We start from the raw sequence: 45,547 nt of genomic DNA, 5'->3' as shown, positions 1-45,547 counted from the left end.
TAAGTATTGGAAAATGGACGCCTAAAATCCTGGTTCTAAGTTGTGGATTCGTGATTGGATTTGTAAAGACGTTCTATAAATAAAACTCCTGAAATTACGTTATTACTTATTACTTATTGCTTATTGCTTATTACTTATCAAAATAAAACAGTTCTTAAAAAGCTACCCCAGTTACTAGCCCCGATGCGAACGGCATCCTTTTGTGATGAGAAACGAAGAGCAAAAGATATAGTGGACAGCGGGTTCCCGGCTCCTGAAAATATGGGCAATGGGTAATAAGTGATGGGTAATGTATGATTTCGCATCAGCAAGACCGATTTTGACGCGATCTAAACTTCGGATTCTAAATCTTCTATGGCGAATTGAATTTTGTCGTATTCGAAGCCGCGGCTGATGAGATATTTGATGGTTTTGGATTTTTTTTGGTATTCTTTTAAACCATGCTGCCTGGATGAATAGTCCTGATAAATTTTTGTGATTGTTTTCTGGTAGTCTTCATCTTGTATTTCGTCAAAGCATTTGCTGATGAGTTTTTCTGTGATGCCTTTGTGTTTCAGATGGATTTTGATTTTGGTTTTTCCCCAATGTTTGATGTAAAATTTCCCGCGGATGTAACTTCGGGTAAAACGTTCTTCGTTGAGATAGTTTTCTTTTAATAGATAAAGAAAGATTTCTTCTTTTGCCTCATCAATCAACAGAAAATCTCTCATCTTCTGCTCCACTTCAGCATGACAGCGGTCTTGATAAACGCAGTAGTTGACCAGTTTTTGTTTGATTTCCTGAAAGGTGTAGGATTTGCTCAAGGATTGGTGATGGGTGTTGGGTGTTTGATGATGGAAGTTGGAAGTTGGAAGCAAAATTACTGTCTATATAAAAAGGTGCAAAATAAATCTGCACCTTTTATATTATACATAAGCCAAAAGCAAGATGCCATCAGCCGGAAGCCTTCTAATAATTGAAAAGTGCTTTGCCTTCCATTAATTCGTTTACTTTTTTCTTTACGGAAGCAATTACTTCTTCATTTTTGATGTTATCAACTACGTCAGAAACCAGTCCAGCAATTGTGTCCATATCGTCTTCTTTTAAACCCCTTGTAGTGATAGCAGCAGTTCCGAATCTGATTCCTGAAGTTGTGAAAGGTGATTTGTCGTCAAACGGCACCATGTTTTTATTACAAGTAATATCTGCCAAAACCAAAGCTTTTTCAGTTTCTTTTCCGTTTACGCCTTTATTTCTAAGGTCTACCAACATCAAATGGTTGTCTGTTCCGCCACTTACGATTTCGAAACCTCTGTCGATCATCGATTTTGATAATGCTCTTGCGTTGGACTGAACCTGTTTTGCATAAGTCTCAAACTGAGTGTCGATCGCTTCTGCGAATGCAACAGCTTTTCCTGCGATTACGTGTTCAAGCGGACCTCCCTGAATTCCCGGGAAAACTGCTCCGTCAAGAACCTGGCTCATCATTTTGATTTCACCTTTTGGTGTTTTGTGACCGTATGTATTTTCGAAATCCTTGCCCATCATGATCATTCCTCCTCTTGGACCTCTCAATGTTTTGTGCGTAGTTGTAGTTACCACATGGCAATGTTCGAACGGATTATTTAAAAGTCCTTTTGCCACCAAACCTGCCGGGTGAGCGATATCTGCCCAAAGTGTAGCTCCGATTTCGTTTGCCACTTCTCTGAATTTTGCATAATCCAAATCTCTTGAATAAGCCGAGAAACCTGCGATCAGCATTTTTGGTTTTTCTCTCAAAGCCACTTCTCTCATTTGATCATAATCAATCAAACCTGTCTCTTTCTGAACGCCGTAAGACACAACATCGTACTGGATTCCTGAGAAATTTACCGCAGAACCGTGGGTAAGGTGACCTCCCATTGAAAGATCCATTCCCATGATTTTGTCGCCCGGTTTCAGAACAGCTAAATAAATTGCTGCATTCGCCTGAGAACCTGAGTGTGGCTGAACATTGACGTAATCTACTCCGAAAAGTTCTTTAGCTCTGTTGATTGCCAAAGTTTCAACCTCATCTACGACTTCGCAACCTCCGTAATATCTTTTTCCGGGATAGCCTTCTGCATATTTGTTTGTCAAAACACTTCCCATTGCCTTCATCACGTTTTCAGAAACGAAGTTTTCTGATGCGATCAGCTCAATACCGTGGGTCTGTCTCTGTCTTTCTTTTTCGATAAGGTCAAAAATAATGTCCATTTACTTTTTAAGTTTTAGATTTCTATGGCAAAAATAAGGAATTTTAATTGAGATTTAAAATTGTTTAGGTATTCTTTAACTTTTGCCTTGATGCAAAAGTTACAAAAAATCAAGACTGGTACTGCGGCTAAAAATCTTTTAAAATTTCTAAAAAATCTAAACTCGGGCGGTTAGGGGAAACAGGCATTTAACCCCAATATTGCCCGCCCTCAAACAGTAGATTTTTCTTAACGAAATTTTCAAATATTTTCTTAACGCTTCCGCATCCTAGGTCGGTTTAAAAAAAAAGTTGAGGAAAACGAATTACAGAACTTTTAAAAATAATCGATTGAAGAATTTTTTATTGTAAAACTTTGTCAAAGTTGATCTGCGCTCTGATAAAAACTTTGACAAAGTTGTGTTTTAAAACAAAAAAGTTCTGCGAAACGAATCACAGAACTTTTAAAAATAATCAATTGAAAAAATTTTATTTTAAAGTAAATTTTACTTTTGTGAGAATATTGTCTGAAGAGTTTCCGATTTGGGCTTCGAAATCTCCCGGCTCGGCGACCCATGCGTGTTTTTGAGCATCAAAGAAACTTAAAGCTTCTTTATTTATTGTTAAAGTCACTTCTTTTTCTTCGCCAGGATTTAAAAATACTTTTTCAAAACCTTTCAGTTCTTTTTCAGGTCTTAAAACGGATGATTTTTTGTCTGAGATATAAAGCTGAACCACTTCTGCTCCTGCTTTATTACCGGTATTTTTAACTTTTACAGTAAAACTGATTTTGTCATTCTGCGAAATAGTCGTTTTATCTGAAACTGCTTTACCAAATTGGAATGTGGTATAACTTAAACCATGGCCAAAACTGAATAACGGTTTAATCTTTTTGGTATCATGCCATCTGTAGCCCACCAAAATTCCTTCGTTGTAGGTGATGTTGATTGGATTTTTCTGATCTTTTCCTTTTCCTGCAGCCAGTTCTTCCTTGTTTCCAGGATATTCTCCCAGTTTGTGGGCTGAATTATCTTCCAGTTTTACAGGGAAAGTGAACGGTAATTTCCCGGATGGATTAGCATCTCCTGCCAGAATTGAAGATATTGAATTTCCTGCTTCGGAACCCAGATACCAAGCCTGAACGATAGTGGGAACTTCTTTTACCCATGGCATTGCAACGGCATTTCCGGAAACCAAAACTACAGCCAGATTTTTATTGGCTTTTGCCAAGGCTGAAATCACATTGTCCTGGTTATACGGCAATCCGTAGCTTTTTCTGTCGTTTCCTTCGCTGTCCTGAAAATCGGCTTTGTTTAAACCTCCAACAAAAATGACGTAATCTGAATTTTTTGCAAGATCCACTGCTTCTTTTAATATTTCATCTGCAGAACGGTTATCTTTCAGATCCTGTCCGGATTTCACACCATTGTATTCTCCGCCAACATCGCCGACGTAGCCTCTTGCAAACTGTACATCAGCATATTTACCGAATCTGTTTTTGATTCCATCCAAAGGTGAAGTTTCGTATTTTACCTTTAATGAAGACGATCCACCGCCAACGGTCATTACCTTGATGGCGTTTTCACCAATTACTGCAATTTTTTTAGCAATATTCATATTAATTGGAAGAACATTTTTGTCATTTTTAAGCAAAACAATTCCCTCCTCCCCGATTTCCTTAGCTGTTGCTCTGTGCTCTGCGGATGCTACATTTCCGAAAGGTTTATTTTTATTTAAAGTCGTTTTATATGCTAAATTTAAAATTCTGGTGACTTTATCATCCAGTTCGGTGGTTCCGATTTTTCCTTCCTTAATCATTTTTAAATAAGGATGCGCCAGATAATAATTGTCGTAAGCGTTGGAAGTTCCGGCAGAAAGACCATTTGTCCAGCTTCCAAATTCCAGATCAAGTCCGTTTTTGATGGCCTGTTCGGTACTGTTGACCGCTCCCCAGTCTGAAACTACTACCCCTTTGTAATTCCATTCCTTTTTCAGAATGTCATTTAAAAGATATTGATTCTGGCTGGCGTACTGATTTTTGTACATATCGTAAGCTCCCATGATCGTCCATGAATCGCCTTCCGTAACCGCCGCTTTAAACGCAGGAAGATAAATTTCGTATAACGCTCTGTCATCCACAATTACGTTGCTGGTATGGCGGAACATTTCCTGATTGTTGAGCACAAAATGTTTCACAGAAGTAGCAACGCCGTTGGATTGTACACCTTTTATATAAGGAACCACCATTTTAGAAGTGAGATACGGATCTTCACCCATGTATTCAAAATTTCTTCCATTGAGTGGTGTTCTGTAAATGTTGACACCAGGTCCCAAAAGAATGTCTTTTTTTCTGTATCGGGCTTCTTCTCCCAAAGCTTTACCGTAATTCCATGACATATTTCTGTTCCATGTTGCGGAAAGTGCTGTGAGAGCCGGATAAGCGATAATTGAATCGTTCGTCCAGCCAGCCTGATCCCATTCGTCCCAAAGAACTTCGGGTCTTACACCATGCGGTCCGTCGGTTGTCCAAAATTCCGGAATTCCCAAACGGGGAACGCCTGGAGAACTGAACTTTGACTGCGCGTGAAGCATAGCCACTTTCTCTTCAAGTGTCATTCTTGAAAGTACGTCTTTTACTCTTTGCTCAACAGGTTTTGATTCATCCAGATAAACCGGTATCGTTTTGTTCTGCGAAAATGCAGAAGCGGAAAGTAATATTGAAAAACTAAAGAGAGCAGCTTTTTTAATCATAAATCTTTTAGTTTGAATTGGTAACAAATTTAAGAAAATTAAAATATATTACCTCAAAATGAGACATTAAATTTAAAGAAATAGCATTTTTACTTTTTATTGTAAAAAATAAATCTCAATAAATCTTTGTTGTATTCTGAAAAATCTGAAAATTCAAAAAAAAAATCTCTCCAGAAAACCGAAGAGACTGTAGTGATATGAAACACATAATTTTAATCGACTGGTTCCCAGAGCTGGATTTTATTGTTTTCAAGATCTAAAATATGGACGAATTTTCCATAATCATAAGTCTGAATTTCATCTAAAATTTTCACATTTTCTTTTTTGAGTTCTCCCACCAATAATTCAAGATTTTCTACTCGGTAATTGATCATAAATTCCTTTTGGGATGGCTCGAAATATTCTGTATCGTCTGCAAATGGTGTCCATTGCGTAGTTCCTGTGTTGCCGGTTCCCTTGTCTTTCCACTCAAAGCTAACGCCGTATGGAGTGGTGTCTAATCCGAGGTTTTTCTTGTACCATTCGTTGACCGCGTTGGTGTCTTTTGCTTTAAAAAATATTCCGCCGATGCCTGTTACTTTTTTCATTTTTGTTGGTGATGGATGTTGGATGTTGGATGTGGGTTGTTGGATGATGGATGCTGGATGCTGGGTGTTTGTTTAATATTCAAATAAAATACTTCCCCAGGTAAATCCGCTACCGAAGGCTGAAAGAAGAACCAAATCTCCTCTTTTAATTTTCCCCATTTCTATCGCTTCACTTAACGCAATGGGAATAGATGCAGCTGTGGTATTTCCGTATTTCTGGATGTTGTTGTGGATTTTTTCGTCCGGTAAACCAAATTTCTGCTGAACAAACTGGGCAATCCTTAAATTCGCCTGATGCGGAATAAACATATCTAAGTCTTCAATCGTCTTCCCTGCTTTATCCAAAGCTTCCTGCATGGTTTCAGGGAATCTGGTCACGGCGTGTTTAAAAACGAAATTTCCGTTCATAATTGGATATACTTCCTTGTTCGTAACATTTTCAGGCTCTTTTCTCATTCTGTCGCTCCACCCATATTTTGATCCCGGGAACTGCGTGCACAGCTCGTCGGCATATTTCCCTTCAGAATGCATATTCATTGCTAAAATATCACCGGCATTTTCATCTTCCGTTGCTGAAAGCACGATTGCTCCTGCCCCATCTCCGAAAATAACAGAAACTCCCCTGCCTTCATCAGAAAAATCAAGTCCGAAAGAATGAACTTCCGCTCCGACCACCAATATATTTTTATAAGTTCCAGATTTAATAAAAGCATTTGCAACACTCATCGCATACACAAAACCCGAACACTGATTTCTCACATCCAATGCTCCGATCGTGTCGCAACCCAGCATATCCTGAAGCAAAACGCCGCATCCCGGAAAATAATAATCCGGAGAAAGTGTTGCGAAAACAATGTAGTCGATATCTTTTGCCGTTAATCCTGCTTTTTCCAATGCTTTTTCAGAAGCTTTAAAACCTAAATACGCTGTAGTTTCCTGTGCATCATTGCGGTTTTCGCGGTGTCTTCTTTCTTTAATTCCGGTACGTTCGGTAATCCACTCGTCATTGGTGGTCATCAGTTTTGAGAGGTCATCATTCGTGACAACATTGTCCGGAACATGAAAACCAATGCCTTTTATGGTACTTTTAATCATATTGTTTTTATTTTGGTAAAGATAAAATTTATTTGATATATATTAGGTTGAGGTTAAGGTTTAGGTAAGGGACAGATTTAACATTGAAGTTTGGTAGATGAATATTTTATATGTTTGATTTTTAAACTCAATTAAATTGATGAAGCTTAGATTACTCCGGAATGACAAACAGATATTAAATATAACGTATTTGCTGAATGAATATCTACAGATAATTCCCTAACCGAACTTAACAAATTAATATATCTTATTGGTTCAGTTTTTTTCGATTTAAAATTATCCTTATTATATCAGTAAATATTCATTTCCATATATCTTTGTTTTTCAAATATGATTACTTTTATAGTATGCCAATAGAAACCCTTTACCGAGATCAACATCATGAGTGGATAGACGTGGAAGCGCCTACAGAAGATGATTTAAAGTTTCTCCACGAGAGATACGAAATCAATAATCTTCTTCTGGAAGACACGATGGATCCTAATCACCTCCCAAAATACGAGCAGGACGGCAGTATAAAATTTTATCTTCTCCGCGAAAGCACCGAGCAGGAACGTAAAAACCTGAATACCATCAGCGATATCAGCACAAAAATTGGGATATTTATTTTCAATAATACCATTATTACCGTTCACCGGATGAAAAATAAGAGTATTACCCAAACCAAAAAAGAACTTACACTGCATAACGAACCGTGCACTCCGGGAAAGATTGCACTTACGCTTGCTCTGCTGATCATGAAAACCTTCGATGATGAATCTATCAGTCTGCTGGAAACAATGGATCAGATTGAGAATGAAATTTTTCTGAAAAACACCAATCACACCAATCAAATCCGGAGACTGTACCGCCTGAAAAGAAAATCCGGCCTGAACTCACGGGTATTAACGGTTTCTACAGATGCGATTGATAAATTTAAACTCCTGGAACTTCAGGATTCTGAAATTGCTGACTTAAAAGACAAGCACAAGGATGTAGTTGCTGATTTTGACCATCTGAATGCACAGATTACCAACTTAATTTCGATGTTTCTCGCACTCTCAGACCAGAAAGCGAATCAGGTAATGAAAGTTTTGGCAATTTACTCGGTTTATTTTTTACCGATTACCTTCATTGCAGGTCTCTATGGAATGAACTTCGACAATATGCCGGAACTTCATACTAAATATGGATATTTTTATACTTTAGGATTAATGGGATTAATTGTGATATGCACTTTTATTTATGCGAGGAGGAAGCAGTGGTAATCAACTATTGTTGTTAGATTAAACTACATTATAGAAATCTTCAAACATTATAATATGAGGAATCCAAAAAATTTAAGAATCAAATTTGTCCTGATTATATTATTTTTCTCATTGATTTCCTGTGGTAAAAAAATAACTATCAATGATAAATTAGAAATTAGCAGATGGAATGATGAGGGTTATTCATTAAATTTTAATGACCATGATAACTGGCTAGGTGTTGTTGGTCCAGATATTACAAGTTATGATTTACAGAATAATATTTTAATTTTAGAGAGGGCATCTGAAAATGATGGTAGCCAATATTATTTGATTAATCTTGATTCTCTAAATCACCCAAAAGATTTGACAGACAGCACTTTAACCAGAAAAGAGTTTAAGAATAAAATAGGCCGATTGAAAATTAATTATTACCCAAAAAAATTATAATTAATACCATAATTTCTTAAAAGTACTATTAAATACCACACCAAATCATGAAACCCGAAATTTTAAACACAATCCTTGATGATGCCACGCTTTCAACGGAATCCCGAGAAAAACTCAAAGCACTGCACGATATTATCTCTGAAAAAGAATTTTCAGATCTTTTGGATGCCAACGGTCGTGATTAGCACGTTTATTTAAGCGAGGTGTAGCAATGGTAAAAAATAAAAAAACACGTATTTGATGAAAAAAGTAAATCCTATTTCCGCAGAAAAATTTAATAAGGTAATCAATTCAAAAAAAAATAAAGTTTTTTCAGAACAAGATTTTTTTTCTTATTTTTTTCCAAATATTGAAAAGGTTGCAGATCTTGCAATTGGTCATTACTTCTGGTTTATCGGAAGCCGGAAAGACAGCAAAATAATTGCAGTAAGTGAAAACATTCATCAATTAACTCCATTTTCTGAGAAAGAATGGACGAATGGTGACGCCTACTTCTTTGCCAACCTTTTTCATCCCGATGACAAAAACCATGTACTTTCTGCCTTTATTTTTGCATTAGAATTAGCCGAGAAACTTCCTCATGAAAAACAAAAAAACTGCAGAGTAAACATCTACGGAAGAATGCTTGATGCCAACAAAGAATATCAGTGGCGGCTCATTCAGTTTCCGGGATACTATTTTGATGGAAATGGTATTGTAGAAAGCAGCTGGATTATGTTGACAGACATTTCTCATCTTCATCTAGAAAACCAGGCTATGATTACTTTTTTTGATGGTAATAACATCGAGAACCAGTACTTCAAAGTAATGACAGACCAAACTCTGACTCCCCTTAAAATTCCGAAAATCTCTAAAAGAGAACATGAAATTTTGCTTCTCACTTCTAAAGGTCTCAACTCGCCGGAAATTGCTGAAAAACTCTCAATTTCTTATCATACTGTAGAAAATCACAAGAGAAATTTAAGAATTAAAACAAACACCAAAACTTCTGCAGAACTCATCTCGTTTGCATTCAGAAATAATATTTTTTAGAAATCTTTCTTCCATGTGATTCTGTTCTGAAAAAATGACAGATATCTACTATTTTTTATCTCTTTTTTTGTGGTGAACTTTACCTATAAAACAAAACCACCATGAAAAAACTAATCATTATGATTTTTGGTTTACTGATAAGCCAGACATCGCCTGCACAAATTCTGAATCCTAGTGTTGGAAAAAAAGTCTTTAAACAACCCACGATCAATTATTTAAAAAAAATAGATAACAGACTCTGGACAACACTTATCAACGCTACACTGCGACAATCGTATCTCAAAATCAACAACTTTGATCCCGCAGGAACAGACGCATCCGGAAATTTTCAGTTCTACAAAAGAAATGATGTAAAGTTGCGGATCGGCAGAACGGGAGCGGAAACCATATTTGAACTCGAGCCTCTTCGTTACGAGCCACTAACTGTTTACTTTAAAAATATCAATACAAATAAAGCAGAAGTAACCGCCAAAGACGGCAAAATACATTTTTTTGTAAGTTTTGAAAAAGAAGATGTAGAAATAAGCATCAACTGTGTCAGAAATCTGGCTTGCGGAGGAATTGGAAATCCACAATTTCACGTAGACGATTTGCGCATGAACATAGAGCTGGAACCTTACACCGTGGACGGAAAAATAAAATACCGAAACGCTTCCGCCAAAATATATGCAAGTGCAGGACACGATGGTATCAATTTTTTACTTACACCTTTGGAGCCTTTAACGAGAGCTTTAAACGGTCCGCTTCTCGAATTATTTTCTGGCAAAATCACAGAATACCTCAATACTCCCGAAACAATTGATAAAATTTCGGATCAACTCATGACAGGAATTATAGCCAATCGTTCACTTCTGGGAATTACCAGCGAAAACGTCTATTTCACTCAATTTTATGTAGACAATAGTGGAAATATCATGTATAATTTTCGCTAAAAAAAGGCTGTTTTAAAGGTTATTGTAATGTGCAGAACTAAAAACACTTACAAAAAATAAACACAGAATTGTTTTTTTCAGTAATAATAAATCACTTAGGCTTTTTGCCCAACAAAATACAGCTGTACCGACAAGTTTTAATTCTTACAAATATCTAAAAAATGAAAACACTGATTACTTTTTTTATCCTTGCCTCAATTTCATTATTAAGTGCTCAATCGATAAGACCGGGAACCTACACCATCAAGCTTTTCTCAGAAAACAAAAATATAAACAATCAACCTTCTGATAACGCAGATTTAAAATCACCTTGTCAAAACCCCTGCTTAGAACAGATCTGGATTCTGAAAATTGTGCGTGGAAAAACAGGCTACCTCATGCTGTTTGCGCCAAAAAGCAATCGCTATCTCACCTACATACAAATTGGTGAGGAAAAAACATTGAATACTTACATCGACATGGAACATTTGTTATCAAGCGATAAGCAGCATTTGCAAAGCTTTAAAATAGTCTCTGCGGGTAATGGATCTTACTACATAAAACCAGGCGACTACGATTCTTACTTAACAAAAAAATCTAACGACCGCCTTTATTTTGAAGGAGCAGAAGAAAACATGGATGCTAAAAAATGGGTTTTTACAACAGCCTCGAACGACATAGTTCCTCAAAAAGTGATCGTAAACAAAGATTCACCGCTACCTGCAAGAAACAGCGTGATTGTAACGCCACCCTCTGATGACAAAAAAAAATAAAAAGTAAAAAATATTATTAAAATTCACAAAAATGAAAACCATACTTACCACTGTTTCAATTCTTATTTTTTCATTCTCGAACGCTCAATTCATCGAGAAACTTGGCAAAAAAGCACAGAAATCTGCAGAAAGAGCCATCGAAAGAAAAGTAGAACAAAAAGCCAACAAAACCACCAATGACGGAATGGATGTGATTTTGAACAACAAAAAAGCAAACGCCAAAAACGGTTCGTCTTCACAAAATTCTTCAGGTTCGAAAAGCGCTGACAAAAATTCTGATTTCGTACCTGGAAGCAAAGTTATTTTCGAAGAAAAATTCAGCCAAGATGCAGAAAGCGATTTTCCAGTAAATTGGTACACCAACAGCAGCGGAGAAATTCAGAACATCAACGGACAAAAATGGCTGCAACTGTCTGATAAAGGAAGTTTTACCCCAAATAAAATCACCAAATTACCCGAAAATTTCACCTTCGAATTTGATGTAACTACAACCAATAATTTCAACTTTTATTCAACTCCGCTCAATGTTGTTTTTACCGAAAAAGTGACTAAAATTGATAACATTTGGAACACGACTTTAAGACGAAAAGAAGCAGTAATCTACAATGTACATCCTTCAAACTCACTCTCTGCACAGGGAAGAAGCGAGGTTTTTGTGATTTACGAGAAAAAAGAAATCCTGAAAAATAAAGTCGATATTTCAGATTTTAATAGAAACAACAACACTGTTCGAGTACAAGTTTGGCGACAAAAAAACCGTTTCAGAATGTACATTGACGGCAAAAAAGCTTGGGATTTGCCTTCCGCTTTTGGAGATGCCAATTACAACCAAATTATTTTCTTCATCGGAACGTACAAAAACTCGACCGACAAACTGTTGATCTCCAATCTAAGATTAGCCGAAGCCGGCGAAGACAAACGACACCAACTCCTGGAAACCGGAAATTTCACCACCAACGAAATTTTGTTTGATGTAAATAAAGCCACGATAAAACCTGTAAGTTTCAAAATTTTAGATGAATTAGGGAAAGTGCTCGCAGAAAACCCTTCCGTAAATGTGAGCATTACGGGACACACCGACAACGACGGAAATGAAGATGCGAACCAAAAACTCTCCGAAAACCGGGCAAAAGCCGTTGCGCAATATTTTCAAACTAAATACAAAATCTCCAGTTCCCGATTAGAAATTTTCGGAAAAGGCGAATCTGAACCATTAAACGATAATGCTTCGGCAGAAGACAAAAAACAAAACCGCAGAGTGGAATTTGTGGTGGTTAACTAAATTTAATAACCTTGTCAAGGTTTTGAATTTTAACAAGGTTGAACGAACTAATCAAAAAATCATGAAAAAAATATTTACACTCATTGCGTTATTCTCCTTACAAATGATTTGTTTTTCACAAATTATTACAAAAAAAGTGAAGGACATCGACATCAAAAAAATAACAAAATCTGATGCAGTTGCAGATAAAATGGTCTCGTATGAAATTACTTTAAATTCCATCGCAATAGCAGAAGCCTTGAGAAATACAATTGATAACAACGATTGCAGACAGACATGGGGAGAGGTGAAGGTAGAATTTCGAGAAGTAGATAGCAGCGGGCAATTAGATTGGAGTTTAAAACCCATAAAAGCAGATTTTGATCAAACGTATTTATTTTACAGTAATCCTTTAAATGGTGTTGCACATCGTTCCAATAGTTATTATCAAGACAGAATGGGTGTAAATGAAGATAATTTTATCAAAAAAGTAAATGTAAGAGTTCCTGAACAGAAGGTGAAAAACAGAAGGATTGTTGCTGTTGTGACAATTGAAATTCAAACGGCACATAAAGATAATGATTTTGCCACTTATGACCGATTGCGAGTAAAAATGGGGAGAAATTCTTTTTTTTATCTTGAAGATATACCTGTAAAAAATGAAAGTACGATGATTACTACCGATGGAAGATATATTATAGATGAGAGAACAGGAAGCATGATTATTAATGGCGGCAATTCCGATGACAGCCACAGAGTTTGGTTGTACTTTACCATCAAGAAAAAATCGTAAAAAACTAAAATAATGAAAACCATCATTTCCATTTTCGTCACTTTTATTTTTTTCCAAATCTCCTTTGCACAGGGAACTTACACTGAGGAACAAAGACGAAAAGATAAGGCAAAACTAGATTCGCTCTGCAAAAAAGCACCAAGTTCTTGTTTATATTACGATGATCTTATTGGTCCGAAATCGGTTTTCAGAAATCATGCACCTCGAAAAATTGTGCATACCAACAAGATTTGTTTCAACAAAAAAGTAGAATATTTTGCAATTCAAAATGGAAAATCCTCCATCGGATGTTATTATATCAACACGAGAGACGGTTATGTGGCGTTTTTTTCAGATGACGTAGCCCGAAGTTGTGCCGGAATGAATAATCCGCAACCTGGTTTTTCTATGATTATTACAAGTAAAATTGGAGAATCTTTTACATTTCGGGTAGATAATCGGGGAAGAAAAACTTTTTTAGCACAAATGCCGATGGAAAATATTCCGTATGGTGGATATACCAATTTTGTATTAAAAAACCCCGCAACGCTACAAGAACCTGAAAGAGAACCATTTACTAACGAAAACCTGCCTACTTTAGGATACGTTATCGAAGGAATAAGAGATTCTAGCGTGAAATATTTATTCAGCTCGTATCATGCCCAGAGAATTCCGCTAAAAGATTATGTAGGTGCTTTCGGAACTGGATATTATGCTGATGAACACGGTAACACATTGATCTGTTTATCAATACAAAGCCCCGAAACATCGGTTTCTATTACTAAAATAACTGATGTAACCGAGTGTTTTGATGGAAGTCGTTTTGATGATGAAAAAAGTACAGAAACGCAAACAACCGAAGAATTATTAGATAAAAAAGAAGAAGCTTTAGATTATTATGCCAATTCTGCAACTACCGAAATTTGCGCTTCAGCGAATGCTCTTTTAGCACACAAAAGACAAATGCTGAATAAAGAACGAGCTTACAACGATTACATAAAAAACGGTGGAAATGTGCATAACCGAGAAGGTTTACGATTGGGAAGCCTTGCTCAGGATTCAAAAAATCATGTCATTACACATCATTTAGAAACCGAAAAAAAGATTTGCGAACTCGAAAATTCTGAATCAAGTTCAAGCAGTAAACAGGTAAAAATCGCGTGTTTACAAGCAGCATCAAACCAATTAAAGGAACTAAAAAACGCAATGGAAAACATCGATTCTCGTAACGGAACCAATTATGCCTTTGCAGCGAATGAGAAGAATAAACTGTATCTAAAAAAAATGAAAGAAATTGATACCAGTTGCAATATCAAGAAAGGGCAAATTCAAAAAAACCCGTTGGAAGATGGCGCAAAACAAATGGGAGAACAGCTGAAAGAAATGATCAAAAGGAAATAAAAACTAAAACTATAATAACCAAAAAAACAGCCATGAAAACAAAAACTATTCTATTACTGCTTGCTTTTCTAAGCTTTAGCAATTTATTTTCTCAAAAAAAACCAAGATTGCCCCAAGCTGACACACAAATATCCTGCATTTGCAATGATCTGGAAATTTATCCCTACTTCTATTACAAAGATCCTGAAAGGGCATCTACTTCTCACCTGTATCTTCGTTTCGACTTTCATCATAAGGGAAGAAACAAATGCAAACCAGAATTTAAAGGAAGCATTACCATTTACAGAAGTGATGACATTCAAGTCACGATTCCTCTTAACCGTCTAACTTCTCCTGTAGATAATATGGGACAAAGAATTTTTGTGATTACCCAATTGCACTTACCCGATTCTTTCAGACCAATGACCTTAGGTGGAAATAACAGAATAACATATTCATTAAACTACGGAATCAAATCCCAATGTCCGACTTCATTTACTAAGTTTGTCCGTTTTACGACTTCTGAACCTATTTTGTAAACATCAATCCAGCAAATTAATTAAGACAAAAACTATATCATGAAAAATTTAATCACAGCAATCATCATGCTGTTGCTATCTGCAACGATGATTAATGCTCAGAACTGCAAATGCAATCCTCATGGATTCAACCCTTTTCAATATACCTATAATGGTGAAACCCAAACGGTAAGAAGTATGCACCAGTTTGATGTGAAATGCAACACACCGATTCTCTTAAACGGTGGCTACAAATGCAGCTATAAAACAGTTTGCGATGTAAAACTAAAAGCCACCATCAAAAAAAACGACGCTAGCGGAAGCATCATCAAATCTTACGATGATTTTACTTTTCCGTGGAAATATGAATTTGAAAACGCAGGAAGTTATGTGCTGGAAATCACTCCGTGGTGTGGCGGAAAAGTCTGCGCTGCTGCCAAGTTTTATTTTACCGTAAAATGCGACAAACCAACCGTTTGTAAATGCAGAGGAAAAGACGGATGGAACAAATTTACAGCGTACATCGACGGTGCTGCAAAACCAACCAACTGTGGAGAAAGTTTTCAGATCGGATTGAAGCAACAATTTGGTTTAGAAGGCGGTTACAAATGCGAAGGCAACTGCAATGTCGCATTGAAAGGGCAAATCGTAAATACCACAACAGGAGAATCACAAAGTTTTCCCAATGTAAATTTATCAGGAATAATTAATTTTCCTTCGGCGGGAGACTACAAACTCATCCTTACACCCACCTGTGCAAAAGAAGAATGTGATGTCTGTATTTTTTATGTAACGGTAAAAAAATAGCTCGAAACTCTGGTGTTTTTTAGAAATGAATGCCAGAGATTTTATATTTCCTTAAAAACTCAGATCATGAAATCTTACCTCAAAACTATTACAACTCTGTTTTGTTTTTTCATCTTTCAGCAATGTACCGTCATCAATTCCGGCGTATCGTACAGCGGTGTAGAAAATTATTTTGAAACTTCGTTGTATGGGAAAGGCCACCTTTTAAAATATGCCGAAACCGGACCTTGGGAACTGGGAATTACTTTCGTTGCGCACAAAAACGGAACCATCAAAGCCATCAACATCAAAAATCCGGAACTGGGCAAAAAGAGAATTTCAATTTGGGACACGACGAACAGAACGCTTCTGGCAACCTATGAATTCAATCATAATGATGACAAAACATATCTCAAAAATCTCATCAGTTTCAAGGTCGATCAGGGAAGAACTTACACGATTTCTATGAATTCTACTCAATATTTTTACCATGAACTTAATTTCAGAAAACTTCCGATAAGTGACGATAATATTACCTTACTTTCAACCAATTTCAACCAAGGAAGGTGGCAACAATTCCCTGATAAACAAACCGATAACATCATTCACGGATTGCTTGATATTGATTTTCAGTGGGTGATTAATTAAAATTAAAAAAACACTTTATTACTAACCAAATTCACTTCCCGAGAGTTTTACTTTTGGGATTTTTTATATTAAAGGTGATTTCGGTCTGAAATTTTGCTTAAACCGTTTTTGATAGTGAATATTTGAACGACTCAGTTTTCAATTTCAATCGCAAAATTCAGGATTATCTTTACAAAATCTCTATCTTAGTTCCAACGATTTAAACAATACTTTCATCGCACATTTGATCTGGTCAAGTACAACTTTTGATAAAGATTGAATAAGAAAAACCAACATCATGAATCCCGAAATCCTTCAAAAAATTCTTGACGATGAAACCCTTTCTCAAGAATCAAAAGAAAAACTCAGTGCTTTGCATGAGCTTATTTCCAAAAAAGAGTTTTCAGATCTTCTGGATGCCAACGGAAATCAATATGTAGAATTTGTGCAGGAAGGTGGCGGCGTCTGGGGAAGCGCTCTGGTAGGTTATCTTTACGGACTTGAAATCTTCGGAATCCGTTTTCTGAAAGTGGCAGGAACGAGTGCGGGAGCCATCAATACCATGTTGATTGCTGCCTGCAAAACCAAGGAAGATGCAAAAAGTGACGTCATTAAAGACATTCTCTTTAACTGGAATTTTGCTGATTTTATGGATGGTAAGGATTATGTGAAAACAACCATTCACTTGATTCTGAACAACAAACATTTTCTGCAGACCAATTTTATTTTAGCTGGAATTCTGATGCTGGCACTTGTCATTGCCCCCTTTGCCGTTCCTACCGGAAGTATTCTCTACACTAAACTTCTTTTTTTAATTCCGATTATTCCTTTAATCATCGCTTTTCTGTATCTCCGAAAACTCTATCGTGATTTTAAGAGAAACAACAGCGGACTCAATCCCGGAAATGCTTTTCTTGAAAAAATGACCGATGTGCTGAATGCTTTCGGAATCAAAACCGTTGCTGACCTCAACAGGAAATTTTCGCAGAAAGAGGGAAGTTTAAACCTGAACTACCGTCACGGAAACAGTTCAGAATATTATGATTTAGCCCTTCAGAGCATTGAAAAAATAAAAGCCGACCACACAAAAACCGAAAATCACATCGACGAAACCCGCTACAGACTGTTTTTTGAAAGTGCCAAAAATAATGACTACTACAAAACCAATCCGTTTTATCTTTTGAAATCTGAATATGTTGTCATCACCACAGACATCAGCGCAAAAATCAAGGTTGAACTGCCGGCGATGGCCAATCTGTATTGGTCTGAGGAGGAGCTGAAAAGGAACAGTCCGGCAGAGTTTGTGCGTGCATCGATGTCGGTTCCGTTTTTCTTTGAACCTATGCAGAAAATCATCAACAGCAAAGACGATTCTGTAAAATACGCATGGAAATACTGGCTCAATATTTCCCATGAAGACATCTACCCTACCGGAATTTTCATCGATGGAGGAAGTCTTTCCAATTTTCCCGTCGATCTTTTTCATAATAACGATGTTTTCTACCCGAGGCTTCCGATTTTTGGAGTGAAACTCACCAGCGATTCTGATATGCTCACCGACAAGCAACACACCTCAGACGAAATTCTAAAAACTCCCTTATCCTTTGCCGGAAATATCATCAGCACGATGAAAGGTTTTAACGACAAAGCCTTCCTCAGCAAATACAGTTTCTACGACATCTACAGCATCCAAAACGTGAATTGCGGCAAAAGCAACTGGCTGAATTTCTTTATGGAAAAAGAAGAAAAAGAAAACCTCTTCAACCGCGGATTTCAGGCAGCTCTCGATTTCCTCAACCGCTTCGACTGGGAAAAATACAAATACGAAAGAATGATTGTTTCGATGAAGGAAAAAAAGATTATTAAAGAGGAGGATACGCCGACGGTCGGGTGAGTTGGGTTTGAGGGTTTTTAGAAATATTTTTTTTTAAGTTTAACTCATAGACTTTAAACTAACCTTATTTTTCTAAATTGCGGATTTTAACTATAACAAAAATGAAATTGTACTTAGATATCGATGGCGTATTATTAACTTCTAGACAAACAAAGGCAGCAGAAAATGTTGAGGAGCTGATAATATTTGCAGTGCAAAACTTCGATTGTTATTGGTTGACTACACATTGCAAAGGCAATGCACGTCAAGCTTTAAACTATTTGAAAAATTATTTTCCGATCAATATTGTTGATGTTTTAAGAAAAGTAAAAGCAACAAATTGGGACACATTAAAAACAGAAGGAATTGATTTTAGTTCAAACTTCATTTGGTTAGAGGATTATCCTTTGAACGCTGAAAAGTTAGTTCTGAAAAAAAATAAAAGTCTTAACAACTTAATTGAAATTAATTTAAATCAAGAACATGAACTCTTGAATATCGTAAAAAAATTAAAAATTCTTATTAACGAACAACACCTGAAGCTTATTTAGAGATGAACTATATTTCTAAGTTTTAGAATTTTAGAAAAATATAACTTCAATGCCTGAAAAATCTACAAAAAAAATATTACTTCACAAATATTATGGACAAAGAGAAAATACATTATGTGATTACCTACTTCAGTAACTTAATGACTGACAATGAAAAATTGGCATTAAAACATAAAATGTACATGTCTAAAAGCTCAGACAATATAACGTTGAGGAATATGATGACAGAAAAAGGGTGGATTAATAATGATCCTGAAACTCTCGATCTTCTGAGAGAAGGCTACGATGAATTTGAAAGAAATGTGGTTAAAAGAATTTTAACAGAAACGCCCGAGCTTGTATTTTTTAATAAATGTTCACAATGTGGCAAACTTGCACGTACACCCAATGCAAAACAATGCAGATATTGTTCTTACAGTTGGCACTCTAAATAATTATCATGAGCATGAATACCAAAACAGATCCCAGAGAATCTCTCAATCTACCCAATTCAGAAGCAACAACACCCATTGAAATTTTTCAAAACCAAACCCTGCGTCCCATTTTGAAACTGCAGAATGATTTGTTTTTATCCCTGTTTAAAAATTATGCAATCCGTCAGAATTCAGGTTTTGAAACTTTGTCTATGCCAAAAAAGAACATCATGATCGAGCAAAGCCTACAGAAAGACAGTGTTTTGAAAAATACTTTCATCGGAATGACCATCGGAATGTTTACTGCAGAAGAACTGGAAATCTATATTTCCGACAGCAAAGTTTTTAATAAAAGAATTATTACGATGTTGATTGAAAGGCTGAAAAGTCAGATGAAATAATGGTTAATTTCTCAACGAATTACTTAGGTTTTGGCTAAAGCCAATTTTACCTCAATACGCATAAATGGGCTGAAGCCCATTCCTATTGAATAATTTCAACGGCGCAACCTTAACCTCATCCTCAGCCTAAAACCCACATCGGCTTCTCTTTCAAAATTTTCCCGTTAATCTCACACCATTCCGCATGAGCTCCTTTCAGAAAGCCAATGCTCATTAGAAATTCATTTACGATTTCGCCACCGGTGAATTTGAAGGTTTTTTTGAAGAGTTTCATCCATTCCTGTAAGGTTTTGTGATGATGGTGTTCCAGCCATTTTTCAAATGATCCGAATTCTTTCTGAAGTTCGATGATGGTTTTTGCATTTTCGATGGCGGCGTTGACTTTCAGTTTATTTCTGATAATCCCTGGATCGGCCAGTAATCTTTCACGGTCTTCTTCAGTGTAAGCCGCAACTTTTTCGATATTAAAATTGTCATAAGCTTTTCTGAAACCTTCCTCTTTTTTCAAAATCGTTTCCCAGCTCAGACCTGCCTGATTGATTTCCATGATTAATCTTCCAAACAATTCGTTGTCATTATGAATCGGGAAGCCGTAGTGGTTGTCGTGGTAATTTTTGTGCAGTTCCTTTCTGCTTTCGGGCTGCATATTTTCGATGGCTGAACAGTAACTCATAGTAATAATTTTTGCAGGTAAAAGTAATAAAGTTTTATGACAACGGTTTGTCAGGAGAAAAGTATTAAAGTTTCTAATGAAGAAAGCTTTACTGATTTAGCAGACTAAAATCTTTTTACTAAGTTTAAAATTTAAATATTTAAAATTTAACTATTCCTTGTTCTTTTGTCTTGAAACAAAAGAACCAAAAATTCAAGACTTGGAAACTCGGCTAAAATTTTGAAAAACTTCCTAAAATCTCCAAAACTCGGGCGGAAAGAAAGATTCTTCATTTAATAAGATTTTTGCCGCCACTCAAACAATGGAGATTTTTTAACGGAATTTTCTCAAAATTTCTTAACGCCTCAGTTCCCGAAGTCACAAAAACAAGTTTTCACACAAAATTTTGAAGAGTAAAAAAATTTATCCTGCCTCTATACTTTTTTCCTTTAACCTGAAAATTTCTTTTCCATTAAAAACAATAACCGCTAAAAAGATGATGGAATAAGATACAATCTGCAAACCTCCCAATGCTTCATTATAAACTGCACCTGCCAGAATAAAGGCGATAATGGGATTGATGTTGAGAATCATTCCCACTTTTGAGGAAGCAATTCCTGATAAAGCATATAAATTTAACAGTAATGGAACGATGGTATACATCACTGCGATGATTTCGATATAAAAATAAAACGTGAAATCAGCAGGCACCGGTCCTGAGTAGGTTGGGAAAAACGGGAGCAAGATTAACGCCGACAAAATCATGTGGAAATTGAGCACAAGAAATTTATCAAACTTTGAATTGGTGCTTTGAATAATGAGATAACAGGCATACGTAGAACCGATAAGGCTGCTGTACACCATATCCAAAAGATTGGCGTATGACAGCAAAATACATCCCACCGCACTCAGAAAAACGGAAATCCACTGGAGTTTGCTGAGCTTTTCACGGAGAATGAAAAAGGCCAGAATCGTTGTAATGATCGGGCATACGAGATAGGCAACAGAAGTCGCACGCACGCTGATGTGATTCATCACGTAGATAAACGAAAACCAGTTTCCTGTGAGTAAAATGCTGCTCAAAATATTTAATCCGATGATTTTACGTTGATCTTTGGGAATAAGATTTTTAAAATAATTCAGATTATCTCTCAACTTTACCTTTCTGAAAAGTACCGTCACCACCGTCATAATAACCGCACAGCTGAACACTCTGTAAAACAGAATATCCAGTGAAGGATAAGAATGCAGCGGCTTTAAAACCAAACTGAAAGTTCCCCATAGTGAGAAGGCAGTAATGGCAGCGAGGTAGTATTTCAGATTGTTCAAGGGGAGATGGAATTTATTGCTTTAATGTGAGGCAAAGATAGGGAATAAGGCATAACAGATTGAGAAGCTTTCGCCAGTTAATTAAAATTTTATGATTCTAAGGCAAACCTGTTTGGTGGGAAAATTTCCCAAATTGGGATGGGGCAAACCAGTTTCGGGGGAAGAAATCCCAAACCGGGAAAGTTCAAACCACTATTGATTGGGCAAAAACATAGATGGGACAGGGCAATTTTTTAGAATTCAAAAAAAAATCTCCGATAAACTTCAGAGATTTAATTATTTACAAATTATCAATAAAATCCAAATACAGTGGAACACTTCTTTCAATCCATTCTTTAGAAACATTATGTTCTAAACCGTAGTAGACAAATGGTTTCTGGTAATCTGCTTTTACGTAATCAAAACTAAGTTCGAAAGGTCTGGTGAATTCAATCACGGTATGTCTGTATTTTCCGTCAGCCTTGAAATCTTCATCATCAACACCTGCCGATATGGCTAGAGCAACTTTTTTTCCCCCGACTTTATATCCGCTTTTGCTTCCGTAAGCCCAGCCGTGCAACAAAACTTCATCAAACCATTTTTTCAGCAGAGACGGACTGCTGAACCAGTAAAAAGGAAACTGAAAAACAATTTTATCATAAGCTTCAACGAGTTCCTGTTCTTTTTTAATATCTAATATTTCGTCCGGATAAGCTTTGTACAGTTCGTGAACGGTATACTTTTCAGGAAATTTATTCAACTCTTCCACCCATCTTCTGTTGATTAAAGATTCTTCCATTTTGGGATGGGTTACTACTATTAATGTTTTCATATTCTAAAAATTTCTTTTACAAAAATAATAGGTGTAACTTACATTTCCGATATTAGCCGCCAATTGTATGGTACTATAAAAAATGTAAGTAATGACTAAAATTAAAGAAACCTCAACCAATTTTGCGAATAAAAAAGCCCTAGTAGAAGAGTGTCCGGAGCTTTATGCTTCTAAACTGATTGGCGGACAGTGGTCGCTCGCCATCTGTAGTTATCTGATTAACGGCAAACTGAGATTCGGGGAACTCAGAAAAAGTCTCGGAAATATCACAGAACGTATGCTCACGCTTCAGTTGCGAAGACTGGAGGAAGACAAAATCGTCACAAGAACCGTTTTTGCCGAAGTGCCGCCAAGAGTTGAATATGAGCTGACTGAGATTGGCTACAAATTAAAACCTGTCATCAAGGAACTGGATAAATGGGGAACGATGCATAAGACAAGTATTGAGGATTAGAACCAACAAAAAACCTCTGAAAAATTCCAGAGGTTTATATTTTTTAGTGCATCGCCTCACTGAGGTCGATTTTCTCTTTGCTTTTTCTTTCTCTTACAAATAAAATAAAAGGAATACAGACCAAAAAGATTACACCCAGATATAGAAATACATCCATGTAAGATAATACAGCGGCCTGTTTCGTTACTGAAAGATCCAGAATTTTGTAGGCCGATTTTTCTGCAACATCAGAAGCCATTCCTTTTGCCATAAAACTTGCTTTCAATCCGTTGATTCTTTCCTGAACATTCAGACTGTTTTCATCTAAATGTGACAGAAGATTCACCCTATGTTTCTGGCTTTCATTGGCAATAAATGTGGTGATTCCCGCAATCCCGAAAGAACCTCCGAGCTGTCTCATCATCCCTGTAAATGCCGCTCCCTGACCAATTTCTTGTCCTTTCAAAGTACTTAAAGATAAAGAGGTAATCGGGATAAAAAGCAAACCTAAACCTGCCCCCCTCACAATCAGCATCCAGAAAAAAGCGTCTTCTCCCGTGTCCGGAGTTAGAATTTTGTAGCCCCAGAAGCTGTAGATGAAGAATATAAACAATCCCAAAGCCACCAAAATCTGCTGCTTGGCACCTTTCGTCAGGAGTTTTCCGATAATCGGCATCATAAACGCTGTGGTCAGTGCTGCCGGAATCATCAAAGCTCCAGACTGCAAAGCCGTCCACCCCAAAATACTCTGCGTATATAAAGGAACAATAAACGTGGAACCATACAGTCCGAATCCTAAAACGAAAGACATAATGGTTCCGATCCTCAGGTTTCCGTTTTTCAAAACCCGAAGTTCCACGATGGGATATTTGTAGGTGAGTTCGCGCCAGAGAAATAATATAAATCCTAAAACAGCTGTGGAAGTGAAGGTGACAATCATTCCGCTTTCAAACCAGTCTTCTTCATGACCTCTTTCCAGAATAAACTGCAGCGAACCAACCGTTAATGCCAAAAGCATAATCCCGAGCCAGTCTACATCCGATGCTTTCCTTTTTTCCGCATATTTCGGACTTCTTACAAACTGAAGGGTCATCATCACCGCCGCAATTCCAATTGGAATATTAATATAAAAAATATAAGGCCAGCTGTAATTATCAACAATATAACCTCCCAAAGGCGGACCTAAGGTCGGACCAATAATCACTCCCAAACCGTAGATGGCCTGTGCCATGCTCCTTTTTTCGATGGGATAAGATTCTGTAATAATCGTCTGTGAAGTCACCAGAAGCGCTCCACCGCCAATTCCCTGACAGAGCCTGAAAAATACAAGTTCCCAGATATTATCGGCATTTCCGCATAAGAATGAGAAAACGGTAAATATAATAATTGAAGCTGCGAAATAATTTCTTCTTCCAAACTGTTGCGAAAGCCAGCTGGTCATCGGCACTACAATAACGTTACCGATGGCGTAAGCTGTAATCACCCAGCCCACTTCAGAAAGTGTAGCTCCCATGTTTCCCTTCATTTCGTTGAGGGCAACATTCACAATTGTAGAGTCTACAATTTCAAGCAAAGCACAAAGAATTGCTGTAATCGTGATGATTACTCTTCGGGCTCCATATTCTACTAATGAATCTTGCATAGTTTTTTTTCGATGTAAAAAAGTGAATTGTCAATGGTCAATCAACTTCGTTGTCAATTTTTCTCCTCCATTTCCATATAACATTAATCTTACAGCATTTTCAATTCATAATTGACTTGCCTCTGCAAAATTGACAATTCACTGATATACTTTTATAGAAATGAATGGCAAATTAGTTTCGTAAATTGATGGTGAATAGTAAAGCAGTCAGTTTTAAATTGACAGCGAAGCAAATTCACTATTGACAACGAAGTTTATTGACCTTTCACTTATTTCAATATTATTTCAGAGAAACTTCTGCCTTCACATTCATCCCTGTTCTCAGTCTTTTGGCAACTTCTTTATCAAGTTTAACAAAATCTATTTTCACGGGAAGTCTCTGTACCACTTTTACGAAGTTTCCGCTTGCGTTGTCTGGAGGAAGAATTGAAAATGACGCTCCTGTAGCCGGAGAAAACGAACTTACAACTCCATCAAATTCCCTGTCTGGGAAAGCATCGATCTCGATTTTCACTTTCTGGCCTTCCACCATTTTATCTACCTGAGTTTCTTTAAAATTGGCAACCACCCATTTCTGATCATCTCTTACCAAGGCAAAAAGCTGTGTTCCGGCCTGCAGAAACTGTCCGGCCTGCGTAGAAACTTTTCCTACATAACCATCCTCCGGAGCGGTGATTATGGTGTATGAAAGATTTAATCTCGCATTTTCCACATCTACCTTTCTCTGCTTCGCTACGGAACCTGCAACGCTGATCTGTTGCGAGCTGGCAGCGGTTTGTGATGAGGCAATACCTGTCTGCTGAGCGATCTGATTACGCTGTTCCACCAAAACCTGAAGCTGTTTGTCCGCAGACTGTTTTGCGGCCAGAGCCTGCTCGTACTGCTGTTCTGTAATCGAATGGTCTTTTACAAGGACTGAATACCTTTTTAGATCCTGAGAAGTTTTCCAGACATTGACTTTTGCTGCTTCAATCTGAGCATTTGCCGTAGAAACTGCCGCTTCAGATGAGCCTATATTTTTAGACGTCGCCGTTGTGGTGGCCTGTGCATTTGAAATATTACTTTTTGCTGTTGCCAAAGCTGCTTCTGCCTGAGCCAAAGCCATTTTCTGATCTCTGTTGTCCAGCACTACCAGAGTATCTCCTTTTTTCACAAACTGATTGTCCTTCACCTTCACTTCCGCCACATAACCTGAAATTTTTGAAATGACCGGAGCCATGTTGGATGAAATCTGTGCATCGTCAGTTTCTTCGTGCACCTGACCGTAAGAGTAGGTTTTATAACCGTAAATTCCTCCACCGATGAGCACTACGGCCAATATAATCGGGAAAACCAGACTTTTTTTCTTTTGAGGTTCAGTACTCTGTGTTGTATTATTTTCCATTTTAATTAATGAGTTCTTAAAATTAATTGTTGGTTAAAGTTCCTGTAGTCTGCACAAGTTTTCTGTAGGCCAGCGCAGCATCAGCTTTGGCATTGATTACGCCAACGGTTGCGGCAATTTTCGCAGCATCGGCATCCAGAAGTTCCGTCATCGTTGCCAGACCGTTGTCGTATTTATTTTTTGTAATTCTGTAGTTTTCATCGGCCTGAACAGAAGATTTTTCGAAAACGGCAATTCTCTGTTTAAAATACTCTGCGTTCTGATATTCTCTGTTCACTTCCAGTTTAATATTGTCATTCAGCATTTCGTCTGTAGCAGAAAGTTGTTTTTCTCTCGCTTCAGACTGTTTCAAGGCCGAATTTTTCTTCCAGAGATTTGAAATATTGTATTGAATTCCCAAACCTACATTCACCGCATTATACATTGTGAAAAACCTTGGAACATCTGCTGCAACATATCCGCCCGTCAAGGCAATTGTGGGTAAATTTTCAGCTTTGGCTGCTTTTGTACCTACAGATGCTGCTTTTCTCTGCTGTTGAAGTGCCTGAAGATCTTTTCTGTTTTCCTGAGCGTTGTTCAGATAAAAATCCAGCGGTTTTGCCTCCTGCATTTCGTTGATGTAGTCTTCATCCACCTCAATTTCCGTGTTGTCGGGAAGTCCGAGAAGAAGATCCATATTGATATTGGCAATATTGTAATTGTTTTTGGCTTCCAGAAGCTGAAGTTCGATATTTGAAGTCTGAAGATTGGCTTTCAACCGATCATTTCTTGCAATGACGCCGTTATTTTCAAGTTTCAGAAAAGTTTCATCTCTTTTTGACGAAGCTGAAAGATTTTCTTCTAAAACTTTAATGGACTGATTGGCTTTAAAAAGATTGTTGTAGGCCTGTGCAACATTATAGGCAATCGCAACTTTATCGTTTTCTGTGTTCAGTTTTGAAGCTTCGACTAAATATTTTGCAGATTCTATTCCGTATTTTATTCTTCCGCCACTGTACAAAGGAACCGAGAGGTTGGCAGAACCAAACAAAACCTGATTGACTCTTGGGCCACCCGCCGCAGAAACTCCGGGAAGCTTAATGTTGATATTGGGTTCCAGAGGAAGATACATATAGCTTACCGACGCTTTAAAATCAGGGAGCTGCCGGTTTTTTGCTTCCAAAAGATCAGCGGTTGCCTCTTCTATTTTGGCAGCATCTATTTTGAGACTTTTGCTGTTCTGGATTCCCAGCTGCACAGCCTCGTCAAGGGTAAGCATTTTCTTTTCCTGAGCATGGAAAAACGATATTCCCACAAGGAAAACGGCTGCAATTACCGAATTATTTTTTGTCTTCATAACCTAAAAGGTCTTTTAAAATATGTTTGATATGTTGTGTAAGTTCAGAGTAATATTTCTCTTCAAAGACTTCACTCTCTTCCTTATTATCCAAAAATTCTTTGTACATGCCGGTTGCGTTCGAGGCATAAAAAAGAGTACCGCTCACGGTAGAATGAAGTAAATAAATCGGAGGATTTTTAGTGAAAATTCCTTTTTCCAGGCCACTTTCCAAAATTTTTGAATACATGCTCAGGAAACTTAATTTGGTCTGCCTCAGGAATTCTACAATTTGAGGATTTTCGCTGTAAAGCTGCTCTCTCTGCATAATTCTGTAAAAACACTTCTGATGTCTTATTTTCCCTGCAAACTGATCTACAATTTTCACTATTTTTTCCCATTCATTTATGTCTGTTCTTTCTAAAATATCTTTAGAAAAAAACTGTCCTGCGCTCATTCTGTACTCCACCAATTTTTCGTAGAGTTTTTCTTTGGAACCGAAATAATAAGATATCATCGATATATTAACGTTTGCTGCTTTGGAAATCTCCCTTGTGGAAGTCCCCTGAAAACCGTTTTCGGCAAAAAGTTTTTCGGCGGCGAATAATATATTTTCTTCTTTTGAAATCATATATGATCATTTACGAGTGCAAAGATACATCAGGAAATTCATAAAATCAAACGTTTGATTGATTTTTTAATTTTATTTTAATTCTTCCTGTTTTTCCAATTAATTTTATATTTACTGAAAATCAATTTTATGGGCTTTTTCAGTTTTCTTTTCGGCAAAAAAAAACAATCAGAGAAAATCACTCCTCCAAAGGAAGAGCGATCGGTTGTATCTTCGGAACTGGGAGAAAAATTTGACAGGGAAATTGTAGAGGCTTATAAAAGATATCATTCTGATCCGGCTGCTGACATCAGTTTAAATATAGAAGATCAAAACGGAAATTCGGTACCACCGCACGTGGCCTATCATCAGGTATTTTCCGAATGGGCAAAAATTCAGTCTAAATGGGACAGGGTGTCTGTTTTGTATGAATTCTGGGATCAGTCTCAACTGAAAAAACTGGAAGGATGGAAAGTGATGGAACGGTTTACTAAAGACCGTTATGCTACAAAATCACTGAAATATTTCAGAGAAAATATTGAAGGCAAAGATCATTTGTCTGTGGAAGAACTTGTGGCGGCATCAAAACTTCACAGAATGTTGCTGGATAATGATTCGGCGATGATGTATGCAGAAAAAGCTTACGAAAAATCTCCAAAAAATGATTTGGTAAAAGTAGAATATGGAAGTGTGCTTCATTTATCTAAAGACACCGTTAAAAAAGAAAAAAGTCATCAGATTATTGCTGATGTGATAGACAGGAAAATTAAACAAAACGATTCAGAAAATATATTTGACTGTTTTATTTTCTCAGAAAACTATCTGGACTCATCGGTTTTTGCCATGGCTTATCTGATCACGACCGATGCAGACCTTGAAAAGTGGGATTACGTGGCGGAAGAATATTATTACTGTCCTATCTTTCGGTACGAGCATGCCGTAAAATTATCCGAATCTCAAAACGGAGCTTTGCGGGCTCTTGCAAAACTTACATCTTTAAGTCAGGAATTTCCGTGGTTTACGACCGCATTGCAGTCTACTGTGAAAAATATTGAATCGATGCGGGTTCAGCTGGGGAAGGCTGATTTTATGGAGGAGGAATATGCGGAGTTTAAACGGAATCTACAAAATTGAGTTTTTTATTTATATAAAGTAAGTTCAAATAAATATATCTTGCCTGCAATTTAACCAAAATCAATCTTCAGACATTTTAGAAATTGATTTTGGTTATTTTCATTTTAATACGTAGTCTCGAAAATTTAACGAAAAAAAAACTTACCAATTAGTATACAATTATATACCTTTGAATTAATTAAACACAAATAGTTCTATGAAATCAAGCGAATTGCACAGAGGCTTATTCTAAAGAACGGATGGAAATTGCTAAGTGTATCCGGAAGTCATTATATTTATGAAAAATCAGTAATTACTTATCCTGTTCCTTATCATGGTGCAAAAGAAGTAGGAAAAGGAATAGAAAATAAAATTAAAAAAGACATGAAACTGAAATAGTTTTCATTCTATAAAGGATTACACAATGGAAAATATAAAAATAATCATAGAAAGAAGCGACGATTTTTTTTGGGCGTATGCAGAAAATGTAAAAGGCATCACTGCAGGTGGAGATACTGTAAAAGATGTTAAAAAAAGTATTTTGGAAAGCATTGCAATTAATAAAGAACTCGGAAATTTCCCCAAAGAAGAGTGTGAATTGACTTACAGATACGACATTCAAAGCTTTTTAAACTATTACAAAGGTATACTTTCAAATCCCGCAATGGAAAAAATTACAGGCATTAACCAAAAGCAGATTCACCACTATGCCACCGGGCTTAAAAAACCGCGGGCTGCACAAAGAAAAAAAATAGAGGAAGGTCTGCACCGTTTGGGTAAAGAACTTTTATCTATTGAACTTTAAAAAATTCGATGGTTTAAACTTTATGAATATACCGTGACAGTTTAATCCCCAAATCCGTCCAGACAATTTTCGGGTTTCCGTTTCGGGTTAAATGATGATCGGCTTCGTTTATTTCTTCCAATATTGAAACAATATTGGCTCCGCTGATGTACTTTGAAAAACCGGCCCAGTTGAATCCGTTCGCATCGATTTTTTTATAAACCAGATCCTGCGAACCGTAATTCTGAAGGATCGCCAGCCTGAAAATCTCGGAACAGTAGTTAAGGAAATTTTTCTGTTTTTCACGGTTCCATGACGCGACCTCTCTTGCCCAGCTGATGATTGATTTCAAATATTCAGGTTTCTTTTTTACCATAAAAGCGTCGCGAACCCACTGTACAAAAAGTGCTTCAAAGTCACTGTTTTTATTTTGAGAATTTAACAGTTTTAAAGCTTCATTCAAATTTCCCTGAGCCTGATGAATAATTTCTGTAATTTTCCCTTCATCAGCCTGAGTTTTTTCTTTCATATACATTTGAAGATCCTCATCCTCAATTCTCGGCACATCAATAATCTGGGTACGGGAAAGAATAGTAGGCAAAATATCATCAATGCTTTCTGTTGTCAGAAGAATCAATGTTTTGGCTGGTGGTTCTTCCAGAAATTTAAGGAATTTATTAGCTGCGGAGGTATTCATTTTATCGGCTCTCCAGACAATGAGAATTTTTGTTCCTCCTTCAAAACTTTTTAAAGCAAATTTCTGGTTTTGCTCATCCATCTCATCTGCCGAGATAAAAAGCTGTTTGTTTTCAGATTCCAAAGCGGCAGACCAGTCGTCAAAGCTGGCATAAGGCGATTCTAAAATCATCGATCTGAACTCTTCAAAATTCTTTTTGCTTAATGAATTATTTTTCTCGGTAAAAACCGGAAAACAAAAGTGGAGATCCAGATGATTGAGATGATCTACTTTTGAAGCGGAATGCTCATTTTCATTATTCAGAATCTGTTTGGCATAAGCCAAAACCAAAGGAAAAGTACCGTACCCCTCCTTTCCTACAAATAGTTGTGCGTGGCTCACCCTGTTATCTGAAATACTTTCCTGAAGCAGTTTCATTAGATTTTTCTGCCCTGCGATGTTCTCCCAATTCATGGCTCAAAGATAAAAATTTTTGTTGGATGATTTAAATGAGCAATTGTGAATTTTGCTTCGCAGGTGAGTTGTGAATTTTATAATATTTGAGCGAATAAAATTTGACAGCGAGGCAAATTCACCTTTGACAATTCACCATATATTCCCCTTAACAAACTTTAACCTCGGTAAATTTTTACAATTCATTAATATTTAAGATATTTGCGCATTATTTTAAAAATCAAGAATGAAAAAAATCTTTGTACTATCATTCATTTCGGTGGGATATTTCCTTAACGCGCAGAGTATAAGCAATTCGCCATACGCAACTTACGGAATTGGAGATGTAAAGTTTGATAATACGATTGAGACATCCTCTATGGGAGGCATTTCAACAGCATACATCAGTGATTTCACGAGTAACTTCAACTTCGGGAACCCTGCCAACAATACCAATTTTGAGCTTACAAGCATCAAACTGGAGGCAACTAACGAAAACAATTACTTCAAAACAAATTACAACAATACAAAGTCTACCAAACATTCTACGTATTTATCCAATATTTCTATTGCGTTTCCTCTTTCACCAAAAGTGAAGATGGGATTGCTTTACCAGCCATACAGCTCAAAAAGCTATGATGTTCTGACTTCAGAAACGGTTATTAACCCCGTAACTCAGGAGGAATCAATTTATGCAAACAGATTTACCGGAAAAGGAACGCTGAATACAGCTCAGGCTGCAATTTCATACAATGTAGGAAAAGGTCTTTCGGTAGGTGCTAAGGCAAATTTCTACTTTGGAAACCTGTATGACATTAACGAATTTACGGTATCTGGCGCTGAATTTATTAATGGTTACGAAACTAAAAATAACATTAAGAATTTCAATTTTACTTTAGGTACAAGTTATCAGAATATCAACACATCAACAGATAATAAACTTACCCTTGGTGCGACTGTTACTTTCGGGAACACAGGAAACATGATGACTGATTACAAAAACAGCACCTATTATTACGGTACCGCCGAAACAAAGCTTAACGAAACAATCATTGAGCAGAAAAGCATAAACTCTAAAAACCTTATTCCTCTGCAGGCTTCATTAGGAGCTGGATACGGCAGTAATAATGAGTGGTTTGTTTCTGCACAGCTGGATTACAAAAAAGGAGAAGACATTTCTTACTTTGGTAAAAGTTTCGATTTTCAGGATACTTACAGAATTTCTGCCGGAGGTTGGTATCTGCCAAATTACAACAACTTCAGAAACTATTTCTCCCGAGTGGTTTACAGATACGGAGCTTTCTATGAAAGAGGCGGTTTAAAAATTGCGAATAACAGCATCAACAAATTCGGTATTTCTGCCGGTGTACTTCTACCGTTCAAAACAAGCAACATCCAGAGGATGAGTGGTCTCGAGATTGGTGTAGAAGCAGGAAAAAGAGGAACTCTTAATGATAATCTGATCAATCAGAACTACATCAATCTGAAACTTGGTTTCAACTTTGCCGATAAATGGTTCAGAAAGAATCTTTACAACTAATATGTTTTTGACTTCAAAAAATATCACATTTAAAAATATAGCATACCTTTTCAGTTGTGCTATATTTTTTATATTCACATCCTGCGAAGACGATCTCACGAAGCAAAAAGGTACCAACAGCAAGAATTTTCCGTCGCAGATCATCAATAATGCCTATATCATTCAGCGGGACTCAGGGTTGATTACGCTTAAAGCTTATGCTCCGATTATCGAAAAATATGAGTTGATTGACAGCCCTTACGTTGTCGCAAAAAAAGGGATTAAAATTGATTTCTTTGACAAAAAAAATCCAAAACCGGGAACGATCACCGCAAAATATGCCAGAATTTTTGACTATAAAAAATTCTATGAGGCCAAAGGAGATGTAAGAATTACCACCAATGAAGGCCGAAGATTTGCTACACAGAGCGTTTACTGGGATCAGCGGAAGCAGAGAATTTATACCAGAGATACCGTGTACCAAACCATGCCGGACGGATCTGTGCTGATCAATGCCCACGGAATGACAGCCAAAGATGATTTCTCAGAATACAGATTCTTTAAAAACTCAGGAGATCTTGATGTGAGCCAAACCAAACTCGCCCAATAATTTTTCATCATGAAAACCAGAGCTATCGGATTAATGTCCGGAACAAGCCTTGACGGACTTGATATTTGCTTCGCTGAGTTTGAAAAATCAGAAAACAGCTGGCATTTTAAAATCATTGAAGCTGAAACCATTCCCTACCCTGAAAAATGGGAAAATGATCTTAGAAATTCTATTCATTTATCTGCTGAAGATCTTTTGGCTCTGAACTCAGATTACGGATTTTATTTGGGTAAAAAGGTAAAAGATTTTATCAAAAAGAAAAATATTACAGATGTCAACCTTATTGCTTCCCACGGGCACACGGTTTTTCATCAGCCTCACAGAAAATTCACATTGCAGATTGGCGACGGAAGGGCTATAAAACTGGTCACTTCGATTCCAGTAGTATATGATTTCAGAAGTCAGGATGTTTTGATGGGCGGAAATGGTGCACCACTCGTACCAATCGGTGATGAACTTCTATTTTCAGAATATGATGCCTGTCTGAATCTGGGTGGATTCTCCAATATTTCATTTAAAAAAACGGTTAAAAGAATCGCTTTTGATATCTGTCCGGTGAATATTGTTTTAAATAAAATCGCGAAGGATTTAGGCAAAAAATTTGATGAAAACGGAGATTTTGCAAGAACAGGAAAAGTTGATTCAAACTTATTGGAAAAACTGAACAATCTGGAATTTTACCGTCAGCAAAATCCAAAATCTTTAGGGATAGAATTCTGCAAAAAATATATTTTTCCTCTTCTGGAGAATGTAGATTCACTTACTGCTTTGGCAACATTTACTGAACATTCAGCGTTTCAGATTTCAAAAATATTCAATGAAAATCAACTGAAAAAAATTCTTTTTACGGGTGGCGGAACTTATAATTCCTATTTGATTGAGAAAATTAAATCTAAAACTTCAGCAGAAATCATTATCCCTGAAAAAACCATTATCGATTTTAAAGAAGCTTTAATTTTTGCTTTTATGGGCGTTTTAAAAATGAATAATGAAGTCAATGTGCTTTCTTCTGCAACGGGAAGTTCCAATGATCACAGCTCTGGAATTATCGCATAAAAAAACCTTCATTGCTGAAGGTTTTGTACTATTTATAAGTTTCGATTTTATCTGTAAGTGTATTGATAAAATTCTGGAGCGGTTTTTCAACCATCATTTTGATGAAAGGATTAAATTTTCCTTCAAACAGCATCTGAACTTCAGTTTGAGTATCATTTACAGGATTCAATGCTGCTGTAAGAGCGAAATCGAGGCTTGAACTTGCAGACTTTAAAACAGCTTTAGATTCCGTTACTTCGTCAATCTTTAACGCAATTTCCGGCATCCCCTGCAGTCCGAATTTAAAGCCGTCTTCACGTGTTTCAAATTTCTGCAGACCGTCCGGCATAAACTGTTTGTAGTTTTCCGGAGTTTTAAGCACCTCCGAAAGTTCTTTTGCAGATTTATTCACGATTATTTTTCGTCCTTCTAAATTCATTTTTTTATTTTTGTATTTAAATTATTACAAATGTATAAAGTTTTTGTCAACGAAAAAAAATTATTACTCTCTAAGACTCCCGAAAACTTAGAAAAAACAGTCGGTTACGAAAACTCTACAACATTAGAAATTGCTTTGGATCTTCTTCAAAACACATCCACTTCAGAAATGAATGTTTATGGCGAAAATCTGGAAACGATCTGGGAAGAATTTAACCTGCTTTTCAGAAAAATAGAAGCTGCAGGAGGAATTGTAAATAATCCTTCAGGTGAAATTCTCTTCATCAAAAGACTCGGAAAATGGGATCTCCCGAAAGGTAAAATGGAAAAAGGCGAATCCCGTGAAGAATCTGCCATACGCGAAATTGAAGAAGAAACAGGACTGAGAAATGTTGTTTTAAAAGATTTCATCAACACCACTTACCACATTTATATTGAAAGAAATGGTGACAAAGTTTTGAAATATACGCATTGGTTTGAAATGTTTTTTGATGGCGAAGACACCTCAAAGCCCCAAACAGAGGAAGGAATAACAGAAGTTGCGTGGAAAAACGACAGTGTGATTACCGCTGAAGTTTTCCCAAACACTTTCAAAAATATCAAACTGATTTTATCTGATTTTAAAGAATCTAAACTTAAATAAAATCCAGTGCTTTTTCTAAAGCAATTCCTCTGGAAGCCTTTAACAGAACGTTTTCTGAACTGATTTTATTTTTCTCTAAATACTCAATGAGTTCCGATGTATTTAAAAAAGCTTCAGCTGAATTATTTACATGTTTAAACTGATTTCCGACGGTAATCATTTGGTTGAAATTTAAACTTTTAGCCAGATTTAAAATATGCTGATGTTCAGTTTCACTTTCATCTCCTAATTCAAGCATATCACCGATAATAATGGTTTTTGTACCTTCAAAAGTCACGAAATTGTTGAGTGACGCCGTCATAGAGCTCGGATTGGCGTTGTAGGTATCTAAAACAAGGGTTTTGCCGTCCTTTTTCATGATCTGCGAACGCATGTTGGTAGGCGTATAGTTTTCTACGGCATGTTTAATCTTTTCAGAATCAATTCCAAAATGAAGTCCAAGACTGGCTGCTGCACAGAGATTGGTAAAATTGTATTCACCCGTTAATTTTGAAACTGCGGTGGTATCTTTAAAATTTAAGCCTACAAAATGTTCAGAAGAAATCAATTCAAACTGATAATCAGAATTTTCTTTTCCAAAACTGATTTTAGGTGAATAATTCAGCGTCTTTTCAAACTGAACGGTGTCATTATCATTCACCAAAATGGTCTGCTGATGATTGATTAAGTAATCATACAATTCAGATTTCCCTTTTATCACGCCTTCAAAACCACCAAAACCTTCAAGATGTGCTTTTCCGAAATTGGTGATGTAACCGATGTTTGGTTTGGCAATAGTACAGAGAAGCTCTATTTCCTTTTGATGATTGGCTCCCATTTCAATTACAGCGATTTCATGTTCAGGTTTAATGGAAAGGACGGTCAATGGGACGCCGATATGATTATTCAGATTCCCAAAAGTGTACTGTACATTGAATTTTTCCGACAGAACTGCATGGATGATCTCTTTTGTGGTGGTCTTACCGTTGCTTCCCGTAAGACCAATTACAGGGATTGTAAGCTGATCTCTGTGATGAATCGCCAGCTTCTGAAGGAAACCTAAAGTAGATTCCACATAAAAAATATTTTTTTCTGTGTTTTCAAAATTTTTATGCTCAACAATTACTGCCAGAGCACCTTTAGAAATGGCATCTTCAGCAAATGTTGCCGCATTAAAATTATCTCCTGAAAATGCGAAGAAAATATCATTCTCACCAATCTTTCTGCTGTCGATGATTACGTTGTTTGCCTTTAAAAATATCTGATAAAAATCCTGTACATTCATAGCTCAAAAATAAAAAACCTTCTGAATATTCAGAAGGTTTTTGTATAATATTTTGATAATAAATTATCTTCTCGTTCTACCTTTGTTTTTTGAAGTTGCATCCTGCGCTACACGGAATCCGATCCATCCGTAACCAGCGTTTTCAGCTTTATATCTTCTTTGTCCCGGATCTAACCAGTACGCTGAATCCTGCCAAGAACCTCCTTTTACAACTCTGATGTCATTTGAGATCACAGTTGTTCTCGTACCGGTATCTTTCTGCATTTTCACTTTACCGTTTGCATCAACGAAGAAGTTTTGCTTAGGTGAATTATACATATTGTAAGAAGACGAAGAGTCGCTTGCGTTTCTGTAATTGAGAGATGACTGCTGATCACCGTCTCTGAAATTTGCATAATTAGCAATAGTCTCTCTTGAATACTGACCAGGTAAATTTCTTGCGACTAATCTACCGTCTTTCAGAGTGTCATATTTCATATTGGTTTCATCTACCATCTGGTAAGTTCCGTCTCCGTTTCTTACGATAGTTTGAGGCGCATTACCTCTGTAGTAGTTGAAATCACTGTATTCGTCGTCTACGATTGGTCTGTAAACATCTGCGGTCCATTCAGCAACGTTTCCGTACATACCATAAATACCGATGGCATTTGAAGGATATTGTCTTACATCTGAAGTTTTAGCTGAACCGTCATTTTTCCAACCTGCAGGACCGGAGTAATCTCCCTGACCTTGCTTAAAGTTTTCAAGAAGCATCCCTCTTTCTTTACCTTTAGTACCTCTCAGAGACTGGATTTCAGGACCTTTACCCATATACATGTTGTACTCTCTGTTTTTCTCCATTCCCAAAGCTGCGTACTCCCATTCTACTTCACTTGGAAGTCTGAATTTGGTAACCATATCTGCACCAGGAGCTCTGTTTGCAGCGATAAGCCTTTGGTTAGTGGTTTTTATACCAGTTTTTTGCTGTCTTCTCTGTTCGTTGATGTAGCCTTGCATTTCTGGATCATTCGATTTGAATTTATCCATATTGAAAGCAGTTCCACCTTGGTTGTTTGATTCATTAATATATAAATCTTTAGCAATGATACCTGCATTCATTAATGCTTTCTCGTTTGCTCTGTCTGTCAACCATTCACAATATCTGTTCGCCTGAGCCCAAGCCACACCTACTACAGGATAGTAGTCGTAGTTAGCATCTCTGAAATAAGTTTCGTTGAAATCATTTCTTGAAAGCTTGTTGTCCCACAATAAAGTATCCGGCAAAGCACCGTTGTAGATTTCTTTAAAGCTGGGATCGCTTGGTGGGAATACATACTTCAACCATGTAAGATATTCACGGTATTCGTAGTTAGTAATTTCTGTTTCACCGATGTAGAAAGAGCTCACCTGCATTCTGCGGGGCGAGTTATTCCAATCGTGCATTACATCATCTTTCACTAATCCCATTGTGAAAGTTCCACCTTCTACATACACCATTCCTGGCCATCCCTTCTGCTCCTGCTGCTTTCCAGCAAAAAACCAACCCTGTTTTTCGTTTGGTTTCCAGCCTGTCTTAGAGACAAAACTTTTCGTACCGCCTCCTTTGCCGGTCCCGGAACCACCACAACTGGTTAATGCAAGTGTAGAACTCAATGCTATTAATGAAAACAACTTTAGTTTTTTCATAGTCGATATAAATATTATTCAAAGTACAAAGAAAAGTAAATTATTCAATAAATCAAATAAAGATTTGTTTTTTTTGATAAATCACCTGAAATTAATTTTATTGTACACTATGTAATTATAAAATTTTCATTTATTTTGTAATTCGGAAATTCCTCTACAGACATGAGACTGAAAATAATATTTATATCCCTTTTTTCTATCGTTACTACTTTACAGGCACAGCGTGTGTCTATAGAATGGAACGGCTCCAAAACAGAAGATTTTGGAGTGATAAAGAAAGTGCTGCCGGCATTTAAAAATGAAGGATTCTCTTTCAGCCAAAACAATATTTTTATTCATAATAAATTACAGACAGGAGCCAACCGTCTTAAGATTACTGATCTTCAATGGGAGAACGTGTCTTCTAAAGATCTTTTTGATCTTAATGTATGGCAGCTTCCGGAACGCGAAATTAAAGACATTGTTTATATAGATATTGAAGGAGAAAGATTTGCAAGCTACAATGTTTCTTTATTTAAAAGAGTTAACGGCAATGTTCAGCGGCTTTCTTCCTTTCAGATTTCAGACGACGGAAACTCCCCTCTTCCCAGCACCGCAAAAGTGGGAACTACCGTAAACCCTCTCTCTTCCGGTGGATTCTATAAAATTAAAGTTGATAAATCCGGAATTTTTAAAATTACAACTCAGTTTTTAAAAGATATAGGAATTAATCCTTCCAGTGTAAATCCCAAAAATTTCAGAATCTATGGAAACGGTGGAATTATGCTTCCGGAATTTAATCAGGACACCAAATATAGTGCTCTTCAGGAAAACTCCATTCAGGTGGTAGGAGAAGAGGATAATGTGTGGAATGATAATGACTATGCTTTATTTTATGCTCAGGGCCCAAACGGATATAATCTTTATGACAAAACAAACGGTGCCGGTTTTAAAAGATCTGAAACCAGAAATGACGACAGTAACGGACTTAAAAATATTTATGAAGATTTTTCTTACTATTTTATTAATTTTGATAAAGGAGCGGGAAAACGTGTGCAGAATGTAGATCTAAACCTGCCTGTAACTCCTTTAATCACAAGATTTGATGAATATCAAATGATTAATAATGACCAGAAAAACCTGCTTAAAGTAGGACGTGTATGGGTAGATGAAGCTCCTTTTTCGGCAAACAAAAGCCTTGTAATTAACACCGCAACACCAATACAGCCGGGCGATGCCATAAAATACCGTACGCAGGTTGCCGGCTTCAGTGCCCAGCAAAACAGTGTAACATTTAATATCAACAATCAGAATCCTTTTACGGTAGCTGTACCTCCCAATTCACCCAACTACGCCTATGATTATTTCTTATTGAGATATAAAGGAAGCATTTCTAATCAGACAGGAAATCAGATTACCTTTAATTATCTCCCTAATATTGCTACAAACCCTAACGGTAATTTTCATTTTGATTATCTTGAAGTACAGTATAAGCAGGATTTAACTTTCAACGGATCTCAATTAAGTTTCAGGGATTTTGCACTTCAGAGCGGCAGCAACACCACCTATGGTTTCAGCATATCCAATACAGGAACTCTTGAGCAGGTTTGGGATGTCACCGATATTACCAATGCAAACAGAAGAGTGAATAAAGGCGGTGCCGGAACTTTTAATTTTGCATACAACACGTCAAATCTTTTTTTCAATAATGAATTTGTAGCGTTTAGGGCAGACGGTGCATTTGTGCCGCAGTTTGTGGAGAAGATAGGAAATCAGGATCTCTCAGGATTACAAAATGTTGATTATCTCATCATCACAACCCCGGAACTGATGGGCCAGGCACAGAGACTTGCAAATTACCATCAAACGGCTAACAGTTTCAATGTTCAGATTGTTGATCCTTCAAAGATCTATAATGAATTTGGAAGCGGAAGCCGTGATCTTACCGCAGTGAGAGATTTTATCACAAAACTCAATACTCCTGCAGGCAGATTAAAATATGTGATGATTTTAGGAGATGCCTCTTACGACTATAAAAACAGAATTCAAAACAACAACAATATTGTTTCCAGCTACGAGAGCGAAGAATCCGGAGATTTTGTAAGCTCATTCATTACAGACGATTATGTGGTAATGACTACCCCACAAACCAATCTGACGCTCACAAGCAATTTGCCTAACATACCTGTTGGACGACTTCCTGCAGCAAATGCCACTGAAGCTGCCAATATGATTGATAAAACTTTAGCCTATTACAACGCGCTGCCCGGACAGTCTAACTCTTTTGGAGAATGGAAAATGAAACTGGATTTTATAGTAGATGACGATAATGACGGTGGCGCACCCTTCCATACAGTAATGAATAATTCTTTGCAGAGTGTTTTTGAAATTCCTGCAAGCACAAACCTTAAAGAATACAACGTAAGAAAACTGTATTTAGATTCTTTCCAGGGACAGAGTACTGCGGGAGGGCGTAGATATCCACAGGTAAACCAGGCCATTTCCAATGATATGGGCAACAGCCTTTATCTTTTCTACTTCGGACATGGAGGAATCAATGGGTGGGCTCAGGAAAGAGTATTTACTACAGATGAAATTCAGGCTGCTAATAATTTTTCTAATATCTACAGCAGATTCCCTTTTGTATCAACCATTACCTGTGAGTTTACCCTCTGGGATGAACCGGGAACATTCTCTGCCGGAGAACAGCTGATCAAACTGAAACAGGGAGGCCCGGCATCAATGATTACCTCCAGCCGTGCTGTAGGTGTAGGGTACGGTATTGATTTTACAAATCTGTACACAAGAGAAATGTTTAAATTAACGAATGATGACTTTATCAGCATAGGAAATGCTCATTTGAATGCTAAAAAACTGAAACCGGGAGACTCCAATCACTTTAAAGTAAACTTTTTGGGAGATCCGGCTATGAAACTTTCAAGACCGAAAAGACTTCTCGTTATTGACAATATAGAATCTCCGGTTCCGGGATTAATCAGAGGTCTGGATTTTGTGAAAGTAACCGGCCATATAAACAATGTCAACGGTATAGTAAATACTACTTTTAACGGGCGTGTTGTTATCAATATTTTTGATAAAAAATTAAATAAAAACACATTAAACAATCCTGGAAATCTTACGCCAATTCTGAACTACACTGAAGAAGGAAGTGCCATTGTAAAAGCTTCTGGTATTGCTACAAACGGACAGTTCACCGTAGAGTTTTACGTTCCTAAAGATATTAACTACACGGTAGGATCAGGAAGAATCTTGGGATATGCTGACAATAAAGTGTCGGATGTTTTTAACAATCAGGCAGTTCAGGTAGGAGATATTAATCCCAACGGAATTAATGACAATGAGCCACCAAAAGTAAAACTGTATATGAACAATACCAATTTTGCCAATGGAGGAATTACCAATCAAAATCCTACGCTCCTTGCCTGCTTAACAGATGATACAGGGATTAACTCTACCGGTTCAGGAGTGGGCCATGACATTACAACATATCTTGACGGGCAGATTATCAATACTGTTGTTTTAAACGATTTTTATGCATCAGGCGAAGGAAACGGATGTATAAATCCTGCATTGGCAGAATATCAGAAAGGCAATGTAACCTATCCTTTCAGAAACCTGGCGATCGGGCAGCATCAGCTTACTTTTAAAGTTTGGGACATCAACAATAATTCTACGGTATCTACGTTAAACTTTGAGGTAAAAGACCAGTCTGACCAGCATTTGATTATCAACAGACCTATGAACTGGCCGAATCCTTTTACCAATAAAACTTACATCCATTTTGAACATAACTGTGATGATATTTTAGATGTAAATGTTCAAATCTATACGATTACAGGGAAATTAGTAAAAACAATTACGTCAGCTGTAATCGCAGAACCGTTCCTACAGGGCTACAGAACGCCGAAACAGGCAATAGAATGGGATGGAAAAGACGATTTTGGTGATACTGTAGCAAAAGGTACGTATATTTTTAAGATATTTGCAAAAAGTCAGAATCAAGAAAAATGCAAAGGAAGTGCTACAGCTGTAGAAAAAATGGTACTTTTGAAGTAAAATTGTAATTTAATCGAAATATATCTATAAAACTGATAATATATAAAAGACAACATATGAATTTAACTACCAAACTGCTTTTAGGAATAGGTCTGAGTGCCGGCTTCTTAAGCTACGCTCAGGATTTAGGCCAGGTGAGACCGGTATTAACGGGAGCTCCTTTTCTTAGAATCGCGCCGGATGCAAGATCTGGAGGTATGGGAGATCAGGGTGTGGTAACTTCACCGGATGCATTCTCTCAATTCTGGAATGCAGCAAAATATCCTTTCAGCAGAACAAGTTCTTCTATTGGTTTGAACTATACACCATACATGAGTAAACTTACAAATGATGTATTTTTATTATATGGTGCTTTTCATAAATTTCTGGGATCTGAAGAAAGATCTACCATTTCTGCCAGTCTCTACTATTTCAACATGGGAGAAGTAGACCTTACACAGTTGGTAGGAAACGAAGTAACTTCTATGGGTACTTCAAAACCAAACGAATTCTCGATTGATGTAGCGTACGGTCTTAAACTTTCTGATTCCTACTCAATGGCGGTTACAGGGAGATTTATCCGTTCAGACTTAGCCGGAGGATTCAACACAGATACGACGCTGAAGCCGGCAAACTCTTTCGCTGTAGATATTTCAGGGTATTACACTTCACCAAGATTTCAGAGTTTTGGAAATTACGAGGGAAAAGTGAACGGAGGTTTCGCCATCACCAATTTAGGTCCTAAATTAGACTATACCGGAAACGAAGAATCCAGATCTTATCTTCCTACAATGGCTAGGTTAGGTTTGGGATATGATATGTATCTGGATGATATGAACAGAGTTGGACTTTCTGTTGAAGGTTCTAAAATTCTGGTTCCCGGATCTGAATTTATCGGAAATGACCCTAACACAAGACAGCCAATGTATGCAGTACCAAACGTTGGTGTGATGGAAGGTATCGGAAAATCATTCAACAATACCAATTCTATCATGTACAGCGGTGCTTTGGAATATTCTTATGACAACGCATTTGCGTTAAGAGGAGGTTACTTCCACGAAAGTGAGGAGCAGGGAGCAAGACAGTTTGCTACTGCAGGTATTGGATTAAAGTACCGTTCATTCGGTTTAGATATTTCTTACCTTATAAATATGTCTAAAATCAATACAGCTTTAGATAACACACTGCGTTTCGGTCTTACCTGGAACATTGGTGCAGAAACATCTAATGTAGATTATTAAAAATATTAAATTTAATATACTCAAAAGCTCCATTCCCGGAGCTTTTGCTGTTTTCACCATCAAACTCCCCACTCCACTCCTCCCTCTTCCCTCTACCTCTCCCAAAATTTCAGGAAAATTAACAATTCCGTGATTAGATAACTCCATCAATCCACAGATAACCCTTATTTTTGCATAATGAACTATTCTTCGGAGCTTAAAAAAATAATTACCAGCCAATATGTTTATTCTGCGATAAGAATTACATTCGCAACGGTGATTCCGTGTTTGGTTTTAGCACATTTCGGATTGCTTAAAGAGTACTTTCTTTTTCCTTTAGGAACAAGTTTCGTGGCTTTGACAGATCAGCCGGGACCTTTTATCAGACGGAGAAACTCGCTGGCATTTTCTATTTTCTGTTTCACCATTGTTGCGTTGATAGCAAGTTTGGTAAAAGGAATTCTTCCCCTCGTTATCTTAGAAATTTTTGCTTTCGGAATGTTCTTTTCTTTAATCGGAGTTTACGGTCAGAGACTTGCAGCCGTGGGTTCTTTAGCATTGGTTGTTCTGGCAATTTTTATCGACGGGCATTTAACAGGAGCAAACATTTTTAAGAGCTTAGCTATTTTTGCAGCAGGATGCATCTGGTTTCTGTTGATTTTCCTTATTGTAACTACCATTCAGCCTTATAAACTGGCGAGTCAGATGATTGGTGAAAATTACCTTCAGCTGGCAGAATTTCTAAGGATTAAAGCCAATTATTATCAGAAAAATCCAGATTTCGATAAATTGAGCCTCCAGATCATCGGGAAGCAGGTAGGCATTAAAAATCTTCAGGAAGAAACCCGCGAAACCGTTTTTAAAACAAGAACAATCGTCAATGAATCCACCACTATCAGCCGATTGCTGATGCTGATGTTTTTAAATTCGATGGATCTTCATGAAAAACTGATGACCTCAGAAAGTGATTACAAAAAACTTCAGGAAAGTTTTGAAGACACCGAAATTTTAGTAAAAATTCATGATTATCTGAATATTCTTTCTGACGAGATTGCCAACATTGGGATCTCTCTGCAAAGCAGCACACGTGCAAGACCTATTTTGGATCTCCATTTTCACGAGCACGAGCTCAATGTACATTATTTCGAATTACGAAATAAAATGATGACACCGGAAACGCTTGAAAACTTCATGATTCTTCGTCAGATAATGATGAGAATTAATGATATCACCAAAGAGATTAATGAGATTTATAAGGTTTTTTCTCAAAACGTAAAACTGGCCAAAAGTCTTTCCACAGGATTGGATTTAAAAAAATTTTTACCGAATGAAGAGAAGATCAATTTTAAAGTTTTAAAAAGTAATATTTCGCTTACCTCTTCCCATTTCCGTCATGCAATCAGAATTACGATTGCACTTTTGATGGGGTATTTGGTTTCTTTACTTCCTTTTGTGGAGATTGGCCATACCTACTGGATTTTGATTACGGTTATTGCCATTTTAAAACCGGCCTACTCTATCACCAAACAGAGAAACTTTCTGCGTTTCTACGGCACCGTTGCCGGAGCACTGATAGCTTATGCTTTGCTGCATTTCGTTCATATTAATGCCGTTCTGTTCAGCATTCTGTTATTAAGCATGATTCTTTGTTTTACTTTTCTGAAAGGAAGATATTTCTGGGCAGTTTTGTTTATGACCATTTATATTTTTTTAAGTTTTAATTTTTTAAATCCGGGAAATGTAAATGTTATTTTTAAAGACAGAATTGTAGATACTTTTATCGCGGGAATTATCGCATTTCTTGTATCCTACATCGTACTGCCGGTTTGGGAACACACGCAGAATTTAGATTTAATGAAAAAATCTGCTGAATCCAATCTAAAATATTTTCACAGTGTAATGTCTAAATTCCTCAATGAGAACTTCAATGTGGAAGATTATAAAGTAAAGCGTAAAAACGCAATTATCTCTTTAGCCAATCTTTCGGATAATTTTCAGAGAATGATTTCTGACCCGAAAAACCAGCAGAAAAAACTTGAAGTGGTGCATCAGTTTGTTGCTACGTCCCATTTAATTACTGCTTACACGGCATCTTTATCTCAATATGCAAAAAGCACTCACACGTATCCCGAAATTGATTCTGAAAGCTGGAGCAGAAAAATAGAGTCTGAAATGAATCAGGTTTCTGCAATTCTGCATGGTGAAAGAATTACAGAGACTCTGAAAATGGACAGCCGTCTGGAACCTGAAGATTCTTCAATTGAAGATATGCTTCATAAAAGGAAAACCGAACTTTTGGAAAGAGAGCATTACGACAC

43 protein-coding genes (1 of these 43 running past the window's edge) are annotated in these 45,547 nt (G+C 36.9%); 27 read left to right on the top strand and 16 right to left on the bottom strand.

The annotated features are described in order from the left end of the window. Positions 1 to 329 precede the first annotated feature (329 nt). From ASG31_RS04215 to ASG31_RS04195, 5 genes are all read right to left on the bottom strand, one after another. Positions 330 to 764, bottom strand: a complete 435-nt coding sequence (locus tag ASG31_RS04215; RefSeq protein WP_056028390.1) for a regulatory protein RecX — start codon at positions 762 to 764, stop codon at positions 330 to 332. Positions 765 to 948: 184 nt separating this feature from the next. Further along, positions 949 to 2,214, bottom strand: coding sequence for a serine hydroxymethyltransferase (gene glyA / locus ASG31_RS04210; protein ID WP_056028384.1), 1,266 nt, complete (start codon positions 2,212 to 2,214; stop codon positions 949 to 951). A gap of 466 nt (positions 2,215 to 2,680) precedes the next feature. After that, positions 2,681 to 4,942 (bottom strand): glycoside hydrolase family 3 C-terminal domain-containing protein, encoded by a 2,262-nt coding sequence (locus ASG31_RS04205; protein ID WP_056028381.1) that lies wholly within the window; start codon positions 4,940 to 4,942, stop codon positions 2,681 to 2,683. A gap of 212 nt (positions 4,943 to 5,154) precedes the next feature. Next, a complete protein-coding gene (locus tag ASG31_RS04200) occupies positions 5,155 to 5,529 on the bottom strand; it encodes a VOC family protein (RefSeq protein ID WP_056028378.1) in 375 nt (124 codons plus the stop codon). Between the two features lie 72 nt (positions 5,530 to 5,601). Next, positions 5,602 to 6,624 (bottom strand): 3-oxoacyl-ACP synthase III family protein, encoded by a 1,023-nt coding sequence (locus ASG31_RS04195; protein ID WP_056028375.1) that lies wholly within the window; start codon positions 6,622 to 6,624, stop codon positions 5,602 to 5,604. Positions 6,625 to 6,971: 347 nt separating this feature from the next. Here ASG31_RS04195 and ASG31_RS04190 point away from each other — a divergent pair, with 347 nt between their 5' ends. The 16 genes from ASG31_RS04190 (at position 6,972) to ASG31_RS04120 (ending at position 19,598) form a co-directional block, all read left to right on the top strand. Next, on the top strand, positions 6,972 to 7,871 hold the full coding sequence (locus ASG31_RS04190; protein WP_056028372.1) for a CorA family divalent cation transporter: 900 nt from the start codon (positions 6,972 to 6,974) through the stop codon (positions 7,869 to 7,871). 54 nt (positions 7,872 to 7,925) lie between these two features. Further along, the gene (locus tag ASG31_RS04185; RefSeq protein WP_056028369.1) at positions 7,926 to 8,300 is read left to right on the top strand and encodes a hypothetical protein; all 375 of its coding nucleotides are present in this window, start codon (positions 7,926 to 7,928) and stop codon (positions 8,298 to 8,300) included. A 47-nt stretch (positions 8,301 to 8,347) separates the two neighbouring features. Continuing rightward, positions 8,348 to 8,485 (top strand): hypothetical protein, encoded by a 138-nt coding sequence (locus ASG31_RS18495; protein WP_157844433.1) that lies wholly within the window; start codon positions 8,348 to 8,350, stop codon positions 8,483 to 8,485. A gap of 55 nt (positions 8,486 to 8,540) precedes the next feature. Next, a complete protein-coding gene (locus tag ASG31_RS04180) occupies positions 8,541 to 9,332 on the top strand; it encodes a helix-turn-helix transcriptional regulator (RefSeq protein ID WP_056028366.1) in 792 nt (263 codons plus the stop codon). A gap of 101 nt (positions 9,333 to 9,433) precedes the next feature. Next, positions 9,434 to 10,264: a hypothetical protein gene (locus tag ASG31_RS04175; protein WP_056028363.1), complete on the top strand. Its 831-nt coding sequence runs from the start codon at positions 9,434 to 9,436 to the stop codon at positions 10,262 to 10,264. A gap of 161 nt (positions 10,265 to 10,425) precedes the next feature. Then, positions 10,426 to 11,016, top strand: coding sequence for a hypothetical protein (locus tag ASG31_RS04170; RefSeq protein WP_056028361.1), 591 nt, complete (start codon positions 10,426 to 10,428; stop codon positions 11,014 to 11,016). Between the two features lie 31 nt (positions 11,017 to 11,047). After that, complete coding sequence (locus ASG31_RS04165) at positions 11,048 to 12,298, top strand: OmpA family protein (protein ID WP_056028358.1); 1,251 nt, start codon at positions 11,048 to 11,050, stop codon at positions 12,296 to 12,298. Between the two features lie 61 nt (positions 12,299 to 12,359). After that, positions 12,360 to 13,070, top strand: coding sequence for a hypothetical protein (locus ASG31_RS04160; protein ID WP_131725493.1), 711 nt, complete (start codon positions 12,360 to 12,362; stop codon positions 13,068 to 13,070). Between the two features lie 12 nt (positions 13,071 to 13,082). Then, positions 13,083 to 14,450 (top strand): hypothetical protein, encoded by a 1,368-nt coding sequence (locus ASG31_RS04155; protein ID WP_056028352.1) that lies wholly within the window; start codon positions 13,083 to 13,085, stop codon positions 14,448 to 14,450. A 32-nt stretch (positions 14,451 to 14,482) separates the two neighbouring features. Next, positions 14,483 to 14,968 carry a hypothetical protein gene (locus tag ASG31_RS04150; RefSeq protein WP_131725492.1) on the top strand — a complete coding sequence of 162 codons (486 nt, stop codon included), beginning with the start codon at positions 14,483 to 14,485 and terminating at the stop codon, positions 14,966 to 14,968. 39 nt (positions 14,969 to 15,007) lie between these two features. Then, positions 15,008 to 15,754: a hypothetical protein gene (locus ASG31_RS04145; protein WP_131725491.1), complete on the top strand. Its 747-nt coding sequence runs from the start codon at positions 15,008 to 15,010 to the stop codon at positions 15,752 to 15,754. A gap of 66 nt (positions 15,755 to 15,820) precedes the next feature. Continuing rightward, positions 15,821 to 16,381: a DUF4082 domain-containing protein gene (locus ASG31_RS04140; protein ID WP_056028344.1), complete on the top strand. Its 561-nt coding sequence runs from the start codon at positions 15,821 to 15,823 to the stop codon at positions 16,379 to 16,381. A 277-nt stretch (positions 16,382 to 16,658) separates the two neighbouring features. After that, positions 16,659 to 18,254 carry a patatin-like phospholipase family protein gene (locus tag ASG31_RS04135; protein WP_056028341.1) on the top strand — a complete coding sequence of 532 codons (1,596 nt, stop codon included), beginning with the start codon at positions 16,659 to 16,661 and terminating at the stop codon, positions 18,252 to 18,254. Positions 18,255 to 18,355: 101 nt separating this feature from the next. Beyond that, positions 18,356 to 18,784: a hypothetical protein gene (locus ASG31_RS04130; protein WP_056028338.1), complete on the top strand. Its 429-nt coding sequence runs from the start codon at positions 18,356 to 18,358 to the stop codon at positions 18,782 to 18,784. Positions 18,785 to 18,876: 92 nt separating this feature from the next. Then, positions 18,877 to 19,218: a hypothetical protein gene (locus tag ASG31_RS04125; RefSeq protein ID WP_056028335.1), complete on the top strand. Its 342-nt coding sequence runs from the start codon at positions 18,877 to 18,879 to the stop codon at positions 19,216 to 19,218. 5 nt (positions 19,219 to 19,223) lie between these two features. Beyond that, positions 19,224 to 19,598, top strand: a complete 375-nt coding sequence (locus ASG31_RS04120; RefSeq protein WP_117585812.1) for a glyoxalase — start codon at positions 19,224 to 19,226, stop codon at positions 19,596 to 19,598. A gap of 121 nt (positions 19,599 to 19,719) precedes the next feature. On the opposite strand, the gene ASG31_RS04115 is transcribed toward ASG31_RS04120, so the two are convergent. The 3 genes from ASG31_RS04115 to ASG31_RS04105 form a co-directional block, all read right to left on the bottom strand. Continuing rightward, positions 19,720 to 20,271 (bottom strand): DNA-3-methyladenine glycosylase I, encoded by a 552-nt coding sequence (locus tag ASG31_RS04115; protein WP_056028329.1) that lies wholly within the window; start codon positions 20,269 to 20,271, stop codon positions 19,720 to 19,722. Between the two features lie 402 nt (positions 20,272 to 20,673). Next, positions 20,674 to 21,579 (bottom strand): EamA family transporter, encoded by a 906-nt coding sequence (locus tag ASG31_RS04110; protein WP_056028328.1) that lies wholly within the window; start codon positions 21,577 to 21,579, stop codon positions 20,674 to 20,676. A 280-nt stretch (positions 21,580 to 21,859) separates the two neighbouring features. Beyond that, positions 21,860 to 22,390, bottom strand: a complete 531-nt coding sequence (locus ASG31_RS04105; RefSeq protein ID WP_056028325.1) for an NAD(P)H-dependent oxidoreductase — start codon at positions 22,388 to 22,390, stop codon at positions 21,860 to 21,862. A 91-nt stretch (positions 22,391 to 22,481) separates the two neighbouring features. On the opposite strand from ASG31_RS04105, the gene ASG31_RS04100 reads away from it, so the two are divergent. Beyond that, entirely contained in the window at positions 22,482 to 22,844 is a 363-nt protein-coding gene (locus ASG31_RS04100; RefSeq protein ID WP_056028322.1) for a winged helix-turn-helix transcriptional regulator, read from the top strand. A 43-nt stretch (positions 22,845 to 22,887) separates the two neighbouring features. Here the strand turns inward: ASG31_RS04100 and ASG31_RS04095 are convergent, their stop codons facing one another. The 4 genes from ASG31_RS04095 to ASG31_RS04080 form a co-directional block, all read right to left on the bottom strand. Continuing rightward, a complete protein-coding gene (locus ASG31_RS04095; RefSeq protein ID WP_056028319.1) occupies positions 22,888 to 24,465 on the bottom strand; it encodes a DHA2 family efflux MFS transporter permease subunit in 1,578 nt (525 codons plus the stop codon). A 280-nt stretch (positions 24,466 to 24,745) separates the two neighbouring features. Continuing rightward, a complete protein-coding gene (locus ASG31_RS04090) occupies positions 24,746 to 25,849 on the bottom strand; it encodes an HlyD family secretion protein (RefSeq protein ID WP_056028315.1) in 1,104 nt (367 codons plus the stop codon). A gap of 22 nt (positions 25,850 to 25,871) precedes the next feature. Continuing rightward, positions 25,872 to 27,185, bottom strand: a complete 1,314-nt coding sequence (locus tag ASG31_RS04085; protein WP_056028312.1) for a TolC family protein — start codon at positions 27,183 to 27,185, stop codon at positions 25,872 to 25,874. Then, on the bottom strand, positions 27,169 to 27,795 hold the full coding sequence (locus tag ASG31_RS04080) for a TetR/AcrR family transcriptional regulator (RefSeq protein ID WP_056028309.1): 627 nt from the start codon (positions 27,793 to 27,795) through the stop codon (positions 27,169 to 27,171). The genes ASG31_RS04085 and ASG31_RS04080 overlap by 17 nt, the downstream gene beginning before the upstream one ends. A 129-nt stretch (positions 27,796 to 27,924) precedes the next feature. Between ASG31_RS04080 and ASG31_RS04075 the strand changes: the two genes are divergently transcribed. From ASG31_RS04075 to ASG31_RS04065, 3 genes are all read left to right on the top strand, one after another. Continuing rightward, positions 27,925 to 28,908: a hypothetical protein gene (locus ASG31_RS04075; protein ID WP_056028306.1), complete on the top strand. Its 984-nt coding sequence runs from the start codon at positions 27,925 to 27,927 to the stop codon at positions 28,906 to 28,908. A gap of 246 nt (positions 28,909 to 29,154) precedes the next feature. Beyond that, positions 29,155 to 29,286: a type II toxin-antitoxin system HicA family toxin gene (locus ASG31_RS04070; protein WP_231433812.1), complete on the top strand. Its 132-nt coding sequence runs from the start codon at positions 29,155 to 29,157 to the stop codon at positions 29,284 to 29,286. A 25-nt stretch (positions 29,287 to 29,311) separates the two neighbouring features. Further along, positions 29,312 to 29,692, top strand: a complete 381-nt coding sequence (locus tag ASG31_RS04065; RefSeq protein ID WP_056028303.1) for a hypothetical protein — start codon at positions 29,312 to 29,314, stop codon at positions 29,690 to 29,692. Between the two features lie 13 nt (positions 29,693 to 29,705). On the opposite strand, the gene ASG31_RS04060 is transcribed toward ASG31_RS04065, so the two are convergent. Next, entirely contained in the window at positions 29,706 to 30,821 is a 1,116-nt protein-coding gene (locus ASG31_RS04060) for an ATP-binding protein (protein WP_056028300.1), read from the bottom strand. 226 nt (positions 30,822 to 31,047) lie between these two features. Between ASG31_RS04060 and ASG31_RS04055 the strand changes: the two genes are divergently transcribed. The 3 genes from ASG31_RS04055 to ASG31_RS04045 are packed head-to-tail and all read left to right on the top strand — an operon-like array spanning position 31,048 to position 33,985. After that, positions 31,048 to 32,340: a hypothetical protein gene (locus ASG31_RS04055; RefSeq protein WP_056028297.1), complete on the top strand. Its 1,293-nt coding sequence runs from the start codon at positions 31,048 to 31,050 to the stop codon at positions 32,338 to 32,340. Positions 32,341 to 32,347: 7 nt separating this feature from the next. Further along, a complete protein-coding gene (gene lptC, locus ASG31_RS04050; RefSeq protein WP_410493180.1) occupies positions 32,348 to 32,929 on the top strand; it encodes an LPS export ABC transporter periplasmic protein LptC in 582 nt (193 codons plus the stop codon). Positions 32,930 to 32,938: 9 nt separating this feature from the next. Next, complete coding sequence (locus ASG31_RS04045; protein ID WP_056028291.1) at positions 32,939 to 33,985, top strand: anhydro-N-acetylmuramic acid kinase; 1,047 nt, start codon at positions 32,939 to 32,941, stop codon at positions 33,983 to 33,985. A gap of 28 nt (positions 33,986 to 34,013) precedes the next feature. Here ASG31_RS04045 and ASG31_RS04040 read toward each other — a convergent pair whose 3' ends face one another. Continuing rightward, positions 34,014 to 34,403 (bottom strand): hypothetical protein, encoded by a 390-nt coding sequence (locus ASG31_RS04040; protein ID WP_056028288.1) that lies wholly within the window; start codon positions 34,401 to 34,403, stop codon positions 34,014 to 34,016. A 30-nt stretch (positions 34,404 to 34,433) separates the two neighbouring features. Between ASG31_RS04040 and ASG31_RS04035 the strand changes: the two genes are divergently transcribed. Then, complete coding sequence (locus ASG31_RS04035; RefSeq protein WP_056028285.1) at positions 34,434 to 35,045, top strand: NUDIX hydrolase; 612 nt, start codon at positions 34,434 to 34,436, stop codon at positions 35,043 to 35,045. Here the strand turns inward: ASG31_RS04035 and ASG31_RS04030 are convergent. Together ASG31_RS04030 and gldJ are read right to left on the bottom strand one after the other, a co-directional pair. Continuing rightward, on the bottom strand, positions 35,038 to 36,309 hold the full coding sequence (locus tag ASG31_RS04030; RefSeq protein WP_056028282.1) for a UDP-N-acetylmuramoyl-tripeptide--D-alanyl-D-alanine ligase: 1,272 nt from the start codon (positions 36,307 to 36,309) through the stop codon (positions 35,038 to 35,040). The two genes, ASG31_RS04035 and ASG31_RS04030, sit on opposite strands and share 8 nt — an antisense overlap. A 63-nt stretch (positions 36,310 to 36,372) precedes the next feature. Further along, positions 36,373 to 37,974 carry a gliding motility lipoprotein GldJ gene (gene gldJ / locus ASG31_RS04025; protein ID WP_056028279.1) on the bottom strand — a complete coding sequence of 534 codons (1,602 nt, stop codon included), beginning with the start codon at positions 37,972 to 37,974 and terminating at the stop codon, positions 36,373 to 36,375. A 162-nt stretch (positions 37,975 to 38,136) separates the two neighbouring features. Here gldJ and porU point away from each other — a divergent pair, with 162 nt between their 5' ends. The 3 genes from porU to ASG31_RS04010 all read left to right on the top strand — a co-directional run. Next, positions 38,137 to 42,030 carry a type IX secretion system sortase PorU gene (porU, locus tag ASG31_RS04020; protein WP_056028276.1) on the top strand — a complete coding sequence of 1,298 codons (3,894 nt, stop codon included), beginning with the start codon at positions 38,137 to 38,139 and terminating at the stop codon, positions 42,028 to 42,030. A 56-nt stretch (positions 42,031 to 42,086) separates the two neighbouring features. Then, the gene (porV, locus tag ASG31_RS04015; RefSeq protein WP_056028273.1) at positions 42,087 to 43,250 is read left to right on the top strand and encodes a type IX secretion system outer membrane channel protein PorV; all 1,164 of its coding nucleotides are present in this window, start codon (positions 42,087 to 42,089) and stop codon (positions 43,248 to 43,250) included. Positions 43,251 to 43,427: 177 nt separating this feature from the next. Further along, positions 43,428 to 45,547: the 5' portion of an FUSC family protein gene (locus tag ASG31_RS04010; protein WP_056028270.1), read on the top strand. It continues 142 nt past the right edge of the window; 2,120 of the gene's 2,262 nt are visible here — the first part of the coding sequence; the start codon lies at positions 43,428 to 43,430; the stop codon falls past the right edge of the window.

The organism is Chryseobacterium sp. Leaf404, from assembly GCF_001424145.1.
Taxonomy (GTDB): domain Bacteria; phylum Bacteroidota; class Bacteroidia; order Flavobacteriales; family Weeksellaceae; genus Chryseobacterium.
This window is presented reverse-complemented; position numbering and strand designations above follow the sequence as displayed.

Bases quoted from the DNA above. Each gene is read 5' to 3' on its own strand.
- glyA (WP_056028384.1), bottom strand. From the start codon at position 2,214: ATGGACATTATTTTTGACCTTATCGAAAAAGAAAGACAGAGACAGACC.
- ASG31_RS04205 (WP_056028381.1), bottom strand. From the start codon at position 4,942: ATGATTAAAAAAGCTGCTCTCTTTAGTTTTTCAATATTACTTTCCGCT.
- ASG31_RS04200 (WP_056028378.1), bottom strand. From the start codon at position 5,529: ATGAAAAAAGTAACAGGCATCGGCGGAATATTTTTTAAAGCAAAAGAC.
- ASG31_RS04195 (WP_056028375.1), bottom strand. From the start codon at position 6,624: ATGATTAAAAGTACCATAAAAGGCATTGGTTTTCATGTTCCGGACAAT.
- ASG31_RS04190 (WP_056028372.1), top strand. From the start codon at position 6,972: ATGCCAATAGAAACCCTTTACCGAGATCAACATCATGAGTGGATAGAC.
- ASG31_RS04185 (WP_056028369.1), top strand. From the start codon at position 7,926: ATGAGGAATCCAAAAAATTTAAGAATCAAATTTGTCCTGATTATATTA.
- ASG31_RS18495 (WP_157844433.1), top strand. From the start codon at position 8,348: ATGAAACCCGAAATTTTAAACACAATCCTTGATGATGCCACGCTTTCA.
- ASG31_RS04180 (WP_056028366.1), top strand. From the start codon at position 8,541: ATGAAAAAAGTAAATCCTATTTCCGCAGAAAAATTTAATAAGGTAATC.
- ASG31_RS04175 (WP_056028363.1), top strand. From the start codon at position 9,434: ATGAAAAAACTAATCATTATGATTTTTGGTTTACTGATAAGCCAGACA.
- ASG31_RS04170 (WP_056028361.1), top strand. From the start codon at position 10,426: ATGAAAACACTGATTACTTTTTTTATCCTTGCCTCAATTTCATTATTA.
- ASG31_RS04165 (WP_056028358.1), top strand. From the start codon at position 11,048: ATGAAAACCATACTTACCACTGTTTCAATTCTTATTTTTTCATTCTCG.
- ASG31_RS04160 (WP_131725493.1), top strand. From the start codon at position 12,360: ATGAAAAAAATATTTACACTCATTGCGTTATTCTCCTTACAAATGATT.
- ASG31_RS04155 (WP_056028352.1), top strand. From the start codon at position 13,083: ATGAAAACCATCATTTCCATTTTCGTCACTTTTATTTTTTTCCAAATC.
- ASG31_RS04150 (WP_131725492.1), top strand. From the start codon at position 14,483: ATGAAAACAAAAACTATTCTATTACTGCTTGCTTTTCTAAGCTTTAGC.
- ASG31_RS04145 (WP_131725491.1), top strand. From the start codon at position 15,008: ATGAAAAATTTAATCACAGCAATCATCATGCTGTTGCTATCTGCAACG.
- ASG31_RS04140 (WP_056028344.1), top strand. From the start codon at position 15,821: ATGAAATCTTACCTCAAAACTATTACAACTCTGTTTTGTTTTTTCATC.
- ASG31_RS04135 (WP_056028341.1), top strand. From the start codon at position 16,659: ATGAATCCCGAAATCCTTCAAAAAATTCTTGACGATGAAACCCTTTCT.
- ASG31_RS04130 (WP_056028338.1), top strand. From the start codon at position 18,356: ATGAAATTGTACTTAGATATCGATGGCGTATTATTAACTTCTAGACAA.
- ASG31_RS04125 (WP_056028335.1), top strand. From the start codon at position 18,877: ATGGACAAAGAGAAAATACATTATGTGATTACCTACTTCAGTAACTTA.
- ASG31_RS04120 (WP_117585812.1), top strand. From the start codon at position 19,224: ATGAGCATGAATACCAAAACAGATCCCAGAGAATCTCTCAATCTACCC.
- ASG31_RS04115 (WP_056028329.1), bottom strand. From the start codon at position 20,271: ATGAGTTACTGTTCAGCCATCGAAAATATGCAGCCCGAAAGCAGAAAG.
- ASG31_RS04105 (WP_056028325.1), bottom strand. From the start codon at position 22,390: ATGAAAACATTAATAGTAGTAACCCATCCCAAAATGGAAGAATCTTTA.
- ASG31_RS04100 (WP_056028322.1), top strand. From the start codon at position 22,482: ATGACTAAAATTAAAGAAACCTCAACCAATTTTGCGAATAAAAAAGCC.
- ASG31_RS04095 (WP_056028319.1), bottom strand. From the start codon at position 24,465: ATGCAAGATTCATTAGTAGAATATGGAGCCCGAAGAGTAATCATCACG.
- ASG31_RS04090 (WP_056028315.1), bottom strand. From the start codon at position 25,849: ATGGAAAATAATACAACACAGAGTACTGAACCTCAAAAGAAAAAAAGT.
- ASG31_RS04085 (WP_056028312.1), bottom strand. From the start codon at position 27,185: ATGAAGACAAAAAATAATTCGGTAATTGCAGCCGTTTTCCTTGTGGGA.
- ASG31_RS04080 (WP_056028309.1), bottom strand. From the start codon at position 27,795: ATGATTTCAAAAGAAGAAAATATATTATTCGCCGCCGAAAAACTTTTT.
- ASG31_RS04075 (WP_056028306.1), top strand. From the start codon at position 27,925: ATGGGCTTTTTCAGTTTTCTTTTCGGCAAAAAAAAACAATCAGAGAAA.
- ASG31_RS04065 (WP_056028303.1), top strand. From the start codon at position 29,312: ATGGAAAATATAAAAATAATCATAGAAAGAAGCGACGATTTTTTTTGG.
- ASG31_RS04060 (WP_056028300.1), bottom strand. From the start codon at position 30,821: ATGAATTGGGAGAACATCGCAGGGCAGAAAAATCTAATGAAACTGCTT.
- ASG31_RS04055 (WP_056028297.1), top strand. From the start codon at position 31,048: ATGAAAAAAATCTTTGTACTATCATTCATTTCGGTGGGATATTTCCTT.
- ASG31_RS04045 (WP_056028291.1), top strand. From the start codon at position 32,939: ATGAAAACCAGAGCTATCGGATTAATGTCCGGAACAAGCCTTGACGGA.
- ASG31_RS04040 (WP_056028288.1), bottom strand. From the start codon at position 34,403: ATGAATTTAGAAGGACGAAAAATAATCGTGAATAAATCTGCAAAAGAA.
- ASG31_RS04035 (WP_056028285.1), top strand. From the start codon at position 34,434: ATGTATAAAGTTTTTGTCAACGAAAAAAAATTATTACTCTCTAAGACT.
- ASG31_RS04030 (WP_056028282.1), bottom strand. From the start codon at position 36,309: ATGAATGTACAGGATTTTTATCAGATATTTTTAAAGGCAAACAACGTA.
- gldJ (WP_056028279.1), bottom strand. From the start codon at position 37,974: ATGAAAAAACTAAAGTTGTTTTCATTAATAGCATTGAGTTCTACACTT.
- porU (WP_056028276.1), top strand. From the start codon at position 38,137: ATGAGACTGAAAATAATATTTATATCCCTTTTTTCTATCGTTACTACT.
- porV (WP_056028273.1), top strand. From the start codon at position 42,087: ATGAATTTAACTACCAAACTGCTTTTAGGAATAGGTCTGAGTGCCGGC.